We start from the raw sequence: 57,513 nt of genomic DNA, 5'->3' as shown, positions 1-57,513 counted from the left end.
TTCCGGACCTGTCTCCAGAACTGACGTGCAGGCTGCGAGCCTACCCAGGACTGGATCAGTGTCGGGCACCGGCGTGGTCCTAATCTAGCGGACATCGGTACTCTCTTGCTCGTGAGTACGCAGCGGCGAGTGGTGATCGCGGAAGACGAGGCGCTGATCCGCCTCGATCTCAAGGAGATGCTGGAAGAGGACGGCTACGCCGTCGTCGGTGAGGCCGGGGACGGGGAGACCGCGGTCAAGCTGGCGCTGGAGACGCGGCCGGATCTGGTGATCCTGGATGTGAAGATGCCCATCCTGGACGGGATCTCGGCCGCCGAGCAGATCGTGTCGCAGCGGATCGCGCCGTGCCTGATCCTGACCGCCTTCTCGCAGCGGGATCTGGTGGAGCGGGCCCGGGACGCCGGCGCGATGGCGTATCTGGTGAAGCCGTTCACCAAGTCGGATCTGGTGCCGGCGATCGAGATGGCGGTCAGCAGGCACGAGGAGATCGCGGCGCTGGAGCGGGAGGTGGGCACGCTCTCCGAGCGGCTGGAGACCCGCAAGCTGGTGGAGCGGGCCAAGGGGCGGCTCATGGAGCAGCACGGGTGGAGCGAGCCGCAGGCGTTCCGGTGGATCCAGAAGGCGTCGATGGACCGCCGGTTGAGCATGCGTCAGGTGGCGCAGATCGTGGTCGACGGGACGCCTGGTCCGGCTGAGGGGGAGGGTGCCTGAGGGACCTGTCCCGCCGGCGTCTCGCCGCGCCGTACGGGGAGGATCTTCCCGTCGATAAGCCCGCGCATTCCCGTGAGTCAAGGGGGTGCGTGGGCTTTCGCGTACCCGGAGTGATCATCTGCGGGCGGTAGTCAGGCGGTGACCATGGCTTTTGTCGGTGATAGCCGAAAAGAATCGGTGTTGTAACGAAGTGGTAACGGGGGCCCCTCCTGTATCGACCCGTGACATGCGCTGGCTGTACTAACCGACACGACCCCCTGGCCACTCCGTCAGGGGAGGGGCATCTGTGAACCCGGTCCTGATACGGGACCGGGCGAAAGGAAGGCAACCTTGCGGCCTAAGACTGCTCGCCTCGGTGGAGTGCTCGCTGCCGGTGTGGCGCTCACCCTCGGTCTCGCTGCCTGTGGTGACGGCGGCACGGAGGCCAAGCCGGCGGACGGCGGCTCCAACGCTGCCGCTCCCAGCACCGTCAAGATCGGCTTCATGGGCGACCTGACCGGTCCCAACGCCGGCATTGTCATTCCGCCCAGGAACGGTGCGAAGCTCGTCATCGACGAGTACAACAAGACCAACCCGGCCGTGAAGATCGAGCTGGTCGAGTACGACAGCCAGGGCGACGCCTCCAAGGCCGTCGCGCTGGCCCAGCAGGCCATCAAGACCGACAAGATCGTCGGCCTGATCGGCCCGGCGTTCTCGGGTGAGTCGGCCCAGGTGGGCCCGGTGCTGGAGGAGGCGGAGATCCCCAGCATCACCGCCTCGGCGACCAACACCAAGCTCGCCGAGAACGGCTGGAAGTTCTGGCACCGGGTCCTGCCGAACGACGGCGTCCAGGGCCCCGGCATCGCGGACTTCATCTCCGGCGCCGCCGCGGCCAAGAACGTCTTCGTGATCGACGACAAGTCGGAGTACGGCAAGCCCCTGGCCGACGCGGTCCGCACCCAGCTCGGCACCAAGGGCGTGAAGGTCACCAACGACTCGCTCGACCCGGCTGAGAGCGACTACTCCTCGGTGGTCAACAAGGTCGCGGCGGCCAAGCCGGACGCGCTCTTCTTCGGCGGCTACTACGCCGCGGGCGGCAACCTGCTCAAGCAGCTCCGTGACAAGGGCGTGAAGGACGCGAAGTTCTTCTCCGGCGACGGCTCGCTGGACAAGGGCCTGATCGACGGCGCCGGCGCCCCGAACGCCGAGGGCGCCCTCGTCGGCTGCCCGTGCTACATCGCCACGCCGGACGTCACCGACGCCAAGGTGAAGGGCTTCGCCGACTCCTACAAGGCCGCCTTCAGCGCCGAGCCGGCGATCTACGCCGCCGAGGGCTTCGACGCGGCGACGGTCTTCGTCGAGGCGGTCAAGGCCGGCAACACCACCACCGACAAGATCAACACCTTCATCGGGACCGTTGACCTGGCCGGTGTCTCCAAGCAGGTCAAATTCGCGGCCAACGGCGAGGTCGAGGCCAAGGACATCTACATGTACCAGGTCAAGGACGGCGCCATCACGCTGCTGGGCAAGGCCTCCGAGGCCAAGCTGGGCTAGTCGAGACCTCGAGAACAGTAGGTAGTTGACGCGCGGGAGCGGGAACGCCGCGATGGGTTCCCGCTCCCGGCGTGCTTCCAGAGAGTCCACGAGGCACTGCTGGGAGCGGTGTGCTACCGGCAGTGCAGGCGACCCCCGCTAGAAGTGGTAACCCCTAGTGCTCAATGACTTCATCAATCAGTTCTGGCCGGCCACCATCGACGGCCTGGCCTTCGGCTCGATTTACGCTCTGATCGCACTCGGCTACACCATGGTGTACGGCGTGCTGCGGCTGATCAACTTTGCGCACTCCGAAGTGTTCATGATCGGAACCTTCGGTGCGATGTTCGTTCCCTTCGTGCTCGGCATCAACTCGGCGCTCACGGGCCTCGCCCTGGTGGGCGTGATCGTGGCGATGATCCTGGCCGGCATGCTCGCCTCCGCGGGCACCGCGATCGCGCTCGAGCAGATCGCCTACCGGCCGCTGCGCAAGCGCGGGGCGTCCCGGCTGGCGGCCCTGATCTCCGCGATCGGCGCCTCGATCTTCCTGCAGGAGCTGTTCGCCCTGCTGGTGATCCCCGAGGTCTTCAACCGTCCGCAGCAGGGCCGCATCCAGATGGGTCTGCCCCGGCTGATGGAGCGGACCGAGCTCTTCTCGATCTTCGGCCACTCGGTCCGCGTCGACCAGGTGCTGGTGATCGTGGCCGCGGTCGGCATGATGATCGCGCTCGACAGGCTGGTGAACCGCACGAAGATCGGCCGTGGTATCCGCGCCACCGCGCAGGATCCCGAGGCGGCCGTCCTGATGGGCGTCGACATCAACAAGATCGTCCGGATGACGTTCCTGATCGGCGGCGGCATGGCCGGCGTGGCCGGCGCGCTCTACCTGATCTCGTACGAGAACACGAACTACTACATCGGATTCCTGTTCGGCATCAAGGCGTTCACCGCGGCGGTCCTGGGCGGCATCGGCAACCTGCGCGGTGCCCTGGTCGGCGGAGTCGCGCTCGGTCTGGTGGAGAACTACGGAGCCATCTTCTTCGGCTCCGACTGGAAACACGTGATCTCCTTCAGCATCCTCGTCTTGGTCCTGATGTTCCGCCCCACCGGAATTCTCGGTGAATCACTCCAGCAGGCGCGCGCATGAAGCAGAACAGTTCCCTGGAAGCCTTCCGTCATAAGACCGGCCAGTACGGCGACGCCGTGCACGACCGCTGGCTGAACACGCCGGGCTGGCAGCGATGGATCGTGTACGTGGCTCTGATCATCGGAGCCCTGCTGCTGCCGTCGGAGTCCATCGGCAGCTTCATGTCGCCCTACACCGACTGGGCGAGCATCCTGTTCTTCCCGATCGGCACCTACGTGGTCCTGGCCATCGGCCTGAACGTGGTCGTCGGCCAGGCGGGCCTGCTCGACCTTGGCTTCGTCGCGTTCTACGCGGTGGGCGGCTACGCGATGGCGTTGATCGGCACCAGGATGGGCTGGAACTTCTGGCTGATCCTGGTGGTGGGCATCCTGATCTGCGCCCTGTCCGGCATCACCCTGGGCGGTCCGACGCTGCGACTGCGCGGCGACTACCTGGCGATCGTGACGCTGGGCTTCGGTGAGATCATCCGGATCACCGCGCGGAACACCGACGAGATCGGCGGCCCGAACGGCATCCGCGGCATCCCGCACCCGCCGAGCATCGACGAGCTGAACCTCTTCGGCGTCGACCTCTACGAGCTCCTCGGGGTGAAGTTCCTCAAGTACGGCGTGCTGGACCCGCGGCCCTACTACTACCTGCTGGTCGCGCTGGCCGTCATCGTGATCATCCTGGTCAAGCGCTGGGAGAAGAGCCGGGTCGGGCGTGCCTGGGCGGCGATCCGCGAGGACGAGGACGCGGCCGAGGTCATGGGCGTGCCGACGTTCCGCTTCAAGATGCTGGCCTTCGCCATCGGCGCCTCCATCGGCGGCGCGATGGGCGTGCTGTGGGCCTCCAAGGTCATCTCGCTCAACCCGAACGACTTCCAGTTCCTGCTGTCGGCGACGATCCTGGCCGCGGTGGTCATGGGCGGCGCGGGCAACCTGCCGGGCGTCATGCTGGGCGCGTTCGTGGTGGCGTGGCTGCCGGAGCGCTTCCGCGGCCTGCAGGAATACCGCATGCTGATCTTCGGTGCGGTGCTCGTCGCACTGATGATCTTCCGTCCCGAGGGGCTGCTGCCGTCGCGTCAACGCAAGGCGGAGCTGAAAGAGGGATCGGGCGGAATGGGGACGCTCGCGGCCGAGGTGCCCGGGCCGGAGTCGCGTGGTGAGGAGGTGGCCTCCAAGTGAGCGCCGAGGTGAACGCAGGGACTGCCCAGGAGCGCAGTGCCCGCGCGATGCTGGAGATGCAGGGCGTCGTGATGCGCTTCGGCGGCGTCACGGCGCTGAAAGAGGTCAACCTGACCATCAACGAGGGTGAGATCTTCGCCCTCATCGGCCCGAACGGCGCGGGCAAGACCACGATCTTCAACGTGATCACCGGCGTCTACCAGCCGACGGAGGGGCAGGTCCGCTTCGAGGGCGAGAAGATCAGCGGCGTCAAGCGCTTCAAGATCACCAAGCGTGGCGTCGCCCGCACGTTCCAGAACATCCGGCTGTTCCACAACATGACGGCCATCGAGAACATCATGGTGGGCGCGGACACGCACCACCGCTCGGGCATGGTGAGCGTGGCCCTGGGGCTTCCCTGGCACCGCCAGGCCGAGCGCGACGGCCGTGCGCTGGCGATGGAGCTGCTCGACTTCGTCGGCATCTCCCACCGCGCCAACGACCACGCCAAGAACCTGCCCTACGGCGACCAGCGCCGGCTGGAGATCGCCCGCGCGCTGGCGACCAAGCCGAAGCTGCTGCTGCTGGACGAGCCGGCCGCCGGTATGAACCCGGCGGAGAAGGTGGCGCTGCAGCAGTTGATCCGGGACATCCGCGACGCCGGCCGGACGATTCTGATCATCGAGCACGACATGAGCCTCATCATGGGCATCAGTGACCGCATCGCGGTGCTGGACTTCGGCCAGAAGATCGCCGACGGCCTGCCGGATGAGGTGCGGAACGACCCCCGGGTCGTCGAGGCGTATTTGGGGGCTTCCACAGATGCTTCTTGAGATCAAGGACATCCACGTCCACTACGGCAAGATCGCGGCGATCAAGGGCATCTCGGTCGAGGTGAACGAGGGTGAGATCGTCACTCTCATCGGGGCGAACGGTGCGGGCAAGACCACGACCCTGAAGACGATCTCGGGTCTGCGCGGCCTGTCGTCGGGGAGCATCGCCTTCGACGGCAAGGACATCAGCAAGATGCCCGGCCACAAGCGGGTCATGGCGGGGCTGGGGCAGGCTCCTGAGGGCCGGGGAGTCTTCCCCGGCATGACGGTGCACGACAACCTGCTCATGGGCGCATACTCGCGCTCAGGGGATTTCGCCGCCGACCTGGCGGAGGTCTACGAGCTGTTCCCGCGGCTGGCCGAGCGCCGGACGCAGATGGGCGGCACGATGTCAGGCGGTGAGCAGCAGATGCTGGCCATCGGCCGGGCGCTGATGGCCAAGCCGAAGGTGCTGCTGCTGGACGAGCCGTCGATGGGCCTGGCGCCGCTGATGGTGCAGCAGATCTTCTCCATCATCGAGGAGATCAACCGCCGGGGCACCACGGTGCTGCTGGTGGAGCAGAACGCCCAGCAGGCGCTGAAGCTCGCCCACCGGGCCTACGTGCTGGAGACCGGCAAGGTGGTCAAGAGCGCGCCCGCCGCGGAGCTGCTCGACGACCCCGACGTGCAGGCCGCCTACCTCGGTGGCGGCCTCGGGCACTGACGGGCCGCCGGAGCGGCCGTGAGCCGTACGGTGTGACACCCGCCCGGTCCCGTCCCGCCCCCGTGCCTGCGCCGGGGCGGGACGGGACCGGCGCGCCCGCCGGCGGGCGCGCCGTACGGCGCGGTACTCCCGGGCCCGTCCCGCGCACGGAGCGGGGCGGGCCCGCCCTTTCCCGGGCGGAGGCTGCCCGCTTCAGGCCAGGGGCACCTTGACGCCGTCGGTGGTCCCGCCGACGCCGAGCGGCGGGTCGCCGAACAGCTGGACCGCGGCGACCTTGGCCTCCTTGGGGATGTCGAACCACAGGTCCAGCTCGATCCTGACCTCGGCCCCGAGGGGGAGGGTGTCGGGCTGGCGCTTGATGGCCTGGGCGAACCTGTCGATGCCGAAGGTCCTGCCGTCGGTGGTGATGAGCTTCTGCCGCTTGGCGTCGAAGCGGGAGTTGGCGCGGCCGGGGTTCTCCACGACGATCCGCACGACCACGAACTGGCCCTTGGCCTGCCATTCGGCGTGGGTGCCGAAGAAGCCGCTCATGCCGGTCTGCAGGCCGATCACCTGGAAGCGGCCGTCGCCGTCGGTCACGGGCGCGGCGCGGACCGGGCGCTCGCCGGGCCGGACCGGGCGCGGGGCGAGCTCGTAGGAGGGGGTGGGCGTGGCGGGGGCGGCCGCCGGCCGCGGCGGAGCCGGCCCGGTGCAACCGGTCAGGAGGGCGCCTGCCAGGGCGGCGCCGGTGAGCCGCATCAGGGGGTTGCGCACACCGGGCAACGTAACCGAGTCGGGTCCCGGAGATCAATGCATCGGCGGCGACGGGAAAGCGCCTGCCGGGACGGCCGCGGCGCCACCGGCCCGCGTGGGTGAAATGAGAACATTTCTTAGCTTTGCCGGCTTTATGGAGATTGTCGGTCCGGCCGCGGGATCGCCGTCCTGTACGCGGGAGTCCGTCCCCGCGGGGAGGACCTCGTTTCCCGGGTTGGTGCGGTGAAACATGCCTGAAGTGCAGATATAGGCTATTTTCATGTTCCGTGGACTCGATCCGACAGGTCCGAGGCCACGACGGTCGGCTCAAAGGGGAGTCGTTGACCATTCGATGAACGGGCGCGTCACGATCAACGCCGCGAACAGGGTATTGATCAGACGACTCCGAGTGTGGTTGTTGTCCGAATTGTGTCGCATCGGTGATCTGCATGGCCATGCAGGTGGGGCAGCATCACCAGCACTGAGGTAGCTGTTCGAGATGCGACATTGACCGTAAGGAGGCCTTCGTGGGCCTGAGTTTTGTTTCCCGCCGTGCGCTCGCGGTGGGCGCGATGGTCGTCGCCGGTGCGCTCGGCCTGTCCGCCTGCGGCGGTGGCGAGACCACCGGCGCGAGCACGAGTGACGGTGCCTCGTCCAGTGCCCCCGCCGCCGCGGGTGGTCCCAAGCTGGTCACCCCCGGCAAGCTGACCACCTGCACCAACCTCCCGTACGAGCCCTTCCAGTTCAAGGAGGGCAACAAGGTCGTCGGCTTCGACGTCGACATCGTCGACCTGGCGGCCAAGAAGCTCGGTCTGACGCAGGAGATCGTCGACATCGACTTCGCCGTCATCAAGAGCGGTGCGGCGATGGCCGCCGGCAAGTGCGACGTGGCCGCCGCGGGCATGACCATCACCCCGGAGCGTCAGGCGAACATCGACTTCTCCGTGCCCTACTTCGACGCCACCCAGGCGCTGCTGGCCAAGAAGGGCCTGGGCGTCAAGACGTTGGAGGAGATCAAGGCCAAGAACCTCAAGCTGGGCGCCCAGGCCTCGACCACGGGCCTCGACTACGTCAAGAAGCAGGGGCTCGACCCCAAGGAGTTCGCCGACTCTCCCAAGGAGCTGCTGGGCCTGCAGTCCGGCCAGGTCGACGTGATCGTCCAGGACCTTCCCGTCGTCCTGACCTGGCTGAAGAAGCCGGAGATCGCCGACAAGTTCGAGCTGGTCGCCAGCCTCGACACCGGTGAGCAGTACGGCATCGGCCTGAAGAAGGGCGCCGACCCGGTCCTGCTCAAGACCATCAACGACACCATCGCCGCGGCCAAGTCGGACGGGACCTACGACGAGATCTTCGTGAAGTGGTTCGGCAAGAAGCCCGGCGAGCTCGGCTGATCCATGACCGACCAGTCAACGACGGCTGAGCCGTCCGGTCCGGCCGGGGCTCCCCCCGGCCGGACCGGGCTCAGCCCCCGTAAGAAGCAGCAGATCAGCCGGATCGTCCAGTACGTCGTGCTGGCGGCCGTCGTGGTCTTCCTCGCCCTGCGCATCGAGTGGGTCAAGCTCGGCGAGAACTTCGCCAAGCCCGAGGTGGCGGAGCAGACGCTGCCGGACGTGTTCACGGTCGCGCTGAAGAACACGATCATCTACTCGGTGGGCGGCTTCGCCTTCGCCTTCCTGCTCGGCCTGCTGTTCGCGCTGATGCGGATGTCGTCGGTGCGGCCCTACCGGTGGATCGCGATCGCCTACATCGAGATCTTCCGGGGCCTGCCCGCGCTGCTGATCTTCTTGTTCATCCTGTTCCTGCCGCTGGCCCTGCCGGGCTTCGAGGTGCCCGGCGGCACCTACGGACAGGGCATCCTGGGCCTGACGATCGTCGGCTCCGCCTACATGGCCGAGACGCTCCGCGCGGGACTGCAGGCGGTGCCCAAGGGGCAGATGGAGGCGGCGCGCTCGCTGGGCATGTCGCACGCGCGCTCCATGGTCACCATCGTCATCCCGCAGGCCGTGCGCATCGTCATCCCGCCGACGACCAACCAGTTCGTGTCCCTGCTCAAGGACTCCTCGCTGGTGCTGTTCCTCGGCGTCTCCGGCGAGTACGTCGAGCTGACGAAGTTCGGCAACGACATGGCCTCGACCCACGCCAACGCCACGCCGATCCTGGTCGTCGGCGTGACGTATCTTCTGGTCACCATCCCGCTGGGCTACCTCGCGTCCCGGCTGGAGAAGCGTCAGGCGAAGGGACGGTGACTCCGGTGAACCACGCGGTCGAGATCCGTGATCTGCACAAATACTTCGGCAAGCTGGAGGTGCTCAGGGGGATCGACTTCGCCGTCGACCCCGGCCAGGTGGTCTGCGTCATCGGCCCCTCGGGGTCGGGCAAGTCCACTCTGCTGCGCTGCGTGAACCTGCTGGAGCAGCCCACCTCGGGCAAGGTGGTCCTGGAGGGCGTCGAGCTGACCGACCCCGACGTCGACCTCGACGCGGCCCGCCGCCGGGTCGGCATGGTCTTCCAGCAGTTCAACCTGTTCCCGCACATGACCGCGCTGCAGAACGTGATGATCGCTCAGCGGCGGGTGCTGAAGCGGGGCAGGGCGGAGGCCGAGAAGGTCGCCAGGGAGAACCTGGAGAAGGTCGGCATCGCCGCCAAGTGCGACGCCTACCCGGCCCAGCTCTCCGGAGGCCAGCAGCAGCGCGTGGCCATCGCCAGGGCACTGGCGATGAACCCGGCGCTGATGCTCTTCGACGAGCCCACCTCGGCGCTCGACCCGGAGCTGGTCGGCGACGTGCTCACGGTCATGCGCAAGCTGGCCGAGGAGGGGATGACCATGCTCGTGGTCACCCACGAGATGGCCTTCGCCCGGGACGTGGCCGACCGGGTGGTCTTCATGGACGGCGGCGTGATCGTGGAGGACGGCCCGGCCGCCCAGGTGATCGGCGAGCCCCGGCACGAGCGCACCAAGACCTTCCTGCGCCGCGTGCTCGACCCCACGCACACCGACGTCTGACAGCCGGTTCCGGCACGGCCCGCGCCCAGGTGGCGCGGGCCGTGCCGTGCCGGCCGGGCGGTGCGAGCCCGGGGGAGCCTTTGGCACCGTACAGAGCTTCCCCGACCCTGTACGTTTTCTACTCGGCCTCCCCACGGGCATCACTGTCACCCACGGTAGCGACTCATGTGGCAAGAGTGCAAAAAGGGGAGGTCTGATACGGGCGAATACTTGTGGGATCAGATGTCACGCAGCATGCAGGTGAGGCGTGAGGTGCACACCCGGCGCCCCTGGTCGTCGGTGATCTCGATCTCATAGGTGGCGAGCGTCCGGCCCCCGTGGATCCGGGTGGCCACGCCCGTGACGTGCCCGGAGGTGGCCGAGCGGTGGTGGGTGGCGTTGATCTCCACGCCCACGCCCACCCGTCCGGGGCCCGCGTGCAGGGTCGCGCCGGTCGAGCCGAGGGTCTCGGCGAGCACGCACGAGGCACCGCCGTGCAGCAGGCCGTACGGCTGGATGTTGCCCTCCACGGGCATCCGGCCGACCACGCGCTCGGGGGTGGCCTCGGTGATCTCGATCCCCATCCGGTCCACGAGCGTGTTCTTGTAGGAGGCGCCGAGCCCCTCTTCCACGCGGCGGGTCACTTCTTCGAGGTCTGGCAAGGTCAAGGGGATGCCTCCTGTCATGCGCGGCCAGGTTTTCTGTCGCCCCGGCAGACTAGGCTTCCGGTGTGCCGAAGAGCGAAGCGACCCCCAATCGTCCGTGTCTCCTGCTGCTGGACGGGCATTCACTGGCCTACCGCGCCTTCTATGCCCTGCCCGAGGAGAATTTCTCCACGACGACGGGGCAGACGACAAACGCGGTCTACGGGTTCACGTCGATGCTGGTCAACGTGCTCCGCGACGAGCAGCCCACGCACGTGGCGGTCTGCTTCGACCGGTCGGAGCCGACGTTCCGGCACGAGGAGTACGCCGAATACAAGGCCAACCGGAGTGCGAGCCCCGACAGTTTCCGCAGCCAGATGAGCCTGATCCACGAGATGCTCGACGCGTTGCGCGTCCCGCACCTGTCGCTGGCGGGCTACGAGGCCGACGACCTGATCGCCACGCTCGCCACCCAGGCCGCCGGGCAGGGCATGAACGTGCTGGTCGTCACCGGCGACCGTGACGCGCTGCAGCTGGTCGACGACCACGTCACCGTGCTGATGACCCGGGTCGGGATCAGCAACATGACCCGCTTCACCCCCGCGGCGGTGCAGGAGAAATACGAGCTCACCCCGGTCCAATACCCCGACTTCGCGGCGATCCGGGGCGACTCCAGCGACAACCTGAAGAGCATCCCCGGCGTGGGCGAGAAGACCGCGGCCAAGTGGATCCGCGAGTTCGGCTCGCTGGAGGAGCTGGTCAACCGGATCGACGAGGTCAAGGGCAAGGTCGGCGACAAGCTCCGCGACCACCTCGACCAGGTGCTGATGAACCGCCGTCTCACCCAGCTCATGCGCGAGGTCCCGCTGGAGCGCGAGGTCTCCGGCCTGACGGTCGGCCGGGGAGACCGCGAGGAGATCAACAAGATCCTCGACACGCTGGAGTTCCGCGGCGAGCTGCGCGACCGGCTGTTCAAGACGCTCCTGCCGGCGGAGTCCGAGGCCGAGGAGGGCTTCGAGGTCGAGACCGTCGTGCTCGGCCCCGGCCAGGTGGCCGGATGGCTGCGGGAGCTGCCCGAGGGCCGGGCCGGGCTCGCCTTCAAGGGCGCCTACGGCAGCGGCACCGGCCGCATCGACAGCATCGCGATCGCCGCGCCCGACGGCCCCGCCGCGGCCCGCGGACGCGGCGCCGCGTTCATCGACCCCACCACGCTGACCGAGGACGACGAGGCGGCCCTGCGCGGATGGCTCGGCGACGCCTCCAGGTCCAAGGCCGTGCACGACGCCAAGGGCCCCATGCTGGCGCTGTGGGCCCAGGGGCTGGAGCTGCGCGGCCTGACCTGTGACACGGCGCTGGCGGCCTACCTGGCGATGCCGGGGCAGCGGGCCTTCCCGCTGGAGGACCTCGTGCGCGCCTACCTCCAACGGGAGCTGCGCGGCGAGAGCGACAGCGGCGGCCAGACCAGCCTCTTCGAGGAGGAGGACGACAGCGCGGCCCTGGAGCTGGGCCTGCGGGCGCTGGCCGTCCGGGAGCTCGCCGACGCCCTGGAGGCGTTCCTGGAGCCGCGTGGCGGCACCAGCCTGATGCGCGAGGTGGAGCTGCCGCTGGTGTCCGTGCTGGCCGAGGTGGAGCGGGCCGGGATCGCCGCCGACCGGGACCACTTCGGCAAGCTGGAGGCCGAGTTCGGCGCCGCGGTGAAGCAGGCCGTCGAGGCGGCCCACGCGGCCGTCGGGGAGCAGTTCAACCTGGGCTCGCCCAAGCAGCTCCAGGAGATCCTGTTCACCAGGCTCAACCTGCCCAAGACCAAGAAGACCAAGACCGGCTACACCACCGACGCCGACGCGCTGGCCTGGCTGGCCACCCAGACCGACCACGAGCTGCCGACCATCATGCTCAGGCACCGCGACCAGGCCAAGCTGAAGGTCACGGTCGAGGGCCTGATCAAGGAGATCGCCGACGACGGGCGCATCCACACCACCTACAACCAGATCGTGGCGGCCACCGGACGGCTCAGCTCGGAGAAGCCCAACCTGCAGAACATCCCGGTCCGCACCGTCGAGGGCCGCCGGATCCGGCAGGGCTTCGTGGTCGGGCCGGGCTACGAGACCCTGCTGACGGCCGACTACAGCCAGATCGAGCTGCGGATCATGGCGCACCTGTCGGGCGACGAGTCGCTGATCGCCTCCTTCGAGTCCGGCCACGACTTCCACAAGGCCACCGCCGCCCGGGTCTTCGACATCGCCCCGGACCAGGTGACGGGGGAGATGCGGGCCAAGATCAAGGCGATGAACTACGGCCTCGCCTACGGCCTGTCGGACTTCGGGCTGGGCGCGCAGCTCAACATCCCGGTGTCGGAGGCCAGGGCGCTGAAGGAGGAATACTTCGAGGAGTTCGGCGGCATCCGCGACTTCCTCAACGCGATCGTCGCGCAGGCCAGGCACGACGGCTACACCGAGACCATCATGGGCCGCCGCCGCTACCTGCCCGACCTCAACAGCGACAACCGCCAGCGCCGCGAGATGGCCGAGCGGATGGCGCTCAACGCGCCGATCCAGGGCTCGGCGGCCGACATCATCAAGGTCGCCATGCTCAACGTGCAGAGCGCCCTCAAGGAGGCCGCCCTCACCTCCCGGATGCTGCTCCAGGTCCACGACGAACTCGTGTTCGAGGTGGCGCCGGGAGAGCTGGAGACCCTGCGCGAGCTGGTCACCGAGCGGATGAACGCCGCCTACTCCCTGCGGGTCCCGCTGGAGGTCTCGGTGGGCGTCGGCCACACCTGGGAGGATGCCGCCCACTGATCGATTGGTCCGGCCTGTCCGAGTCTGTTCTAGGGTTGGTGATTCAGCCGACACCTCGACGGGCACGGGAGTTTTGTGCGGAGTCAATCCCCCCTCACGCAGATCATCATGGTGGCCAACGTCGTGGTGGTGGCCGCCGCAGTGGTGGTGCTTCTGACACTGCCCACGGCGGCGGTCCCCCGGGCCACCCCCATGGCCGGCCTGGCGACCGGCGCGGTGACGGGCACCCCCGCGCCGCCGACGCCCTCGCCGTCGCCCGATCTGCCCTCGGCCGACCTGCCGCCGCCGGTCACGGCCACCCCGGAGTCCGCCCGCCAGGTCAAGGCCAACGAGGCGGGGATGGTCCCGATCCTGATGTACCACCGGATCATGAAGAAGCGGCTGGCCTCCATCGACCGCACGCCCTCCCAGGTCCGCCAGGAGATGGAGAAACTGGCCAGGGACGGCTACGTGCCGGTCACCGCGCAGGAGTTCGTCACCGGGAAGATCGACATCCCGGCGGGCAGGCACCCGGTCGTGCTGACCTTCGACGACGGGCACGCGAGCCACTTCGCGCTCGACGGCAACGGCATGCCGGCCAAGGACACCGCGGTCGGGATCATCTACCAGGTCGCGAAGAAGTATCCGGGCTTCCGCCCCGTCGCCACCTTCTGGGTCAACCGGGAGCCGTTCGGCCTGCGCGACCGGCGGGACCAGGAGCGGGCCGTGCAGTGGCTGACCTCGCGCGGCTTCGAGGTGGCCAACCACACCTGGTCCCACCCCTACCTGCCGGGCCTGTCGAAGGCGAAGGTCGCCGAGCAGATCATCCGGGTCGAGCGGCTGCTGAAGAAGTTCGGCGCCGGCCCGTCCGCCACGCTCGCGCTGCCCTTCGGCGCGATGCCGCGCAAGAGGTCCACCGTGCAGTCGGGCAAGTGGGACGGCGACCGCTTCGCGTTCAAGGGCGTCTTCCTGGCCGGCGCGCAGCCGTCGTCGTCGCCCTTTGCCAAGGATTTCGACTGGCGGGCCATCCAGCGCATCCAGAGCAACGGCAAGAAGGGGGAGTGCCGCAAGTGGTGCTCGCAGTATTGGCTGGAGTGGCTGAACAAGCATCCGGACAGGCGCTACACGGCCGACGGCGACCCCGGCCGTATCTCCGTGCCGCAGAAATTTCGGGGTATCATCAGCTCCGAGCGTAGGCGGCAGGTCAACGCCTACTAAAGCCGTTTTCCGAGGTGTCGTGCCTCCAGATTGACCAGACTCGTCTGGTCTCATATGCTGATCGCTGCGCTGTGGGCTCGCGCGTGTCTCGGACGGAGTGGGCTCGCGCTCGGTCACGCCGATGAATCCTTCGGCTGAACGATAAGAGGCCTGCCGCGTGTTCGCCACATCGACTTCTGTCCGCGTTCGGAGCAATTCCACACATGACGAGCAGCACTGAGGCCACCTCGAGCACCCCGCAGGTAGCGGTCAACGACATCGGGTCCGAGGAAGACTTCCTCGCAGCGATCGATCTGACCATCAAGTACTTCAACGACGGCGACATCGTCGAGGGCACCGTCGTCAAGGTCGATCGAGATGAAGTTTTGCTCGACATCGGCTACAAGACCGAGGGTGTCATCCCCTCGCGTGAGCTCTCGATCAAGCACGATGTCGATCCCGCGGACGTCGTCGAGGTTGGCGAGCACGTCGAAGCCCTCGTCCTCCAGAAGGAGGACAAGGAGGGGCGCCTGATCCTGTCCAAGAAGCGCGCTCAGTACGAGCGGGCCTGGGGCACGATCGAGAAGATCAAGGACGAGGACGGCATCGTCACCGGCACCGTCATCGAGGTCGTCAAGGGTGGTCTCATCCTCGACATCGGCCTCCGTGGCTTCCTGCCGGCGTCCCTGGTCGAGATGCGCCGCGTCCGTGACCTTCAGCCGTACGTGGGCCGTGAGCTCGAGGCGAAGATCATAGAGCTCGACAAGAACCGCAACAACGTGGTCCTCTCCCGCCGCGCCTGGCTCGAGCAGACCCAGTCGGAGGTCCGCCAGACCTTCCTCAACACCCTGCAGAAGGGCCAGGTCCGCAAGGGCGTCGTCTCCTCGATCGTCAACTTCGGTGCGTTCGTGGACCTCGGCGGCGTCGACGGTCTGGTCCACGTCTCCGAGCTGTCCTGGAAGCACATCGACCACCCGTCTGAGGTCGTCGAGGTCGGCCAGGAGGTCACCGTCGAGGTTCTCGACGTCGACATGGAGCGCGAGCGGGTCTCCCTGTCGCTCAAGGCGACGCAGGAGGACCCCTGGCAGCAGTTCGCCCGCACCCACCAGATCGGTCAGGTCGTCCCGGGTCGCGTCACCAAGCTGGTGCCGTTCGGTGCGTTCGTCCGCGTCGAGGAGGGCATCGAGGGCCTGGTCCACATCTCCGAGCTGGCCGAGCGCCACGTCGAGATCCCCGAGCAGGTCGTCCAGGTCGGCGACGAGATCTTCGTGAAGATCATCGACATCGACCTCGAGCGTCGCCGGATCTCGCTGTCGCTCAAGCAGGCGAACGAGAGCGCGACGGGCGCCGACATCGAGTTCGACCCCACGCTCTACGGCATGGCGGCGACCTACGACGACCAGGGCAACTACATCTACCCCGAGGGCTTCGACTCCGAGACGAGCGAGTGGCTCGAGGGCTTCGAGAAGCAGCGTGACGAGTGGGAGCGGCAGTACGCCGAGGCCCAGACCCGTTTCGAGGCTCACAAGAAGCAGGTGGAGGAGGCCCGCAAGGCCGAGGCCGAGGCGGGCGAGGCTGCCCCCACGTCCTACTCCGGTGAGACCCCGGCCGCCAGCTCCGGCTCCAGCTCCAGCAGCTCCTCGGCTCCGGCTTCGGGTGCTCTCGCCTCCGACGAGGCTCTCGCGGCTCTGCGCGAGAAGCTCGCGGGCGGCCAGAGCTGACGTCGGCGTAGCAGTGAGGATCTGAGGATCCACGGAAGGGCCCCGCTCCGGCGGGGCCCTTTCCCGTATCCGGACCCTGAGCGCCGCTTGGCGATCCCGGTCGATATCGTTGCCCCGTGACCTCGATCGAGTGGGCGGAGCCCGCCGACACCCTGATCGGACGGGCGGAGCCCGCGGACGCGGGCGAGATCCTGACCGTGCAGCGGGCGGCCTACGTGGGCGAGGCCCAGCTCTACGGCGATCCGTTCATCCCACCGCTGGTGGAGTCGGCCGAGCAGGTCCGCAGGGCCGTCCAGACCGGCACCGTGCTCGTCGCCCGCAGCGGGAGGCGGATCGTCGGCGCGGTCCGCGGCCAGCTGTCCGGCACGACCTGCCTGGTCGGTCGCCTGGTGGTGGCGCCGGACACGCAGGGCCGGGGCATCGGCGGGGCCCTGCTGTCGGCCCTCCACGACGAGATCGCCGCCGCGGCGTTCGACCTCTTCACCGGGCACCTGTCGGAGGGCAACCTGCGGCTCTACCGCCGCCACGGTTACCGCGAGACCCGCCGCGAGCGGATGAGCGACCACCTGACCCTGGTCCACATGCGCAGGGAGATCCAGGTGTGAGGGCTCCAGGTGTGATCGCGACACCGGTAAAGGATCGGTCTGTTTATTTTTCTCCTGAGATGGGTGATCGGCTTGTCCCGCTCCGGATGACCGGCCGTGGGAGCCTCCGTCCCGGTCTCCCGGGGCGCGCACCGCACCGCGTATGCTGCGGATCATGCTGAAGGTGGGACTCACCGGCGGGATCGGTTCGGGCAAGAGCGAGGTGTCGCGGCGGCTGGCGTCCATGGGCGCCATGGTGATCGACGCCGACAAGATCGCCCGTGAGGTGGTCGAGCCGGGGACCGACGGGCTGGCGCGCATCGTGGAGACGTTCGGCGCCGAGGTGCTGCGCGAGGACGGCTCACTCGACCGGGAGAGACTCGGCTCGATCGTCTTCGCCGACTCCGGGAAGCTGGCCTCCCTCAACGGCATCGTGCACCCGCTGGTCGGGGCGCGGGTGGCGGAGCTGCAGCGGCAGGCGGACGACGGCGCGATCGTGGTCTACGACGTGCCGCTGCTGGCGGAGAACAACCTCGCCCCGATGTACGACGTGGTCGTCGTCGTGGACGCCGCGGACGAGATCCGGCTGGCCCGGCTGGTCGAGCTGCGGGGCATGAGCGAGCAGGACGCCAGGGCCCGGATCGCGGCCCAGGCGGCCCGCGAGGACCGGTTGAAGATCGCCGATCTGGTGATCCCGAACGAGGGGTCGCTGGAGGATCTCGGGACCCGGGTGGAGGAGGTCTGGGCCGAGCTGACCGCCCGGACCGTCACCTGAGCCGGGACTCCGCGTCCGGCGCGGTCCGCCCGGTCGCGGGCAGGCGGGCGTCCGGCTCTCCGGCCTCCAACCCGCGGGTCCCCACGACGTATCGGAACCGGCCCGCCACCTCGCCCACCGGCCGGTCGCGGCCGTCCGGCGCGGTCGCCGCCCACCCCTCGGGCAGGCCGAGCGGGGCGGCCCGCCGGGCGGGAGCCGTACCGGGGCGGAGGCCCCACGGGTCAGGGGACGGCCCGGACCGCCTCCAGCAGGTCCTCCTGGAACCCGGCCCGGCCCGCGACGAAGTCGCGCCCGCCCCCGGCGAGCGGGGCGCAGTCGAAGGGGGTGCCGTCGAAGGCGCTGACCACCACGCCGGCCTCCTGTGCGATCAGCAGGCCGCCGGGCAGGTCGACGACCCCGGTCTGGTAGCCGACGATCCCGTCGATGTCCCCCCGGGCGAGCATCACCCAGGCCAGCAACGGAGCCCAGAGCCTCAGCACCCGGCGGGCACGCCTGTCGAGCCCCGCCTTCAGCGCGCAGGCCACGGCGTCGCCGCGCCGCACGCCGTACCCCTGGATCCAGGCCAGTAGGGGACCGCCGCCGGCCGGGCGGTGCGACGGGGCGGCCAGCGGGCCGCTCGGGCCGAGCACGCCCCGGCCCCGCACGGCCGACCAGGTCCTGCCGGTCACCGGCTCGTGGACGACTCCCAGCTCGGGGCGCCCGTCGCGGCACAGGGCCAGGCCCACGGCGTACAGGGGCAGGCCGATCGCGATGTTGTTGGTGCCGTCGAGCGGGTCGATGAGCCAGGTCCACTCCGACCCCGCCCGGCCCTGCTCGCCCGATTCCTCGGCGATCACCGCGTGGTCGGGGAAGGCGGCCAGCACCCGCCGCAGCAGCAGCTCCTCCGAGGCCAGGTCCAGGTCGGTGACCACGTCGCCGTCGTCGCCCTTGGGGCTGATCTCGACCGTCCCCAGGACGCCCGCGGTGATCAGCCGCCCGGCCGCCCGCGCGGCGTCGACGGCGATCCGGCGGGCGTGTTCGAGATCCGTCCCCTGAACCACGCGATCCTCCTCGGTCGTGTGACGGGCGGCCGCCCGGCCGGGCCGGACGGGTCGCCGGTCAGGCCCGCCGTCATGGTGTCGCCGGTCAGCCTCGCCGTCATGGTAGGGCCAGACCTCGGCCCCGTTCCAGGCTCCGTCGCGGGCCGGACGGACCGGCTGCCCGTGATCGCCGTACGCCGTCGATGACGGCGAGGGCGACGCGGAACCGCCCGCCCACCACGGGCAGGACAGGGAGCACGACCGGCTCCGCGCGGGGCGCGGGCGGCGGCCCCGGCCGGTGAACGGCGGCCGGGGCGTCGGCCGTACGGGGCGGGTCAGAACCAGCCGCGCCGCTGGGCCATCGCCTGCAGGCCGGCGCGGAGCGCCTGGTCCGCCTGGCCCGGGTGGTCGTCGTAGCGGACGGTGAACCGGTTGTAGGCGTCGTGGCTGGACTCCAGGAAGCCACCGCGCTTGTCGGCCTCCAGGATGACGTCCATCGACTGCGGGCCGGCGATGAAGGTCAGCTCCAGTTCGTTGAAGTGCCGGGCGTATTCGTGGCCCGCGTAGTATTCGATCTCCTGGAAGAACGGCATCTGGGAGCCGCGCAGGGTGCCGCGCTCCAGGTCGGCCTTCTTGAAGCGGAAGCCCATGTTGTCCAGCGCGCCCAGGACGTGGTCCTGGGCGGGCATCGGGTTGACGAACAGCGGGTCGAGGTCGCCCTTGTCCAGCGCGCCGGCCAGCGCGAGCTCGGTGGAGACGCCCAGCTGCATGCCACGCAGCGGGTGGCCGCCGACGGCGCTGATCGGGGTCTCCCACGGGACCGGGATCTCGAAGGGGGCCGACTGGGGAGCGCCCGCCGCGAGGTGGAACGGGCCGGTGATCTGCTTGCGCAGGAAGCTGTAGGTCGACTTGTACTCGTTGTCGCCGCTCTCGACCTCGACCACCGCGGTGAAGTCGATGAAGATGCCCTCGACCTTGTAGTCGGAGCCGCCGCCGCGGAAGTTGACCTGCCCGCGCAGGACCTCGCCGGGGCGGACGTTGGAGTTTTGCAGGATCGTGTCGACCTCGACACCCGCGCCGAACGCGGCCATCAGCTTACGGAACACCATCGATGGACTCCCAAGGGGATAGTGGGTTTCAGTTGGTTTCAACGGCCGGCTTGACCTGGCCGTTCCCGCGGCCGAGCTGCGGCAGGATCTGGGCCAGGAGCATGGTGGACAGCGCGGAGGAGTCGCCGGAGGCGCCGTCGGTGCGGACGACGACGGGGCGCGGGGCCTGCTCGGCGAGTTTGGCCCCGACGTCCAGGCGGCGGCGGGCCAGCTCGTACTGGAGCACCGCCCGGTTGTCGCGGTAGGCGTCGGCCAGCCGGCGCAGCCCCTTGGCCTCGTTCTCCGCGGAGGTGAGCTGGGCCCGGCCCTTGGCCTCGATCTCCCAGCGCACCCGCTGGGCCTCGGTCTCGTGCTCCTCCAGCATGCGCGCGACGTCCTTGCGCGCGGTGTTGGCGGCGGCCCGGACCTCGACGATGCGGGCGTCGCGCGTCTTCTTGGCGCGCTCGATCTCCATCAGCAGGGTGTCGATCCGCCGCTTGCGGGTGAGCTCCCACTCGCGCTCGAAGGCCGACAGCTCCTTGGCGACCTTCTCACGGGTGGCCAGGTGCTGCTGGTACTGGTCGGGCAGCTGCACGTCGGGGATGTTGGCGCCGGTGATCCGCACGCCGTACCGGCCGAGCTGGCGGGTCAGGAGCTCCTGCATGTCGCCGACGTCCGAGCCGCGCAGGTCGTAGGCCCGCTCGGTGTGCACGAGGCGGCTGCGCTGGCGGATGGCGTCCTGTACGGCGCTGCTGAGCACCAGGTCGAAGTTGCCCGCGCCGATCGTCCGGACGAAGGCCACCGGGTCGATGATGCGGAACTTCAGGAAGAACTCGATCGACTTCAGCGGCACGTTCTCGGCGGTCGGGCAGGCGACGATCGGGGCGGAGTAGGGGATCTCAGTGGAGGTGTCCACCACCGCGTCCACCCGGTCCCACGGCAGCCACAGGTAGTGGCGGCCCGGGGGCAGGGTGCCCACGATCGCGCCCCACCGGCTGCGCACGCCCGTGGTGCCCTCCTCGATCTCGATGATCGCCCGGCGCCACAGCCAGACCAGCGCCGCGAGCAGGGACAGCACCGCGCCGACCGCGGCCAGGGCGGAGAACGTCCCGCCGGCCAGCAGCGCCGTACCGGCGAGGTAGACGGCCAGCAGCAGCAGCGTCACCCAGGCGAAGCCGCGGCGGTCCTTGGGGATGACCACCGGGACGAGCTGGCCGGCCTCACCGCCGCGCAGCAGCTGGCGGATCTCCGACCAGGAGGCCAGGGATTCCTTGATCTTGGAGAACTCTCTGCTCATCTCTGGGTCTCTTCCTTGACGGCGGGCGCCGTGACTTCCCCTACGGCGGGCGCGGCGGTCTCCGAAGCAGCGGCGGGCGTGGCGGTCTCCGGGACCGCCGGGTTGAGCAGGGCGGTGATCTCCGCCTCGCGACCCTCGACCCGCCTGCCGATCTCGGCGATCCGTTCCCTGATGGCGGCCATGTCCGCCGCGGAGAACAGCTGTGTCTCGCGGCTGCCGACGAGCTGCCTGGCCAGGGCGAGCAGGTCGATGTCGGTCGTCTCGCCGACCTGCACCACGCGGGGCAGATGGGAGGCCACCGACTCGAGCTTGTCGAGCAGGTCCTGCTGGAAGCGGTGGTCCAGGATCTCCGGCGCCTCGGCGGCGCTCAGCGCCCGTATGTCCAGCGCCTGCGCCTCCAGCAGCGCCGCGTTGGCCTTGGCGGTGGACTCCGCCTCCACCAGCCGCTGGCTCGCCTGCGCCTTCGCCTGGTGGGAGGCGCGCTCCAGCGCGGTGTCCATCCGGGCCTGGTATCCGGCGATCTCGGCGTGGATGGCCGACAGCTGCTCCTGCAGCCCGGCGAGCTCCTTGATCAGGTCACCTTCGTTCTGCTCCTTGCGCAGCTGGAGCTCGTACTCGTAGGTGTACGCCTCCTTGGCGACCCTGATCATCTCCGGGGCGGCCAGGTCCATCCGGTATTCCTGGCTGGACGGCTCGGCGTGGGTGATGTTCACGTCGGTGAGCCGTACGGCGGGCAGGAACTGCTGGTTGAGGTTGTCCAGCATGCCCAGGGTGCTCTCGCCGACCAGGTCGTAGATGTCCTCGGCGCGCTGGGCGTAGATGAGGGAGCGGGTGACCTCGCTGATGGCGTTCTGCAGTTTGGCCTGGAAGCCGCTGACCGAGCCGAGGACGAAGATGAACTCGGCTGGGTCCTCGATCCGGAACTGCAGGAAGAGGTCCACGCTGGCCTTGACGCCCTGCTGGGTCGGGGCCTCGCGGATGGGCGCGTTGAAGGGATACTCGCGGGTGGTGTTGACGATGTAGCTGACCCGCTTCCACGGGTTGACCAGCGTCACCCTGCCCGGCTCGGCGATCTGCACGAGCTTGCCGAACTTGGTGATCAGGGCCTTGCAGCCCTCGGGCACCATGACCACGCTCCGCCGCCACCACAGGAACGCGGCGGCCAGCACCAGCACGGCCCAGTAGTGCGGCCCGAACAGCACCCGGGCACCGTCGGGCAGCCCGGTGGCGACCAGCCCGGCCAGGCCGAGCACCGCCAGCACGATCAGGGGGATGACCACCCGGGCGGTGGTGCCCTTGGGGATCACCACCGGGGAGATCACGTGAACCGGCTCGCCACCCGGGCCGCTCGCGGTGAAGCTGCGGTTGACGATCTCGCCGGCCTCGTTCAGCGACGCGCCGCGGGCCTCGATGACCGTGCCCACGGACGCGCCCTGCTCGCGGGCGGCCAGGAAGTCGGCCGGGTTGAGCGCGAACCCCTTCTCGCCGCCCGCCTGGCCCATGGCCTGGCTCGCGAACTGACCCACCGCCTGGCCGACCACCTGACGCGGATCGCCCCCCTGCCCTATCGCCTGCGCGGCTTCCATCGCCGACTGCATGGCCTGTCTTGGCCGGGACATCGAACCTCCGGGGTAGATATATGTCGAGAGCCCGATATATCACGCTTGGTAGGCGGGCGCACGCAGGACAGTAAAGGGCATCCCGCTTGCGGATGGCTTGCCACCCGATTGAAAGGGGCGGGCCGAAAGGGGGTCGCCAAAAGGGATCTTCCGGAAGAGGGCCGCCGGAAACGGTCTCGGAGGCGATCCGCCGGGGCGCCGTCCCGCCGGAACCGGCAGAGGCCGTCCCGCCGGAAGGGCCCGTCCCGCCGGAAGGGCCCGTCCGCCACGCGTCCAGGAGGGAATGTCGGTGGCTCCGCCTACAGTGGGTGGGGTGAGGCCGGTAACTGATTTGCAGCGCAAGGTGGCGCCCTTCGAGGTCGTCACCGACATGACCCCTTCGGGCGACCAGCCCGCCGCGATCGCCGAGCTTGAGCGGCGGGTCACGGCGGGCGACAGGGACAACGTCCTGCTGGGTGCCACGGGCACCGGCAAGACCGCCACCGTCGCCTGGCTGATCGAGCGGCTGCAGCGGCCGACCCTGGTCATCCAGCCCAACAAGACGCTCGCCGCGCAGTTCGCCAACGAACTGCGCGAGATGATGCCCAACAACGCGGTCGAATACTTCGTCTCCTACTACGACTACTACCAGCCGGAGGCATACGTCCCGCAGAGCGACACCTACATCGAGAAGGACTCCTCGATCAACGACGAGGTCGAGCGGCTGCGCCACTCGGCGACCAACTCGCTGCTGACCCGCCGCGACACGATCGTGGTGGCGTCGGTGTCGTGCATCTACGGCCTGGGCACCCCCCAGGAATACGTCGACCGGATGACCGCGCTCAAGGTCGGTCAGGAGATCGAGCGCGACAGGCTGCTACGCCGCCTGGTCGACATGCAGTACACCCGCAACGACCTGGCCTTCACCAGGGGCACCTTCCGGGTGCGCGGCGACACGATCGAGATCATCCCGAAATACGAGGAGCTCGCCGTGCGCATCGAGATGTTCGGCGACGAGATCGAGAAGCTCTCGACCATGCACCCGCTGACCGGCGAGGTGATCAGTGAGGACGAGGAGCTCTACATCTTCCCCGCCTCCCACTACGTCGCGGGCACCGAGCGGATGGAGAAGGCCATCCGGGGCATCGAGGCCGAGCTCGCCCAGAGCCTGGAGACGATGGAGCGGCAGGGCAAGCTCCTGGAGGCCCAGCGGCTGCGCATGCGCACCACCTACGACCTGGAGATGATGCGCCAGATCGGCACCTGCTCCGGCATCGAGAACTACTCCCGCCACATGGACGACCGGGCCCCGGGCAGTGCGCCCAACACCCTTCTCGACTACTTCCCCGAAGACTTCCTGCTGGTGCTGGACGAGTCCCACCAGACCGTGCCGCAGATCGGCGCGATGTACGAAGGCGACGCCTCCCGCAAGCGCACGCTCGTCGAGCACGGCTTCCGCCTGCCGTCGGCGATGGACAACCGCCCGCTCAAGTGGGAGGAGTTCCTGGAGCGGATCGGCCAGACGGTCTACCTGTCGGCCACCCCGGGCACCTACGAACTGGGCCGCTCCAAGGGCGACGTGGTCGAGCAGGTCATCCGGCCGACCGGCCTGGTCGACCCCGAGGTGATCGTCAAGCCCACCACGTCCCAGATCGACGACCTGGTCCACGAGATCAGGGCCCGGACCGAGAAGGACGAGCGGGTCCTGGTCACCACGCTGACCAAGAAGATGGCCGAGGACCTCACCGACTACCTCCTGGAGCTCGGCATCCGGGTCCGCTACCTGCACAGCGAGGTCGACACCCTGCGCCGCATCGAGCTGCTGCGGGAGCTGCGGATGGGTGAGTTCGACGTCCTGGTCGGCATCAACCTGCTCCGGGAGGGCCTGGACCTGCCCGAGGTGTCGCTGGTGGCCATCCTCGACGCCGACAAGGAGGGCTTCCTCCGCTCGGAGACCTCGCTGATCCAGACCATCGGCCGCGCCGCCCGTAACGTCTCCGGCCAGGTCCACATGTACGCCGACCGGATCACCCCCTCCATGGAGCGGGCGATCGAGGAGACCAACCGGCGCCGGGCCAAGCAGACGGCCTACAACGAGGCCAACGGCATCGACCCGCAGCCGCTCCGCAAGAAGATCGCCGACATCCTCGACTCGCTGAACCGCGAGGACGCCGACACCGCCCAGCTCCTCGGCGGCAGCGGCCGTCAGCAGTCGCGCGGCAAGGCCCCCGTCCCGGGCTTCGCGGTCAAGCAGGCCGGCCAGCACGCCAAGGCGATCGCGGGGGAGATGCCCCGCGCCCAGCTGGAGGCGCTGGTCGAGTCGCTCACCGACCAGATGCACCAGGCGGCCGCCGACCTCCAGTTCGAGGTCGCCGCCCGGCTCCGTGACGAGATCAAGGAGCTCAAGCGGGAGGTCCGTGACATGCGGGAGGCCGGCGTCTCCTGAGCCGGGGCGGCCCGCAGGCCCCGGGCCGCCGGTGGGGAGGCGCGCCGTCCCCCGCCGGCCCCGTCCAGGGGGCCGTCGTGGTCATGGCGGACCGGTCCCGGCATACCCACCGGCTCCGTCCAGGGGCCGCTGGTCATGGGGGACCGGTCCCGATATGCCCGCCGGCCCTCGACGTCACCCGGCTGCGCGGGCTGCCACGGGCCCCGTGGTCCTCCGGGCGGCCGATGGGAGGCCGATGGTCAGCGGACGCCGGCCTCGGCCCGCAGGAGGCCGGCCAGGGCCCCGGCGTCGGCCGAGGCCAGCCCGCGCGCGGCGAACCAGGTGGCGACGTTGCGGGCGTCGCGGTCGAGGAACTCCGGGCCGGTGGGGTGGGCCACCACGTCCACGATCTGCGGCAGGTCGATGATGACGGGCCGTCCCTCGTGGACGAGGATGTTGTAGGGGGACAGGTCCCCGTGGGCGAGACCTTCACGGGCCAGGACCACCAGGGCCTCCACAAGCTGCTCCCACAGCTCCGCCAGCCCCTCGGAGACCGCCGCCAGGCGGGGCGCGGCGGCGCCGTCGGGGGTGCCGACGAACTCCTCCAGGATCTCGGTGCCGACGATCTGCACCGGGTACGGCACGGGCAGGCCCAGCGACCACAGCCGGCACAGCGCCGCGAACTCGGCACCGGCCCACTGGCCGGCGATCATCTCCTTGCCGAACCGGGACCGGCTCGACATCGCCCGGCTGATCCGGCTGTCACGGACCCCGCGGCCCTCCAGATAGCCGGCGTCGCGGTGGAACAGGCGGTGCTCGGCGGAGCGGTAGCGTTTGGCGGCCAGCAGGCAGATCCGGTCGGTGCCCGGGACACCTCGCGAGATGAGGTGGACGTCGGCCTCCTTGCCGGTCTTCAGGATGCCGAGCTCGGTGTCGACGGCGGCCAGCTCGGTGACGAGCCAGCCGGGATGCGGCCGGGGGCCGCGCTCGGTGGGAGTGCTTAGATCCCAGGTGGACCACCGGTCACCGGACGGCGGGCCGTCGAGATCCTCGGGGGCGCTGTCGAGCCATTCGATGTCGTCGTCGTCCAGACGGTTCTTGCCACGACGACGGTGTTCGGAACGCTTGGGCACGGCGGGTTCTCCAGGAGGGAAGGCCCACCGGCGCCGTGGTCAGATCGGCTGACGGCCGGTGGGAGAGGCAGAGACGTGAAGAAGGCACGGAAAAACCGTCACGGTCACCCTCCCTTCCCGATGGGCGCGTCCGGCGCGCCCGGTGATCCTCGTGCTCAGGCGCATCCGTGCGCCCGGCGATCAACGGGCACGATCGTGCCAGGACCCGGAGAGGTCCGCAACCGGATTAATCGCCGCGGGCGCCGGCGCACGCATGCCGTCACGCCTGTGGCGGCATGCCGGCCGCCGGCGCCGGGAGTACGGCGGGGCACCGGAGCACGCCTCTGACGGGGACGGCCGGCACCTGGCCGTAGTCGGCCGGCAGGTTGGTGACACGCCGTGGTCGATGCTTGATCGATGAGAAGACCTCTGGACGTGGTGGAGATCGCCGTCCTCACCCAACCGGAGGTCTTCGGTCCACGCTGACGCCTGACCGCGTACGGCCGTGCCCTGCTCACCTGGCGTGTCCGCTCCGAGGTCGGCCCGTCACCCACGTGACCGAGGAACTGGGCATCTCCCGCTCAGACGGGGGGCAGTGACGCCGGAGCCGATGCCCGTCCGTGGCCGCCCACGGCGGCTCCCGATGGGAGCGCCGGCCTTGACGGCGGGCTCCAGCCGACGGCGTGGACGGCGGGCCGGCCGCCGTACCGGAAATACCTGGTCCCGCCGTCGGAGAGCTCCGGCGGCGGCTCAGCGCAGGTCGTCGGGGTGGGAGCGCTCGACCATCGTGCGGTTGTAGAGCTCGTCGATCTGGTCCAGGGGATCGGGGGCGCGGCGGCGCGCCTCGATCTCCAGGTCGGTGCGGCTCTGGAGGTCGTCGATGCCGCCGGCCGCGTGCGCCATCCGGTCGTTGAGCAGGTCGGCGCGGATCCGGGCGCAGGCCGTGGTCAGCTTGGCGTGGTGGTCACGCAGGCGGCCCAGCGCGGTGTGGTCGACATAGGCCGACACGCGCCGCTCCTGGGCGTAGATGCCGAGCTGGGCGTCGAGCTGGTCGGCGTGCGTGCTGATCTCGGCCACGAGATGCGGCAGGTCGCCGAGTCCCCAGCCGTCGTGCAGCGCCTGGTCCACCGCCTGGCGGGTCAGGGAGACCTCGCGGCGCAGGTCCAGCCGCATCCGCTCGGTCTCGGCCGCGTCGCCGGTGCCCATGGCCGCCATGTGGGAGGCGACGCGGGTGCTCACCTTGCGGGCCTTCTTGGTGGCCTTCTTGCCGACCTTGACCAGCAGGTAGATTCCAGCCGCCCCCATGAGGAGGAGGAACAGGAGGATCACCAGCACGATGGTGATGAAAGTGCCGATCGAAGCCACCTCCCAGCAGGGGCGTAACGGGGTGTTTCGAGCATAGCCCGCGCGGCCGCGTAGGCGCGGCCACCGTCCGGGCCCGGCCCCGCGTCCACGCGGGGCCCGGTGTTCGCCCGGGGCCCGGTGGTGTTCACGCGAGATCTGGTGTTCACGCGGGACCCGGTGTCCACGCGGGACCCGGTGGTGTCCACGCGAGATCCGGTGTCCGGGCCGGGCACGGTGTTCACGCCGGGCTCCGCCGGAGCGCGCGGCGCCGCCGTACCTTGCGGACCACCCACCAGGCGGACAGGGCCAGCACGGCCACCACGACAACGACCAGGACCGGCAGGAAGATCGCGACCAGGCTGATGCCGAGCGATCCGGCGTCCTCCACCGTGCTGACCACGGGCGCGCCGACCCCGGCGGTCGAGGCGTTGACCACGGGCCTGGCGGTCGTCTTCATCACGTGCACGGCCAGCGCGATCCCGATGCCCAGCACCCAGCTCAGCCAGGGGTTGTGGCTCATCCAGGTCGAGCCGTCGAGCCGGGCCGCCGCCTCGGTGGCGCTGAAGACGACGCCGCCGGAGACCGGGCGGACCACGGTCTGGATCATGTCGTTGACGCTGTCGACCACCGGCACCTTGTCGAGCACGATCTCGGCCAGCAGCAGCACGCCGATGATCCCGAGCACCCATCCGTTGGACAGCCAGGCGAACTCCTGCGGCAGCCGTAGCTGATCGGTGAAGTTGGCGATCAGGCCGACCACCAGCAGGGGGATGTAGGCGTTCAGCCCCGCCGCGGTGGAGAGTCCCAGACCTGTCAGTGCCGCGAGCATCGCGCCTCCCTCCGTCTCGTCCCCTCCTTCAACGATTCCCGGCCGCCGATGGATCCCGCCGGGCGCCGGAAATCGCCTGAGGTGAAACGACGAGGGGCGCACCCCGTGCGGGATGCGCCCCTCGTGTCCCCCATGAGGGCTACTCCGGGACGGGGACCCGGAGTACTTCGCCCTTGCCGGGCACCATGGCCTTGTTGGCCACGTAAACGGCGCCGTCGGGGCCGACGGCCACGCTGAGCGGGGTGACCAGCGTGCCGGGTCGGAGAAGTTCGGTGCGGGTGCCGTCGGACTCGATCCGGTAGACGGCGCTCTTGGTCATGCCGTCGGCCGGGATCGGCCCGACCGAGCCCAGGACGACCATCCGGCCCTCGGCGTCGAAGGCCACGTCGACGACCGTGGTGAAGCCCTGCGCGGCGGTGGTGACCTTCCCCCGCTCCAGGCGGAACACCCGGGCGGAGCCCTCCGGGTTCGGGAAGCCGCCGTGCTCGGCCACGTAGTAGGCGCCGTCCGGGCCCCGGGTGATGCCCATCGGAACCGACTGCATTGGGATCTTGCTGCCCTTCGGCATCTTCAGCGCCGGCGGGGCCGGCACGGAGCGGGCGTGGAAGACCGTCTCGGTGCTGACGCCGCCCTTCTTGCCCACCCGCAGCACGGAGTTGCCCCCGGTGTCGGTGACCAGCGCGCCGCCGCCGGGCAACGGGGCCACCCCGAACGGGTAGGAGTCGACCGCGCTGCCCTTGTCCTTGCGGTCGGGGTTGTGCTTGGTCTCGTAGGCGGCCAGGTCGGCGACGGAGATCCGCCGGCCCTTCTTGGAGATCGTCAGCAGCGTGCCCAGGGGCGCGGCCTCGGGGCCGAGCTTGGCGCGGAAGGCGGTGTCGCCGGAGAACCCGACCGTCACCAGCAGGTCGCCCTTCTCGGTGAGGGTGACGTCGTGCGGGCCGAGCGCGAACCCGCCGCCGGCCGCCGAGGGCAGGCCGTCGAGCAGCACCGAGGTCTTGCCGTCCTTGAGCGTGCTCACCTGGCCGGTCAGGCCCAGGCACATCTTCTCCGCCTTCTCGCCCTCCGGGGCCGGGGGCGAGGCGCACTTGACCTTGCCGCCGTGGCCGGACTCGGCGATGTAGAGCGTGCCGTCGGGGCCGAACGTCAGCCCGCGCGGACTGTCGAGGCCCTTGGCGACGACCTTGACCGTGTCGTCGGCCGCGTGCGCCGCCACGGCGGGCACCACCGTCACGGCCAGCGCCGCGACACCCCCCGAAGCCGCCGCGAGCAGCAGGCGGCCGAAACGTACTCCGCTCAACGCGATCCCCTCCCCAACCGCCCTGCCGTATCCGTCGGCATGAGCGAACACCGGAGAAGCTATGAGCGGGGCTCGTCTCCTCACAAGGGATATCCACTCCAATCCACCTGGGCACACGGCGATTTCCGCCCGGCGGGTGACGCCGCGTCCGTCCTCAGACGGACGACGGGCCGCTCGGCCGGACGAGGGAGCGTCCGGGCGGGCTCCGGTGACGGGACCCGGCCCGGTGGGCGCCGCGCTGTCGCGGTCCGGGACGGCGCCCGTCGGCGCGGCGGCGTGCGGGCTCGCGGTGACGCTCGCCGGCGCCGTGGTGTCACGGCCCGGGGTGGTGTCCGCCGTCGGTGACGGCCCGCAGGCGCTCCAGGGTGGCGGCGGCCTCCTCGATCATGTCGTGGACGACCCGGCGGGCCGGTCTGACCCGGTTCAACTGGCCGACGACCTGCCCGACGAAGTAGTTGACGAGCTCGCCGGCCCCGGGGTCGCCGCTGTCGGCGGCCCGGCCGATCCTGGCCATCGCGCTCTCGGCCAGCAGCATCTGCAGCGGCATCGGCAGCGGGCCCGGACTCTCCTGAGCCCCGTCCCACTCCTCGGTCCAGGCGGACCTCAGCTGCCGGGCGGGCTTGCCGGTCCGCGACCGGGACCGCACGGTGTCGGAGGAGGTGGCCGCGAGCAGTTTGCGCTTGACCGAGGGCAGGGTCTCGGCCTCCTCCGTGGTCAGCCAGACCGAGCCGCACCACACCCCCTCGGCCCCCAGCGCGAGCGCCGCGGCCATCTGGCGGCCGTCGGCGATGCCGCCCGCCGCCAGCACCGGCACGTCCACGGCGTCCACGACCTGGGGGACCAGCACCATGGTGGAGATGTCACCGGTGTGCCCGCCCGCCTCCGAGCCCTGCGCCACGATCATGTCGGCCCCCGCGGCCACCTGGCGCCGGGCGTGCTCGACGGTCCCGACCAGGGCGGCGACCGGGACCCCCGCCTCTCTCGCCCTGGTCACCATCTCCGGCGGGGGCGGGCCGAGCGCGCTGGCGATGAGACCGATCGGGTGCCTGAGCGCCACGTCGATGAGGCCGGTCGCGCCCTCGGCGGTCACCCGGCGGCCCACCTCGTCGGCGTAGGCCGACATCGCGCCGGTGAACGGCTCGGGCATGCCCACGTTGTACTTGCCGAACAGGTGCGTCACGAAGTCGAGGTGCCGGTCGGGGATGAAGTCGAGGAGGCGGGCGCTCCGGTCGGCCGCCGACGCGTCGATCCGGCCGGGGACGAGGACGTCCACCCCGTACGGCCGGCCGCCGACCTGCCCGTCGATCCAGTCCAGTTCCGTGTCGAGCTGCCGGGGGGAGTAGGCGACGGCGCCGAGCACGCCGATCCCGCCCGCGTTGGTCACCGCGGCGACCACGTCGCGGCAGTGGCTGAAGGCGAAGAGGGGGAACTCGACGCCGAATCTCTCGCAGATCGCGGTGCGCATGCCGCGACCGTAAATCCCAGAACCTTGTTCGGTCCAGAGTCCGGCCCGGCTCAGGCGCCGACCGACCCGGACCCGAGGGGCTCGACGGTCCCGCCGGACCCGGCAGGCCCGACGGCCTCGGCCGCGTCCAGGACCCCGGCGGGTTCGACGGGCCTCGCGGGTCCGGTGGGTCTCGTGGCTCCGGCCGCGTCCAGGGCCCCGGCGGGCTCGGCGGATCTCACGGGTCCGGTGCCTCCGGCGTGCGTGAGACGCTCGGCGGATTCGGGGCGGGCGCCGTTGAGGTGGGGCGGCAGCCAGCCGTCCCCGGTGACGTAGCGGCGGACGACCTTGGCCGGCACGCCGGCGATCACGCTGTGGTCGGGGAACTCGCCGCGCACCACGGCCCCGGCGGCGACCACGCACTGCCTGCCGATCCGGGTGCCCGGCAGGATGATCGCACCGGTGCCCAACCAGGAGCCCGAGCCGATGGCCACGGGGTTGTTACGCGGCCACTGGCGGCCGATCGGCGTCTCCGGGTCGTCGTAGACGTGGTTCTGGTCGGTGATGTAGACGTACGGGCCGGTGAACACGTGGTCGCCGATGTCGATCGACTGGTGGCCGACGATGTGGCTGCCCCGGCCGATCGAGCAGCTCCCGCCGATCCGCACGATCGAGTCCGGGCCCAGGTCCACCCCGGGGCCCATGCCCGCGGAGATGGAGACGCGCTCGCCGACCAGGGTGTGGTCGCCTATCTCGATCCACGCCTCACCGAAGATCGCACCGACCGGGAACGACAGACAGGCGCCCTCGCCGAGGCGGCGGAAGCGGTAACCGGCCGGACTGGCCGGGCTCACGGTGCCGGCCGCCCGGATCGCGGCCCAGCCGCGGTGAATGAGGCTGCCGGCGGCACGCCGTATCACGCCACGAATCGACATAACGGCCTAAGTTACCGCTTGGTCATTTTTCAGTGGAATACGGGTGGTGGGGTTGTACGGACGGTTCGGGGGAACGGTTTGATAACCTGAGAGTCCGTGGACAGGTGGGCCGCTATCAGGGCGTGCCGACCGATCTATGACGACCACGGGAGACTTCTTGCGCAGCGCCGCACACACCAAGCATCTGTTCGTCACCGGCGGCGTCGCCTCCAGTCTCGGTAAGGGACTGACGGCGTCGAGCCTCGGACGCCTTCTCAAACTGCGTGGTCTGCGGGTCACCATGCAGAAACTCGATCCCTACCTCAACGTCGACCCCGGGACGATGAACCCGTTCCAGCACGGTGAGGTCTTCGTCACCGACGACGGAGCGGAGACCGACCTCGACGTCGGCCACTACGAGCGCTTCCTCGACACCGAGCTGCACGGCTCGGCGAACGTGACCACCGGCCAGGTCTACTCCAACGTCATCGCCAAGGAGCGCCGCGGCGAGTATCTCGGTGACACCGTGCAGGTCATCCCGCACATCACCAACGAGATCAAGGACCGCATCCGGTCCATGGCCGGCCCCGACGTGGACGTGGTCATCACCGAGGTCGGCGGCACCGTCGGCGACATCGAGTCGCTGCCCTTCCTGGAGGCCGTGCGCCAGGTCCGCCACGAGGTCGGCCGCGACAACGTGTTCTTCCTGCACGTCTCGCTGCTGCCCTACATCGGGCCGAGCGGCGAGCTGAAGACCAAGCCGACCCAGCATTCGGTCGCCGCGCTGCGCAGCATCGGCATCCAGCCCGACGCGATCGTGTGCCGCTCCGACCGGCCGATCACCAACTCGCTCAAGCGCAAGATCAGCCTCATGTGCGACGTCGACGAGGACGCGGTCGTCTCCGCGATCGACGCGGCGAGCATCTACGACATCCCCAAGGTGCTGCACTCCGAGGGCCTGGACGCCTATGTGGTGCGCCGCCTCGGCCTGCCCTTCCGTGACGTCGACTGGAAGGAGTGGGAGCAGCTCCTGCGCCGGGTGCACCGCCCGGCCAAGGAGGTCACGATCGCGCTGGTCGGCAAATACATCGACCTGCCCGACGCCTACCTGTCCGTCACCGAGGCGATGCGCGCGGGCGGCTTCGCCAACGACGCCCGCGTCAACATCCGCTGGGTCAAGAGCGACGACTGCGAGACCCCCGAGGGCGCCGCCCGTGAGCTCGACGGCGTGGACGGCGTGCTCGTCCCCGGCGGCTTCGGCGTGCGCGGCATCGAGGGCAAGCTCGGCGCCATCCGGCACGTGCGGGAGAACAAGATCCCGCTGCTCGGCATCTGCCTGGGCATGCAGTGCATGGTCATCGAGGCCGCCCGCAACCTCGCCGGCATCGAGGACGCCGGCAGCACCGAGTTCGACCCCGAGACCACCCATCCGGTCATCTCCACCATGGCCGACCAGGAGGACGTCGTCTCCGGCGAGCGCGACATGGGCGGCACCATGCGGCTGGGCCTCTACCCGGCCAAGCTCACCGAGGGCTCCCTCGCCCGCCAGCTGTACGGCATGGCGAAGGTGGACGAGCGCCACCGCCACCGCTACGAGGTCAACAACTCCTACCGCGGGGAGCTGGAGAAGGTCGGCATGGTCTTCTCCGGCCTGTCGCCCGACGGACGCCTGGTGGAGTACGCCGAGCTGCCCGCCGACATCCACCCGTTCTTCATCGGCACCCAGGCGCACCCCGAGTTCCGCTCCCGGCCGACCCGCGCGCACCCCCTGTTCAAGGGCCTGGTCGGCGCCGCCCTGGCCTACGCCGACAGCCGTGGCAGCACGGCCAAGGCCGGGCGGGGCAAGTGAGCGACTCCGGGCTCGACGTCCAGGACGTCCCGGAGGAGTGGAAGGTCCTCTCCTCCGCCGAGCACTTCAGGGGGCGCGTCATCACCGCGGTGACCGACGCGGTCCTCATGCAGGACGGGGAGGTCGTCAACCGCGACTACGCGGTCCATCCGGGCTCGGTGGCCGTGGTCGCGCTCGACGAGCAGGACCGGGTGCTGATGATCCGCCAGTACCGCCACCCGGTCCGGCGGATGCTCTGGGAGCTGCCGGCGGGCCTGCGTGACATGGAGGACGAGCCGCTGCACGTCGGAGCCGCGCGCGAGCTGGCGGAGGAGACGGGCTATCGGGCGGAGACCTGGCACACCCTGATCGACGCCTTCACCTCCCCGGGGATGACCGACGAGCGGACCCGCATCTTCCTCGCCAGGGGGCTGAGCCCCATCCCCGAGGGGGAGCTCGACTTCGTCCACCGGCACGAGGAGGTCGACATGCCGGTGGTCTGGATTCCCCTGTCCGACGCGGTTCGGCGTGCCCTGGCGGGAATGATCCACAATTCCCAAGCCGTGGCCGGTATTCTCGCCGCATACGCCGCTTCGGCGGATGCTTTCGCCTCCCTGCGGCCCGCCGACGCGCCGGAGGCATGACAGGAGGACACCCTGAGCGAGACGGAGGCCGTCCTCTCCAGCTACCTCTCCCACCTGGCGCTGGAGAGGGGCCTGGCTGCCAACACACTGGCCTCCTACCGCCGTGACCTCCTGCGGTATGTGGAGCACCTGAAGAGCCGTGGCCGCGTCACCTTCGGTGAGATCGCCGAGGCCGACGTCACGGCCTTCCTGACCGCACTCAGAGAGGGCGACGAGGAGCACCAGGCCCTCGTCGCCAGCTCGACGGCGCGCGCCGTCTCCGCGGTCCGCGGCCTGCACCGCTTCGCGCTGCGCGAGGGCGTCTCCGACCACGACCCGGCCCACGGGGTGCGCCCGCCGCGGCAGCTCAGGCGGCTGCCCAAGGCGATCAGCGTGGACGACGTGGAGCGGCTCATCGCCGCCTCCGGCCCCGAGGGCGCGCCGCTCACGATGCGCAACCGGGCGCTGCTGGAGCTGCTGTACGGCACGGGCGCGCGCATCTCCGAGGCCGTGGGGCTCGCCGTGGACGACGTCGACCTGGGCTCGCAGACCCAGCAGGTGCGCCTGCGCGGCAAGGGCGGACGCGTCCGCCTGGTGCCCCTGGGCCGCTTCGCCCGGGAGGCGCTGGGCGCCTACCTCACCCGGGCGCGCCCGGGCATCGCCGCCCACGGCAGGGGCACCTCGGGGCTGTTCCTCAACGCCAGAGGCGGCCGGCTCACCCGCCAGGGCGCCTGGGAGGTCCTCCAGGCGGCCGCCGAGCGTGGAGGGCTGGCGGGAATCTCGCCACATATCTTGCGACATTCGTTCGCAACGCACCTCCTTGACGGGGGTGTGGACGTTAGGGTGGTTCAGGAACTACTCGGCCACGCCTCGGTGACCACCACGCAGGTATACACCCTGGTCACGGTCGACAAGCTCCGCGAGGCCTATGCCGCGGCGCACCCGCGCGCGCGGCATTGACCTTGCTTATATCCGGGCGTGCCGCCTTGCCGCATACGTGTTGACGCCATAGTGTCCGTCCGGACGGTCCGGTTCGAGGCCGTCAGGGAGGTTCGACTGGTGACTGTGACCACCGACGGTTCTGTCCGGGGAACGACCCCCGGAAACCCCGAGAATCCCTGGGGGGACACCAAGACCGCCGGGACCCCTCACACTGGGGGAGTCCTCGGCCCGACCGGGCGACCCCGTCCGGTCTTTCCCGATCCGCCCCCCCGTACGGTGCACGGGCCGGCGCGTGTCGTGGCCATGGTCAACCAGAAGGGCGGCGTCGGCAAGACGACCACCACCATCAACCTGGGCGCGGCGCTGGCCGAGGCCGGGCTCAAGGTGCTGCTGGTCGACTTCGACCCGCAGGGCGCCCTCTCCGTCGGCCTCGGGATCAACCCCCACCAGCTCGACCTGACGGTCTACAACCTCCTGATGGAGCGGCAGATCACCGCCAGGGACGTGTTGATGGAGACCGGTGTCGAGGGCATGGACCTGCTGCCCAGCAACATCGACCTGTCGGCGGCCGAAGTCCAGCTCGTCACGGAGGTCGCCCGCGAGCAGGTGCTCGGCCGGGTGATCAAGCCGCTCCTGCCCGAATACGACGTGTGCCTGATCGACTGCCAGCCCTCCCTGGGCCTGCTCACGATCAACGCGCTGGCCTGCGCCCACGGCGTCATGGTGCCGCTGGAGTGCGAGTTCTTCGCGCTGCGCGGGGTCGCGCTGCTCATGGACACCATCATCAAGGTCCAGCAGCGCATCAACGAGGACCTGGTCATCGAGGGCCTGCTCGCCACCATGTACGACGCGCGGACCCTGCACGGCCGCGAGGTGCTGGCCCGGGTGGTCGAGGCGTTCGACGACAAGGTCTACCACACAGTGATCAACCGGACGGTCCGTTTCCCCGACGCCACCGTGGCCGGTGAGCCCATCACCAGCTTCGACTCTTCCTCGCTCGGCGCCAGCGCCTACCGCGAGCTGGCCCGCGAGGTCCTCACCAGGTGGGCCGCGCTGGAGCGGTGATTGCGGTCCCGGGTGCGGGACAATGGTGGGATGACCGAGCAGCCGCAGACGGCCGACGGCGCCCTCGGGGCCCAGCCGGCCGACAACACCTTCAGGGTGCACCTGGAGGTCTTCGAGGGCCCCTTCGACCTGCTGCTCGGTCTGATCTCCAAGCACAAGCTCGACATCACCGAGGTCTCGCTCAGCCGGGTCACCGACGAGTTCATCGCCTACATCCGGGCCCGGGGCCCGGAGTGGGACCTGGAGCAGACCAGCCACTTCCTGCTCGTCGCCGCGACCCTGCTCGACCTCAAGGCGGCCAGGCTGCTGCCCTCCGGCGAGGTCGACGACGAGGAGGACCTCGCCCTCCTGGAGGCGCGTGACCTGCTGTTCGCCCGCCTCCTGCAGTACCGCGCCTACAAGGAGGTCGTGAAGGTCTTCTCCGGGCGGATGGCCGAGGAGGCCCTGCGCTACCCGCGGACCGTGCCGATGGAGGCCCAGTTCGCCAACCTCCTGCCCCAGCTGGTCCTGGGCATCGGCCCCGAGCGCCTGGCCCAGCTCGCCCAGCGGGCCTTCGCCCCCAAGACGCCCCCGTCGGTCTCCGTCGCCCACATCTACCAACCGCTCGCCAATGTCAGGGATCAGGCGGTTATCCTTGTCGAGCGGCTGCGGCGGGTGCGCCGGGCGACCTTCCGGGCCCTCACCTCCGACTGCGCCGGCACCTTCGAGGTCGTCGCGCGTTTCCTGGCCGTCCTGGAGCTCTACCGGGAGGCGGCCGTCTCCTTCGACCAGGTGGAGCCCCTCGGAGAACTGCACGTGACCTGGACCGGGAGCGACGACGGGGACGTCGCCGTGGCCGACGACTACGACGAGAGCACCAAGAGAGAGCCTGCCCATGACTGACGTGGTGCCCGAACCGGACCTGCGCGCCGGATTGGAGGCCATCCTGCTCGTGGTCGACGAACCGGTCAGTGAGATGACCCTCGCCCAGGTCCTGGAACGGCCCACCGGCGAGGTCGCCGCCGCACTCCGTGAGCTGTCGGCGGAATACACCGACGGCGGTCGGGGTTTCGATCTGAGAGAGGTCGCGGGTGGCTGGCGGTTCTACACGCGGGCCGAGTGCGCGGCCCTCGTGGAGCGGTTCGTCCGCGACGGCCAGCAGACGCGGCTCACCCAGGCCGCACTGGAGACCCTGGCCGTGGTCGCCTACCGGCAGCCGGTCAGCCGGGCCCGGGTGGCGGCCATCCGAGGCGTCAACAGCGACGGTGTCATGCGCACGCTGGTGACGCGGGGGCTGGTCGAAGAGGCCGGCACCGAACCGGAGAGCCAGGCCGTGCTCTACCGGACAAGTTCGTTCTTCCTGGAACGGATGGGCCTGCGGGATCTCGACGAGCTCCCCGAACTGGCGCCGTTCCTTCCCGATGACGTGGAAACCCTAGAGGAGCACAAGTAGTGAACAGCAGGCGCAGCACCCCGTCCGGTGATGGACGCGGTCGAGGCCGTGGCGGAGCCCCGCGCGGTGGCGGCCCCCGTGGAGGCGACAACGCCCGGGGCGGCTCCCGCTCCGGCGGATCCCGCGGCGGATCGCAGGGCGGTTTCCGCTCCGACCCGTCGCGCCGTGACGATCGCGGTGGCTTCCGGGCCGAGCGCGACGGTTCGCGCAGCCGTTACGGCGGGCCCGCCGAGGGCGGCTCCCGTGCCGACGGTCCGCGCCGTGACGACCGCGGTGGATCGCAGGGCGGTTTCCGTGCCGGCGGTCCGCGCCGTGACGACCGTGGTGGTTTCCGTGCCGACGGTCCGCGCCGCGATGACCGCGGTGGATCGCAGGGCGGTTTCCGTGCCGACGGTCCGCGCCGTGACGACCGCGGTGGATCGCAGGGCGGTTTCCGCTCCGGCGGTCCGCGCCGTGACGACCGTGGTGGTTTCCGTTCCGACGGTCCGCGCCGCGATGACCGCGGTGGATCGCAGGGTGGCTTCCGCTCCGGCGGTCCGCGCCGTGACGACCGTGGTGGTTTCCGTGCCGACGGTCCGCGCCGCGATGACCGCGGTGGATCGCAGGGTGGCTTCCGCTCCGGCGGTCCGCGCCGCGATGACCGTGGTGGTTTCCGTTCCGACGGTCCGCGCCGTGACGACCGCGGTGGCTTCCGGGCCGAGCGCGACGGTTCGCGCCGTGACGACCGTGACGGCTTCCGCCCGGACGCCCCGCGCCGTGACGACCGTGACGGTTTCCGTTCCGACGCTCCGCGCCGTGACGACCGCGGCGGTCAGCGCGGCCGGTCCGGTCCGGACCGTGGCCGCGGTGAGGCGGCCGGCGGCGGCTCCCGTGGCCGGTTCGGCAGGACCGGGCGGCGGGACGAGGTCCAGACGATCGGCGGTAAGCGGGCGGGCTCGTACGGCGAGCCCCGCGCCGCCGCCGGCCGCGGCCCCGCCAAAGCCGAGCGCAGGCCCGGCGCGATCGAGAACGACCGGTTCAAGACCTCCCGCCAGCCCAAGCGGGACTCCGACTTCTACGACCGTGACTACGTCGACGAGCGCGACACCACCGAGGTCCCGGACGGCGTCCGGCTGCAGAAGGTCCTCGCCCAGGCGGGTGTGGCCAGCCGCAGGGCCTGCGAGGACATGATCGGCGACGGCCGGGTGACCGTCGACGGCCAGGTGGTCCGCCGCTTCGGCGCCCGGGTCGACCCGGCCAAGCAGGTCATCCACGTGGACGGCAAGCGCCTGCCGACGATGCCCGACCTGGTCTACCTCGCCATCAACAAGCCGATCGGCGTCGTCAGCACCATGTCCGACCCCGACGGCCGCCCCTCGCTGGCCGACTTCGTGGCCGACCGCACCGAGCGGCTGTTCCACGTGGGCCGTCTCGACACCGAGACCGAGGGTCTCATCCTGCTCACCAACGACGGCGAGCTGGCCAACCGGCTCACCCACCCGAGCTACGGCGTGCAGAAGAAATACTGGGCGAAGGTCCCCGGCAAGATCGAGCGGGACCTGGGCCGGCGCCTGAAGAAGGGCATCGACCTGGAGGACGGCATCGCCAAGGCCGACTCCTTCACCCTGGTCCAGGAGCACGGGCAGCAGGCCCTGGTGGAGATCGTCCTGCACGAGGGCCGCAAGCACATCGTCCGCCGCATGCTGGAGGAGGTCGGGCACCCGGTCATCGACCTGGCCCGCATCGAGTTCGGCCCGGTCAAGCTCGGCCGCCTCAAGCCGGGCACGGTCCGCGCGCTGACCCTCAAGGAGGTCGGCGAGCTCTACGCCGCCGTCGGCCTGTAACCTTCCGTAATACGCACGTCCAGGACGCGCCGGGCCGCCCGTGGGTGGCCCGGCGCGAACGGTATGGAGGAACGACGATGGTGCGGGCGATCCGCGGCGCGATCCAGGTCGAGGGCAACGACCGGGAGGCCATCCTGTCCGGGGTGACCGAGCTGGTCACCGAGGTGATGGGGCGCAACAGGCTCACGACCGACGACGTGATCAGCGTGATCTTCACGGCCACGCCCGACCTGACCGCGGAGTTCCCCGCCCTGGCCGCCCGCAAGCTCGGCTTCCACGACGTGCCGCTGATCTGCGCCTCCGAGATCGACGTCCCGGGTGCGCTGCCCCATGTCGTCCGGCTGATGGCCCACGTGGAGACCGACCGGCCCCGCCAGGAGATCCAGCACGTCTATCTGCGCGGCGCGGTGGCGCTGCGCGTGGACATCGCCCAGTGACCCCGTCATGCGTCACCACGCCCGCCGAGCCCAGGGAGCACGCGTGAGCGGCCTCGAAAGCGTCCTCGTCGTCGGCACCGGCCTGATCGGCACCTCGGTCGCCCTGGCCCTGCGCGAGCAGGGGGTCACCGTCTACCTGGCCGACCGCGACGCCGGAGCCGTACGGCTGGCCCGGGAGCTGGGCGCCGGCACCGAGTGGACCGCCGGGCGGAGCGTGGACCTCGCGGTCATCGCGGTCCCCCCGCACGTGGTCGCCGACCGGCTCGCCGACCTCCAGAAGGCCGGCGCCGCCCGCTTCTACACCGACGTGGCCAGCGTCAAGGCGCTCCCGCTCCGGCAGGCCGCCGACCTCGGCTGCGATCTGACCACCTACGTCGCCGGGCACCCGCTGGCCGGCCGGGAACGCTCGGGGCCCGCCGCGGCCCGGGCCGACCTGTTCCTGGGCCGTCCGTGGGCGCTGTGCCCGACGGAGGAGACCTCGCCCGACGCGGTGGAGGCCCTGCGCGGGCTGATCAAGCTCTGTGGCGGCGAGGCCGTCGAGGTCGAGGCCGCCGAGCACGACAGGGCTGTCGCGGTCGTCTCGCACGCCCCGCACGTGGCCGCCTCCGCGGTGGCCGCCCGGCTCGCCGAGGCGCCGGAGACCGCGCTCGGCCTGGCCGGGCAGGGGGTCCGTGACGTCACGCGCATCGCGGCCGGCGACCCGGGCCTGTGGACCGGGATCCTGTCGGGCAACGCGCTGCCGGTGGCCGACGTGCTGGAGGCGGTGGCCGCCGACCTGGCGGCCGCGGCCGCCTCGCTGCGGGCCTCCGCCGACCCGGCGGCCATGGGGCGGGTCACCGAGCTGCTGCACCGCGGCGTCGCGGGCACGGGCCGGATCCCCGGCAAGCACGGAGGCCCGGCACGCACCTACGCGACCGTCCAGGTCATCATCGGCGACCGCCCGGGCGAGCTGGCCCGGCTGTTCCTGGTGGCCGAGGAGGCGGGCGTCAACATCGAAGACGTCCGGCTGGAGCACGCCCCCGGGCTGCCGCTGGGCGCCGCCGACCTGTCGGTGCAGCCCGAGGCGGTGGAGACGCTGTCGGCGGCGCTGCGCGCGCACGGCTGGCAGCTGCCGTAACGGGTCGTCCCGCGCCCGCTCCGGCGGGAGGCGGGACGCTCGGGGGCGATCGATGCGTGCTTCCGTCCCCGCTCCCGGTAGCCTCGTACGGACAACTGAAGCGGGCTGCAAGGGAGAGGCGTCGTGACCGGACTGGTCGTCGCCATGGACGGTCCTTCGGGGTCGGGCAAGTCGAGCGCGTCGCGCGGGGTCGCGCGGGCGCTGGGGCTGCGTTATCTCGACACCGGAGCGATGTATCGGGCGATCACGTGGTGGATGCTCGAACGGGGCGTCGATCTCACCGACCCCGGGGCGATCGCGGCCAGGGCCATGGAGCCGGTTCTCTCCATGGGCACCGACCCGGACGCCCCGTCGGTGGCCGTGGACGGCCTCGACGCCGCCCTGGCCATCCGCACCTCCGAGGTCACCGCCGCGGTCTCCGCGGTCAGTGCCGTGCCCGAGGTGCGGCGCCGGCTGGTGGCCGAGCAGCGTGAGATCATTGGCGCCGGCGACATCGTCGTCGAGGGCCGTGACATCGGCACGGTGGTCACGCCCGACGCCCCGGTCAAGATCTATCTGACCGCGAGCGCGGACGCCCGGGCGCTCCGCCGTACGGCGGAGCTCACCGGCACCACGGTGGAGGCGCAGAAGGCCGCGATGGCCAGGCGCGACACCCTGGACTCGACGCGGAAGGCAGACCCGCTCTCGATGGCGGCCGACGCCGTCGAACTGGACACCACGGCGCTGAACCTGGAAGAGGTCATCGCCGTGGTGCTACGTGTGATTAAGGAAAAGGCGTGACCGGGGAAGAAGACAGCGGCTGGATCGAGGCTGAGCTGGCCGATCTGGGTACCGACGACAGCTCTGAGCAGGAAGCGGGCCACGACTCCGGCCCGCAGCCGGTCGTGGCCGTGGTGGGCCGCCCCAACGTGGGCAAGTCCACCCTGGTCAACCGGATCATCGGCCGCCGTGAGGCGGTCGTGGAGGACGTGCCGGGCGTGACCCGTGACCGGGTCACCTACGACGCCACCTGGCGTGGCCGCCGGTTCACGGTGGTCGACACCGGTGGTTGGGATCCCGACGCGACCGGCATGGCGCTGAAGATCGCCGAGCAGGCGCAGGTCGCGGCCGAGCTGGCCGATGTGATCCTGTTCGTGGTGGACGCCGTGGTGGGCGTGACCGACGCCGACGAGATCGTCGGCCATGTGCTGCGCGGCTCCGGCAAGCCGGTCATCCTGGCCGCGAACAAGGTCGACAACCAGCAGATGGAGCTGGAGGCCGCCGCCCTGTGGTCCCTGGGCCTGGGCGAGCCGCAGCCGGTCTCGGCCCTGCACGGCCGCTCCAGCGGCGACCTGCTGGATGTGATCCTGGACAAGCTGCCGGAGACGCCGCAGCAGCGCTTCGGCGTCGAGCGCGGCCCGCGCCGGGTGGCCTTGCTGGGCAAGCCCAACGTGGGCAAGTCCTCGCTGCTGAACAAGCTGGCGGGTGAGGAGCGAGTGCTCGTCGACCCGATGGCGGGCACCACCCGCGACCCGGTCGACGAGCTGGTCCAGCTCGGCGGCAAGACCTGGCGCTTCGTCGACACCGCCGGCATCCGCCGGCGCGACCGCGAGCTGAAGGGCGCCGACTTCTACGCGAGCATGCGCACCCGGGGCGCGCTGGAGCGCTCGGAGGTCGCGGTCGTGCTCATCGACGCCAGCGAGGTGCTGACCGAGCAGGACCTGCGGATCATCTCCCTGGTGATCGAGTCGGGCCGGGCCATGGTCGTGGCGTTCAACAAGTGGGACCTCCTCGACGAGGACCGCCGCTACTACCTGGAGAAGGAGATCGACCGCCAGCTCATCCGCGTTCCGTGGGCGCTGCGGGCCAACATCTCCGCCAAGACCGGCTGGCACGTGGAGAAGCTCGTCCCGGCCATCGACAGGGCGCTGGAGTCCTGGTCCACCCGGGTGCCCACGGCCCGGCTCAACGCCTTCCTCACCGACCTGGTCGCGGCCACCCCGCCCCCGGTCCGCGGCGGCAAGCAGCCCAAGATCCTCTTCGCCACCCAGGCGTCGACGGAGCCGCCCAAGTTCGTGCTGTTCACCTCGGGATTCCTCGAGGAGACCTACCGCCGCTTCATCGAGCGCCGCATCCGCGAGGAGTTCGGCTTCGCCGGCTCTCCGATCGAGGTCACGATGAAGATCCGCGAGAAGCGGCCGGCCCAGAAGAAGTGACGGCCGGCGGACGGCCCGGCTCACGCCGGGCCGTCCGCCGTTTCCGCGCGTCCTCGGACGGGGTCCGGCTCACTTCACGGCCGTGTCCGCCGGCCGGTGCGGCAGCAGCAGCGCCACCAGCGCCCCCGCCGCGCACAAGGCGGCGGTGAGCAGGAAGATCTCGCTGTACTCGGTGTGCAGGGCGGCCCGCACCTTGCTCTCGTAGTCGGCCAGTCGTCCGGCGTAGACGGTGGGGTCCACGCCGAACGGCAGCGGCGTGTCCAGGTCGGCGGTGAGCGACTGGAAGCGGTGGAAACCCCAGGCCGACAGCCCGGCGACACCGAGCAGCATGCCCATCATCCGGGCCACGACCACCGCCGCCGACGCCACGCCGTGCTGGGCGGCCGGCGTGGCCCGCAGCACCGCCGAGGAGACGGGGGCGATCACCACGCCCAGGCCGAGCCCGGCGACGACCAGGTCGACGTCCATGCGGTATCCGGCGGCGGCCAGGTCGGCGGGCCACTGGCCGATCCGGACATAGCCGGCCGTGGCGAGCGCCAGCCCGGCCACCGCGACCACCCGCTCTCCGTACCGGCGGGCCACGACCCCGCCCAGCAGCGCGGCCGCCGAGAGCGCGATGAGGAAGCGGGACAGCACGAGCGCGCCGTCCAGCGTCTCCAGCCCGAGCAGCGTCTGCGCCGACAGCTGCACGTCCACGAGCGTGACCAGCAGTGCCGCGCCGGTCAGGAAGCTCACCCCGAGCGTGGCGAAGAACGGCCCGCGCAGGACCCCCGCCAGGTCGATCAGCCGGGTCCGGGCCCGGCTCTCCCACCCGGCGAACGCGGCGGCGGACACCGCCCCTGCCACGATCATGGGCAGGCCCCACGGCGGCAGGACCGACGCGCTCGGGTCGGGGTTGTAGAGCCCGGCCACGAGCAGGCCCAGCGCCAGGGCCAGCAGCAGGCCGCCGACCACGTCGACGCGGGTCCTGGCGGCCGGGCCGCGGACCGGCGGCGGTACCGACCGGTGCACGGCCACCGCGGCCAGGGCGACCAGGGGGAGGTTCAGCCAGAAGATCGACCGCCAGCCGCCGAGCTGGACGCCGCCCAGCTGCAGGGTGGGCGGCACCAGGGCGGCCAGGGCCGCGCCGTACAGGGGGCCGAGCACGCTGCCGAGCTCCTGGGCCGCGCCCACCGCGCCGAGGGCCACCGGGCGGTCGCGCTCGTCCCACAGGTCACCGACCAGGGCCATGGTGATGGGCAGCAGCGCGCCGCCCGCCAGACCCTGCAGGGACCGCCCGGCGACCAGCCAGGCGACCGTGCCGCCCAGCGCGGTGACGACCGAGCCGGCCGCGAAGCCCGCCAGGCAGAGATGGATCAGCGGGCGCCTGCCGTACCGGTCGGAGAGCCGGCCGAGCAGCGGCATGGCCGCGATGTAGCCCAGCAGGAAGCCGGTGACGATCGGGGTGGCCCGCTCCAGGTGGTTCAGCGGGACGTCGGCGTCCTTGGCGATGTCGACCAGGACGGTGACCACGACATAGGCGTCCAGGGCGGCCAGCAGCACCGCGGTGCCGCCCACGCCGAGCGCGGTCCGCCGCCGGGCGGCCGGATCCCCGCCGGGTCCGGGGCCGGTCGCATGGCCGGGCGCGGGGGGCGGGACAGGGTCGGTCACGGGTCACTCCGCCGGTGCGGTGACCTGGACCGGCACGTCGTAGTCGCGGAAGGTGACGATCACCTTGCCGCCGTTCAGCGGCAGGTCGGCCTTGAGCAGGCGGTTGGTGGACCTGTCGATCCAGAGCCTGCCGTTCACGCTCTGCGTGAGCCCCGGCACCATCGTGGCCAGGACCTGCTGGGAGAGCGTCGCCGAGACCCGGTAGGCGCCGGTGCCGTCCACCTTCTCCTCGGCCTCGGTCTTCGGGTCCAGCGCGTTGGTCAGGAGCTGGACGATGCCCCTGTCGGGGTTGAGGATGGCCGACGGGTCGTAGATAGAGGCCAGCTGGCTCCGCGATATCTTCTGGAAACCGCCGGTCACGCCTTTGAAGTGGACGGTCTCCCCGATCAGGACGAACTGGATCTCCTGGAGGCTGCCCGCCAGGTCGATGTTGATGGTGCCGTCGGCGTCGCCGGTCCCGCTGAGGCGGCCGCTGGCCTTCTTGACCGGCACCGGCGGGGTGCCTTCGGTCTCCATGGTGAAGGCGGCGGACTTGACGCTCCGCATCGCCTCGGCGGACTTCTTGACCAGCTCGGCCCCGCCGGGCAGCGCCGCCTGGTCACCGGAGGAGCCACCGCCGCCGCAGGCGGTGATCAGGGAGAGCGCGGCGATCACCGCGGCGACGAGGATCCGGCGAGCAGACATGGCCGGATCGTAGCGACCGCTCGGTCAACTAAGGGAGAACCCGCCGGTATCGGTTTCGCTTCAGCGCAGGCTTTTGAGGTGGCTCACCACGGGGACGTAGGCCATCTCCAGCTCGTTGAGCTGGTCGTCGGTGAGCAGGTCGATGAAGTGCCGGCGCACGCTGGCCACGTGGTGCGGCGCGACCTTCTGGATGGTGGCCCAGCCGTGCTCGGTGAGCACGGCGAAGGTGCCGCGCCGGTCGTCGGCGCAGGTCTCCCTGGCGACCAGTCCGGCCGTCTCCATCCGGGAGATCTGATGGGACAGGCGGCTGCGGGACTGGATCGTGGCGTCGGCCAGGTCGCTCATGCGCATGCGGTGCTCGGGGTGCTCCGAGAGGTTGACCAGGATCTCGTAGTCGTTGACCGAGAGCCCGAAGGTCTGCAGATCGCGATCGAGACGGTGCTCCAGGAGCTTGTGCGCGGCCAGGTGGGCACGCCAGGCCCGCTGCTCAAGTGAGTTGAGCCAACGGGGATCCTCGGTGTCCACCGATCGCTCACCCTCGTCCGTCTGCTGTGCGGGCGGCTCCGTCCGGCCGGCCATTCCGCTTCCCGCGTCGGCGCGCTCCCTGCTCATAGGTCAGAACCTACATCAGACGGCCGTGACCACCTCCTCGTAGGAGAGGCGGGGGAGACGGTCGAACCACGCGTTCTCGCCGGGCCTGCCGATGTTGACGACGGCCAGCACGGTGTGGGCGTCGTCGAGGAACTCCTTGTCGATGCCGGCGGCGTCGTAGCCGGCCATCGGGCCGGCGGCCAGGCCGGCGGCGCGGACGCCCAGGATGAAGTAGCCGAGCTGCAGGGTCGCGTTGAACCTGGCCGAGTGGGTGCGCCTGGCCTCGTCGGCGGCGAACATGTCCCTGGCACCGGTGGCGTGCGGGAAGACCTTGGGGAGCTCCTCGTGGAAGTCCAGGTCGGCGGCGAGGATGGCGACCAGCGGAGCGGCGGCGGTCTTGGCCTGGTTGCCCGGGTTCATGAGGGGGATCAGCCGCTCGCGGGCTTCGGGGCTGCGGACCAGGACGATCCGGAGCGGCTGCTGGTTCATCGCGGTCGGGGCGTACTTGACCAGGTCGTAGATCGCCCGGATCTGCTCGTCGCTGACCGGCTCGTCGGTGAAGGTGTTCGCCGTGCGGGCGTCACGGAAGAGCAGGTCCTGGGCGTCGGAGGAGAGCACGAGAGCCATCTTTGTGTCCTTAAATGCTTTATGGGCTATATGTCCGCATCAACATAGGTGAACCTTCAACTATTCCGGACCGGCTCCCGAGACGTGGCTCACAGGCACGTACAGTGATCGAGTGGTGGACAAGGCGGCGGAGAAGACCGGATCGGAGAGCCTCGGCACGGTGGTCGTGGCGGGTCTGGCCAACCTCGCGATCGCGGTGGCCAAGCTGGTCGCGGGTCTGATCAGCGGCTCGTCGGCGATGCTGTCCGAGGCCGTGCACTCGGCCGCCGACACGGTCACCGAGATACTGCTGTTCGTCGCGGTGCGCCGGGCCGGCCACCCCGCCGACGCCCGGCATCCCTTCGGGCACGGCATGGCCGGCTTCTTCTGGGCGCTGATGGCCGCCTTCGCCACCCTCATCGGCGGGGCCGGATTCTCCATCACCCACGGCCTGCACGAGATCGGTCACGGTGAGGAGCTCGCCGACCTGAGGATCTCCTATGCCGTCCTCGCGGTCTCGGCCGTCATCGAGGGCGTCTCGTTTCTCAAGGCGCTGTCACAGGTGCGGGCCGAGGCCGCACGGCTGAAGGTGAGCCCGCAGCGCTACGTCTCCAGAACCACCGACACCGCGCTGAAGGCCGTGCTCTTCGAGGACGGGGCCGCCCTGGTGGGCCTGCTGATCGCCGCGTGCGGCCTGCTGGCCTACCAGCTGACCGGATCCCCCCTGTGGGACGGCGTCGCCTCGGTGGCGATCGGCCTGCTGCTGCTCGCAGTCGCGCTCAACCTCATCCGCACCAACGTGTCCCTGCTGATCGGCCAGGCGGTGCCCGTGCGGATGGAGCAGGAGATCAGGGCCGAGCTGCTCGCCCTGCCCGAGGTCGAGGAGGTGGTGGAACTGCTGACCATGATGCTGGGGCCGGACGAGGTGCTGGTCGCCGCCCGGGTCGACTTCGCCGACGACACCACCGGGGCCGTCCTGGAGCTGGCCGCCGACCGGGTGGCGCGCAGGCTCCAGGAGCGCTTCTCCTCGATCTCGCAGGTGTTCCTCGACCCGACCCCGGGAAGGTCAGCCCAGAGTGGCCGGGTGGTCGGTGACGACGCAGACCGCGACGGCTGAGGCCGTCCGCCACTCCAGCAGGTGCCTGCCCTCCCACTCCATGCGGTGGAGCCGGGCTCCGTCGAGGCGGGGCCCCGGTCCGTCGGGGGAGGACGCCTCCACCGTGATGTCGGGGGAGGACGCCTCCACCGTGATGGGGAGCGCGGACAGGTCCGCGGTGCTCAGGTCGTCCAGGGTGAGCTCGCCGCGCTTGATCAGCGCCTCCTTGCGGACCCAGAGGCGGATCAGCTCCTCGCTGTCGCGGACCAGGGCTCGCTCCGCGGGGGCCAGGACGTGCGCGACCAGGGCCTTGTCCATGGGGCCCGCGGGGACGCGCTCGGCGTCCACGCCGACCCGGCCCGGACCCACCGCCGCGCACACGTATCCGTGGCTGTGGGAGAGGCTGACGCCGAGTTCGGGGACCTCCGGGAAGTACGGCTTGCCGTGCCCCGGCCCGCAGCGGTCGCAGTGCTGCAGCAGCGTCAGCCGGTCCTCGGGGACGCCGACGACCTTGGCCGCGCACTGCCGTACCAGGAGATGGGCCGCGACGAAGTCGCGCCGGTCGCTCTCCCTGAGGAACGTCGCCGCGCGTTCACGCTCGATCTCGGTGAACAGGTCCATTCTGTCGGGGGAGTAGATCTCGTCGGTGGGACCGGCCAGCACCAGGCAATCGCGCATCTGCCCAGATTAAGCGTTTTAGGGCCTTAAAAGGTGATCTATCAATGGATCGCCGGCGATACGGCGACCGCCCCGGCCGTCACTCCGCTCCGGGACGGTGGCCGGGACCCCGAACCCCCCGAGTAAGACCGTGGGCCCGACGCCGGGTTCCTCCCGCTTCGGTCAGGCCCGCTTCAGGCGGGCGGACATCGCCATGGGACCTTCCCTCGCTCCTGCCCGTCACTCGGCGATCAGGTCGTCCGGTGTCGAGCGGGCGAGACCGGCGAGCGTGGCCAGGGCCCGTGCGAGGGTTTCGGTGGGCGGGGAGGCGAGGCCGAGACGGATGGCGTTCGGGGCGCGATAGTGGCCGACGGCGAAAGCCGCCGCAGGAGTGACCGCGATGCCCTGGCGCGCGGCGGCGGCGACGAAGGTGTCGGCCCGCCACGGCGGCGGGAGCTCCCACCAGCAGTAGAAGGAGTGGGGGTCGCTGTGCACCGCGAACTCCCCCAGATGCCGGGTGACGAGCTCCTGGCGGGCGGTGGCCTCCCGCTGCTTGGCGCGGGCCACCGTGTCGACGACGCCGTCGCTCAGCCACCGGGTCGCGGCGTCCAGCGCGAAACGCATCGGCGTCCAGCCGCCGGAGCGCAGGGCGGTCGAGACGCTTGCGCCGAGGGCCTCGGGGACGACGGCGAATCCGAGCGTCAGGCCGGGAGCGAGCCGCTTGGAGAGGCTGTCGACGAGGATGGTCCGTTCGGGGGCCAGCGCGGCGAGGGGTGGGAGGTCGGGGCGGAGGAAGGACCAGATCGCGTCCTCGATCGCGTGGAGGTCCAGCCGCTCCAGCAGGCCCGCGAGCTCGGCCCGACGCTCCACGGGCATGGTCAGCGACAGCGGGTTGTGCAGCGTCGGCTGGAGGTAGATGGAGGCGAGCGGGGTCTTGCGCGTGGCGGCCTCGACGGCCTCGGGGACCACTCCGGCCGCGTCGACGGCCAGCGGCACGAGGGTGACGCCGAGGCGGCCGGCGATCGCCTTGACGACGGGATAGGTGAGCTCCTCCACGCCGATCCTGGCTCCGGGGGAGGCCAGCGCGGCCATCGCGGCGGCGATCGCCTGGCGACCGTTGCCCGCGAACAGGACACGCTCCTGGTCCGGCCGCCAGTGCCCGCGCGCCAGCAGCTCGGCGACGCGGCTGCGCGCCGGGAGCGTCCCCGCCGCGCCCACCGGACGCATGGACGACTCCAGCACGTCGGGGCGGAGCAGGGAACCGATGCTCGCCGCCTGAAGACTCGCCTGCTCGGGCACGAAGGCGTAGTTGAGCTCCAGATCGACCCTGCTGCCGGCCGGTTCGGCGAGAGCGGGGTCGGGGCGTGGAGCGGCGGCCCTGACGAACGTGCCGCGTCCGACCTCGCCGACCGTCAGGCCGCGGCGGACGAGTTCCTTGTAGACGCGGGCGGCGGTGGAGTTGGCGATGGTGCGCTGGCGCGCGAACTCCCGCTGCGGCGGCAGGCGGTCGCCCGGCCGTAGCCGCCCGGCCGCGATGTCCGCCGCCACCTCGTCAGCCACCCGCCGGTAGTCATCCATGGCCGTCTCCTCCCCGACAGAATTCAAGCACAAAATTGCTCCGAGTTCAATTTCTAATATTGCACTGAAATGAATTGAGGAGATAGCTTCGCCATATCGGCGCAATCGGCGCGCCCCCGGAACGATTACCTGGGCCTGCGACGACCTCGGGGCTCGAGCGCAGAAGGTGGACGGTGGCAATGGTCGAACAGAGCGCGCTGCTCGGTGTGGTGTCGGTCGCGCTGGGCATGGTGCTGTCCCCGGGCCCGAACATGATGTATCTGGTATCGAGAAGCATCAGCCAGGGGCGCCGGGCCGGGATCATCTCCCTGGGTGGGGTCGCGGCCGGATTCCTGGTCTACCTGGTGGGGGCGAATCTGGGCCTCGCGGTGCTGTTCGCCGCTGTGCCGGAGCTCCTCACCGCCATCAGGATCATCGGGGCGCTCTATCTGCTGTGGCTCGCCTGGAAGACCGTCAAACCCGGCGGCGTATCGGTCTTCACCGTTCAGGACGTGCCCGCCGACTCCCCGCGGCGGCTTTTCACCATGGGACTGATGACGAACCTGCTCAACCCGAAGATCGCCATCTTGTACATCTCGATCATTCCGCAGTTCGTTGACCTCGACAGAGGCGACGTGCTGCTCCAGGGCATCATCCTCGGCGGCTTCCAGATCATGGTGGCCGTCTCGGTGAACCTGTCGATCGTGCTGGCCGCCGGAGCCGTCGCGGGCTTTCTCACCCGCCGCCCCTCCTGGCTGCGGGCCCAGCGGATCACCATGGGGAGCCTGCTCGGGGTGCTGGCCGTCATGCTCGCCCTCGGCAACTCCGGGAGTTTCACCCCCCACCTGGCATAGCGCTCCTCCGGCTCGCCCTGCCCGGTGCCGCCGGGGACACACCCCTGCCTGGTGCGGGCTGAATTTCTCATAGCGGTTGGGGCGTGATCATGGAACCGAGAGGCCCGGGAACCGGGCCGCCTTCTCCGGAGCCGGCTTCGCCCCTCGACGGAGCGTCGTGGCGTTCTCGATCCAGCGGTGGGGAGTGTCCCGCCGACAGGAGTACCGGGGCTCCCCGGGACCGGCGCAGCCGGGAGTGACCGCCCGCCGGATCCCGGCCGGGAGAGCCGGCTCGACGCCGTGGGCCACCCCAACCGCCGCGACAGCGCGAGGACGCGCTGCAGGACTCGGACGGCCACACCGCAGGGAGTCCGGCCGTATTGAGCCATTGCCGGTAACGGCCTGTTGCTCTCGGTAGCGGGCGAGGCCGACTGATGCGCTGGGTGATCAGAAAGCGTAAAGCCTCTGGTGGAAGTGGCCTTGTCTAAAGATCAACTTCGCAGCCAGAGGCTCACGTGCCCACCAGTGTCACATACTCGGCAGGGCCGTTGAGCGCTCAACTGCTTCACCCAGGCCGTGCTCATCCTGCGCTGGTTCCTCGACAACACCTGCATCAAACAGTTCGCGATCGATCACGACATGACCTGCGCCCGCCGCACGGCGTCATCACCGCCCTTGCCGCCGTCCAGATCACTCAGGCCGCACTCGCCCTGCTCAACCACGGGCACGACTGGACCATGTCAGCATCACATAACGTGATCTTCATTGTCGTCACGGTCGACGGAACCCAGGGGGTTCTGGAGCTGTAACCCGGGTCTGTCAATACCTCGCAGGTCACCTCCTTGGTGGACTCCGTGCAGACGCGGCAGACCGTTCCCGGGCGGAATCGTTGGGGGCATGCGACTATCCAGACTCCGAATTGCGGCGTTGACCGCGTCCGTGCTCACGTTCATCGCCGCATTGGCCACCGAGGCGCTGCCCTCGCTGTCCTACACCACCGGGTTCGCTCCGCATTGGGTGACGGCCGCCGCCGCCCTGGCCGGTGCGGGCTTCGCCGTCTTCGAACGGCCGGTCGCCGTGGGCTGGCTCTCGTCGGTGCTGTTGCTCTGGTCGGCGGGTGGGCTGGTGCTCGACTGCTTCCGCGCGTTCTTCGTGGTGACCGGGATACCGGCGGGGGAGTTCGCTCGGGTGGACGGGCCCGGGATGGCGGGACGGGCGCTCAGTCTCGCTGCCACCGGGCTGGTTGGGGCGCTGGTGCTGCGGCGCACCCGGCTGCCGAGCGGGCCGTGGCTCGGTTACACGGCCTTCGCGCTCGGGTTCATCTATCCGACGGTCAAGCTGTACTGGTCGCTGGGCGGGTCGTTGCTGCGCCCCGCCGACTACTCCGAGGGATTTCCGTACGGTGAGATGATCATGCTGGCCATCGGGGCGGTCGGATCGTTGGCCCTCGTTCAGGCGTGGGGGAGGCGGCTGCCGCGCGGGCTGGTGCTGTTCGGCGGTTGGACGGGAGCCGCTATGTTGAGCACCATGGGGAGCATGTCCGTGTTCGGCACCCTCTCGCAGCTCATGGGCGTGACCGACGGGCCGGTGCCGCTCGGTGACGCCTCAGCGGTCGTCATGGTCTCCTGCGTGTACGGGAGCTGGCTGCTGTTCGGGCTCGCGGTGGCCGGGGCCACCCTGGTCTACCAGCGGCAGAGCGCCAGGGTGCTCGCGCGGTGATGCGGTGGGTGGCGGGGCCGCGGGCGTTCGACGCTGTGGTCGCGTTCGTGGTCGGGGTACCACTGTTCCTGCTCTCGGTCGTGGTGGCGGTGCTGTCGGTGCCGGGGGAGCGGGCGGCGATCCTGGTGGCGGCCTGCCTGCTGGCGCACGTGGCGTTCGCCTTCCGCCGGGACCTGCGCGTATTCCTCGTGATCGCCGTGGCGCTGGCCGTACAAGCAGTCGTGACCGGGCTCTTCATCGTCCTGCCGACCGTCGTGCTCTTCCCGCTCGCCCTCTACTCCTGCACCGCGTACGGCAGGTCGTACCTACCCGTGGTCGTGGGACTGGCGGGGGCGGGACTGGCGGCGGCCAGGTTCGCCACGGACTCCAGCGTCGCGGCCGCCCATCTGGGACCGAATCCGTGGATGCTGCTGGGTCTTCTGGTGGCCATTGTGGTGGCGGCCTGGGGGCTTGGCCTGTACCGCAGGACTCAGCTCGCCTACGTCAACCTCCTAAAGGAACAGGCCAGCATGTCAGCCGCTCAGGCCACCCTGGCGGAACGGGCCAGGATCGCCCGCGAGATGCACGACGTGGTGGCCCACGCCCTGGCCGTCATCGTCGCCCAGGCCAGAGGTGGGCGACTGATCCCCGACCGCGCCACCGAGGTGCTGGCCACGGTGGAGGAGACCGGACGTCAAGCGCTCACCGAGATGCGCGGCTTGGTCGGCGTGCTCCGCTCGGACACCGCCGTCGGCTCCGAGGCCGGCGATCTGCGGCCGCAACCGGGGCTGGCCGAACTCCCGGAGCTGCTGGATCGGACTCGCGCGGCCGGGCTCGCGGTGACCATGACCACCTCCGGTAGGGCGCGGCCGATCGGGCCGGGGGCGGAGCTGGCGCTCTACCGGGTGATCCAGGAGGCGTTGACCAACACGCTCAAGCACGCGGGCGGCGGAGCGAGCTCGTCGGTCAGATTGTCGTGGACGCCGGTGAACCTGGAAGTGGCCGTGGCGGACGACGGCCGGGCTCCCACACCGACTGCGGGCACGGCGCCGGGCAACGGGCTGGCCGGGATGCGCGAAAGACTGTCGGCAGTCGGTGGCACGCTCTCCGCCGGACCCGCAGAGGAGCGGGGCTTCGTGGTGACGGCCCGCTTGCCATACCAGAAGGGCGCAGTGTGACGATCCGGGTGTTCGTGGTGGACGATCAGGACCTCGTGCGTACCGGCACGATCATGGTCATCCAGGCTCAGGACGACATGACCGTCGTGGGGGAGGCGCGCGACGGCCTCGAAGCCCTGACCAGGCTCGGGAACATCGTCGCCGACGTGGTGCTCATGGACGTGCGGATGCCTCTCCTCGACGGTGTGGAGGCCACCCGCAGGCTCCTGACCGGGGCCGGGCCCAAGGTCATCGTGCTCACTACGTTCGACCTGGACGAATACGCCTTCGCCGCGCTCCGTGCGGGCGCCTCGGGGTTCCTGCTCAAGGACGCGCCCGCCGAGGAGATCGTGGCCGCCGTCCGGACCGTGCACGAGGGCGACGCGGTCATCGCACCCTCCACCACCCGGCGGCTGCTCGACCACGTCGCCCCCACCCTGCCGCTGCCGGCCGATCCGCCCATCCCCCTCACGGACCGCGAGAGGGAGGTCCTCCAGCACATCGCACAGGGCGAGACGAACGCCGAGATCGCCGGGCGCCTCTTCCTCTCGGAGGGCACGGTCAAGACCCACGTCGGTCGCATCCTGGCCAAGCTCCAGCTCCGCGACCGCGTCCAGGCGGTCATCTGGGCCTACGAACATGGCCAGATCCCCCGCACATGAGCTCTGCACGGATCGCGGCCAGGTCCGGGAGAGTCAGTAGCGGCGGAAGCCGCTGTCTCGCCACAGCGAGACGGCCTCGATGGCATAGGGCCGAAGGGTTCCGCTTTCAAGATCATTCGAGAGGGTTTGCGATGGGATATCCGTGATCGCCTCACATGATCCGTCCGTGCTCCAGCTGAAGTCGGACGAGAGCCGCGGCGGCGATCCGGGTGATCCGGCTCGGATCGAGGCTGACTCGCCGCAAGGCTTTGAACGTGGTCTTGAGCAAGGTGTCCGCCCGCTCACCGATCCCATGAACGCCTCGTATGAGCTGGTCGAAAGCGCGCTGCGCCTCAGTGATCTCACTGTCCTTGGGCTGCTTGAACGGCATCCTGAACATCTCCCTGGCCCCCCTCATATCCCAGGCCGGTGAGTGTGATCAGGCCAGACTCGGTCGCGTTGAGCGACAGAGCCTCCAGCAGGCCGCGGGTACGGGCACAGGTCAGGTCGTGCTCCCGGCCCGGCCGGACCGTCGACACCCAGATCGGCCAGCCGTCCGGGGTGAAGAGGACCTGGATGTTGCCGCCGTGATGCTTGTGCTTGCCTGACCAGTACAGGTCGGCGCCGTTGGGCCCGGGAGTGGAGATCCGGTCGGTGCGGATCAGCATGCCGTCCAGGTTGAGATGCGTCAGCCCGGCCTGGGTGGCGCTCTCCAGCGCGGTCGTCAGGTCCGGGGCCTGCTCCGCCAGGACATCGATGCCCTCGTGCAGCAGCCGGCAGGCCGTCGATCTGCCGATGTGGTTGTCACAGGCCGCTGATACTGGACGGCAAGTGAAGCCTCTCGCTGTGGACTTGATCTCTTCGCAAAGACCAGTTCCAGCAGGGGCTTCACCCATGTCCGGGGCCAGGAGCCAAGGACGGTTCACAGGCTACGCAGCGTGATCGACGATCACCGGGAAGGTTCATTGAGCTCCCTTCTCCCAAGCACGCAGGCATCGCCTAAGATCGGTCGCTTGTGCGGTGGTCGCCTGAGGGGCGGTTTCCTGTCCTCCTCCGACGGAGGCTTCCAGCCGATACGTGGGGAGCAGATCGTGGACGTGTCACGCAGGGTTGTCGCGGGTGATCACCTGGCGGGAGTCGCACGCGCGGCTCTGGGCGCCGAATATCGCCTGACCGGCGTCTCACGGCTCCGCGGCGGTAGCAAGAAAGGCGTGTACCGCCTCACCTTCGACAATGATTCCACCGTGATCGTCTACATCTGGGACGACGCCGAGAACTACTGGCCCGCCACGCAGATCGATGAAACCGAGAACCACGCGGATCCGTTTTCGCACGCCTCCGGCATCGACCTGTTCGAGGCCGCGCACCGGCGCCTGGACGCCTTGGGGATCCGCACCCCGCGGATCCATCTGGCTGACCGGAGCAGAAGCCACTACCCGGCGGACATCGCAGTGGTCGAGGATGTGCCCGGTGCAACGCTGGAGGCGTTGCTCCAGCAAGACCCGCACGGCATGAAGGTGTCTCTGTCACGGCTTGCCGACGCGCTCGACGTGATGCAGCGGCATCAGGGACCCGGTTTCGGCAAAGTCGCTCTGATCGATAACGGCGGCATCTCCCAGGGACACTCGTGTGAGCAGGTCGTCCTCGACCGCGCCCTCGGCGACCTCGCCGAAGCCGCCTCGCGCGACACGCGGATCGCGGGCACCCGCGACCGCCTGGAGGACGTGGTCCGCGGACTGGCCGCCACGGTGCACCCACGCTCGGAGTACGGGCTCATCCACGGCGAACTCGGACCGGATCACGTGCTGGTGGACCGGCACGGGCACCCCGTCCTCATCGACATCGAGGGCCTGATGTTCTTCGACGTCGAGTGGGAACACGCGTTCTTGCGTCTCCGCTTCGGTGAGCACTACCGGTGGCTGCACAGAAGCGGCCTCGACGAGCAGCGCCTGACCTTCTACACGCTGGCGCTGCACCTGTCGCTCGTCGCCGGACCGCTGCGGCTCCTCGACGGCGACTTCCCCGACCGCGACTTCATGATGGAAATCGCCGAGCACAACCTCCAGCAGGCTCTTGCCTTCCTGCGCCAGGAGTGAGACGCACCGGGATCATCACTCGTCCGGGTCGGCATCCAGGGCGGAGGGCCGGTCGGCTGTCCGCGCCGACCGCCTACGACCACCGAACCCCTTGGAACCAATCCAGGCGGGTGAGGGCGACAATGCCCGGGTGGTGGGCTGCCGTGAACCCGGGTGGTGGGCTGCCGTGAACCCGGGTGGTGGGTTGTGGCGATACATCCCTGACCGACTTCCCTACAGAAGGGCGGAGATGATCACACAACCCGCCACCCGGGGCGGCGACGCCGACCTCGTCAGCGCCTCCTGGACCCAGCCGGAGGCGTTCGCCGAGCTGTTCGACCGCTACTCCGGCATGCTCTACCGGTATGTCACCAAACGGCTCGGCCCGGAGCCGGCCGAGGACCTCGTCGGCGAGACGTTCCTGGTCGCCTTCTCCCGCCGCAGAAGCTATGACCTGGCCTACCCGGATGCCCGGCCCTGGCTCTTCGGCATCCTCACCAAGCTCATATCCCGTCAGCGCCGCACCGAGGCGGCCCGCTACCGGGCGTTGCTACGGGCGCCCGTGGACGACCACGAGGACTCGCCCGCCGACCGGGTGGCCGCCGGGGTGAGCGCGCAGGCCGCCCGGCCCGCTCTGATCAGCGCGCTCGCGGCGCTGCCCGCCAAGGACCGCGACGTGCTGCTGCTGATCGCCTGGGGCGACCTGACGTACGAGGAGGTCGCGCAGGCACTCGGAATCCCGGTCGGTACCGTACGCTCCCGCCTCAACAGGGGCAGGCGGAAGGTACGGGCGGCGCTGGGCGACACCAACCCGATGGTCGAGGAGGCGTGACGATGGACGACCTGAAGATGCTGCGCGACCTTGGCGCCGAGCTGGAGCACCAGCCGCCGGCGACCCTGGCCCGCCAGCGCAACCGCCTGCCGGCCCACCAGGGCGACCGCCCGCCGCCCGTCTGGTCCCGCCGCCTGCGGGTG

52 protein-coding genes and 1 pseudogene (1 of these 53 cut by a window edge) are annotated in these 57,513 nt (G+C 70.2%); 34 read left to right on the top strand and 19 right to left on the bottom strand.

Annotated elements, in window-relative coordinates; genetic code table 11:
• Positions 1-111 precede the first annotated feature (111 nt).
• The 6 genes from ACZ6R6_RS06520 to ACZ6R6_RS06495 all read left to right on the top strand — a co-directional run bounded on the left by ACZ6R6_RS06520 (position 112) and on the right by ACZ6R6_RS06495 (position 6,051).
• Entirely contained in the window at positions 112-711 is a 600-nt protein-coding gene (locus tag ACZ6R6_RS06520; protein WP_306857891.1) for an ANTAR domain-containing response regulator, read from the top strand.
• 360 nt (positions 712-1,071) lie between these two features.
• Positions 1,072-2,244: a branched-chain amino acid ABC transporter substrate-binding protein gene (locus tag ACZ6R6_RS06515; RefSeq protein WP_470090713.1), complete on the top strand. Its 1,173-nt coding sequence runs from the start codon at positions 1,072-1,074 to the stop codon at positions 2,242-2,244.
• Positions 2,245-2,401: 157 nt separating this feature from the next.
• Positions 2,402-3,370, top strand: coding sequence for a branched-chain amino acid ABC transporter permease (locus tag ACZ6R6_RS06510; RefSeq protein ID WP_470090711.1), 969 nt, complete (start codon positions 2,402-2,404; stop codon positions 3,368-3,370).
• Entirely contained in the window at positions 3,367-4,536 is a 1,170-nt protein-coding gene (locus ACZ6R6_RS06505; RefSeq protein WP_470090709.1) for a branched-chain amino acid ABC transporter permease, read from the top strand. Before ACZ6R6_RS06510 ends, ACZ6R6_RS06505 begins: the two co-directional genes overlap by 4 nt.
• An 8-nt stretch (positions 4,537-4,544) precedes the next feature.
• Complete coding sequence (locus ACZ6R6_RS06500) at positions 4,545-5,348, top strand: ABC transporter ATP-binding protein (RefSeq protein ID WP_470090707.1); 804 nt, start codon at positions 4,545-4,547, stop codon at positions 5,346-5,348.
• Positions 5,338-6,051: an ABC transporter ATP-binding protein gene (locus ACZ6R6_RS06495; protein ID WP_470090705.1), complete on the top strand. Its 714-nt coding sequence runs from the start codon at positions 5,338-5,340 to the stop codon at positions 6,049-6,051. The genes ACZ6R6_RS06500 and ACZ6R6_RS06495 overlap by 11 nt, the downstream gene beginning before the upstream one ends.
• 192 nt (positions 6,052-6,243) lie before the next feature.
• On the opposite strand, the gene ACZ6R6_RS06490 is transcribed toward ACZ6R6_RS06495, so the two are convergent.
• Positions 6,244-6,804, bottom strand: coding sequence for a DUF4352 domain-containing protein (locus ACZ6R6_RS06490; RefSeq protein ID WP_470090703.1), 561 nt, complete (start codon positions 6,802-6,804; stop codon positions 6,244-6,246).
• Positions 6,805-7,310: 506 nt separating this feature from the next.
• On the opposite strand from ACZ6R6_RS06490, the gene ACZ6R6_RS06485 reads away from it, so the two are divergent.
• Genes ACZ6R6_RS06485 through ACZ6R6_RS06475 form a run of 3 tightly spaced genes read left to right on the top strand, consistent with a single transcriptional unit; the run spans position 7,311 to position 9,787 of the window.
• The gene (locus ACZ6R6_RS06485; protein ID WP_470090701.1) at positions 7,311-8,174 is read left to right on the top strand and encodes an ABC transporter substrate-binding protein; all 864 of its coding nucleotides are present in this window, start codon (positions 7,311-7,313) and stop codon (positions 8,172-8,174) included.
• A gap of 3 nt (positions 8,175-8,177) precedes the next feature.
• The gene (locus ACZ6R6_RS06480; protein WP_470090699.1) at positions 8,178-9,029 is read left to right on the top strand and encodes an amino acid ABC transporter permease; all 852 of its coding nucleotides are present in this window, start codon (positions 8,178-8,180) and stop codon (positions 9,027-9,029) included.
• 5 nt (positions 9,030-9,034) lie between these two features.
• Positions 9,035-9,787: an amino acid ABC transporter ATP-binding protein gene (locus tag ACZ6R6_RS06475; RefSeq protein ID WP_442480305.1), complete on the top strand. Its 753-nt coding sequence runs from the start codon at positions 9,035-9,037 to the stop codon at positions 9,785-9,787.
• A gap of 218 nt (positions 9,788-10,005) precedes the next feature.
• Here the strand turns inward: ACZ6R6_RS06475 and ACZ6R6_RS06470 are convergent, their stop codons facing one another.
• A complete protein-coding gene (locus ACZ6R6_RS06470) occupies positions 10,006-10,350 on the bottom strand; it encodes a PaaI family thioesterase (protein ID WP_470090884.1) in 345 nt (114 codons plus the stop codon).
• Between the two features lie 146 nt (positions 10,351-10,496).
• On the opposite strand from ACZ6R6_RS06470, the gene polA reads away from it, so the two are divergent.
• The 5 genes from polA (at position 10,497) to coaE (ending at position 17,464) form a co-directional block, all read left to right on the top strand.
• Positions 10,497-13,208: a DNA polymerase I gene (gene polA, locus ACZ6R6_RS06465; protein ID WP_470090697.1), complete on the top strand. Its 2,712-nt coding sequence runs from the start codon at positions 10,497-10,499 to the stop codon at positions 13,206-13,208.
• A 108-nt stretch (positions 13,209-13,316) separates the two neighbouring features.
• Positions 13,317-14,405, top strand: a complete 1,089-nt coding sequence (locus tag ACZ6R6_RS06460; RefSeq protein ID WP_470090695.1) for a polysaccharide deacetylase family protein — start codon at positions 13,317-13,319, stop codon at positions 14,403-14,405.
• A gap of 203 nt (positions 14,406-14,608) precedes the next feature.
• Positions 14,609-16,105: a 30S ribosomal protein S1 gene (gene rpsA, locus ACZ6R6_RS06455; RefSeq protein WP_306857907.1), complete on the top strand. Its 1,497-nt coding sequence runs from the start codon at positions 14,609-14,611 to the stop codon at positions 16,103-16,105.
• A 116-nt stretch (positions 16,106-16,221) separates the two neighbouring features.
• Entirely contained in the window at positions 16,222-16,710 is a 489-nt protein-coding gene (locus ACZ6R6_RS06450; RefSeq protein WP_470090693.1) for a GNAT family N-acetyltransferase, read from the top strand.
• Positions 16,711-16,864: 154 nt separating this feature from the next.
• On the top strand, positions 16,865-17,464 hold the full coding sequence (gene coaE, locus ACZ6R6_RS06445; protein ID WP_470090691.1) for a dephospho-CoA kinase: 600 nt from the start codon (positions 16,865-16,867) through the stop codon (positions 17,462-17,464).
• A 221-nt stretch (positions 17,465-17,685) separates the two neighbouring features.
• Here coaE and ACZ6R6_RS06440 read toward each other — a convergent pair whose 3' ends face one another.
• From ACZ6R6_RS06440 to ACZ6R6_RS06425, 4 genes are all read right to left on the bottom strand, one after another.
• A complete protein-coding gene (locus ACZ6R6_RS06440) occupies positions 17,686-18,504 on the bottom strand; it encodes an inositol monophosphatase family protein (RefSeq protein ID WP_470090689.1) in 819 nt (272 codons plus the stop codon).
• Between the two features lie 314 nt (positions 18,505-18,818).
• Positions 18,819-19,592, bottom strand: a complete 774-nt coding sequence (locus ACZ6R6_RS06435) for a sporulation protein (RefSeq protein WP_306857914.1) — start codon at positions 19,590-19,592, stop codon at positions 18,819-18,821.
• A 28-nt stretch (positions 19,593-19,620) separates the two neighbouring features.
• Entirely contained in the window at positions 19,621-20,868 is a 1,248-nt protein-coding gene (locus tag ACZ6R6_RS06430) for an SPFH domain-containing protein (RefSeq protein WP_470090688.1), read from the bottom strand.
• Positions 20,865-22,487 (bottom strand): SPFH domain-containing protein, encoded by a 1,623-nt coding sequence (locus ACZ6R6_RS06425; protein WP_470090686.1) that lies wholly within the window; start codon positions 22,485-22,487, stop codon positions 20,865-20,867. Before ACZ6R6_RS06425 ends, ACZ6R6_RS06430 begins: the two co-directional genes overlap by 4 nt.
• Positions 22,488-22,800: 313 nt before the next feature.
• Between ACZ6R6_RS06425 and uvrB the strand changes: the two genes are divergently transcribed.
• Complete coding sequence (gene uvrB, locus ACZ6R6_RS06420; RefSeq protein ID WP_470090684.1) at positions 22,801-24,912, top strand: excinuclease ABC subunit UvrB; 2,112 nt, start codon at positions 22,801-22,803, stop codon at positions 24,910-24,912.
• 239 nt (positions 24,913-25,151) lie between these two features.
• Here uvrB and ACZ6R6_RS06415 read toward each other — a convergent pair whose 3' ends face one another.
• The 6 genes from ACZ6R6_RS06415 to ACZ6R6_RS06390 form a co-directional block, all read right to left on the bottom strand.
• Positions 25,152-26,024 carry a serine protein kinase RIO gene (locus ACZ6R6_RS06415; protein WP_470090682.1) on the bottom strand — a complete coding sequence of 291 codons (873 nt, stop codon included), beginning with the start codon at positions 26,022-26,024 and terminating at the stop codon, positions 25,152-25,154.
• A 729-nt stretch (positions 26,025-26,753) separates the two neighbouring features.
• Positions 26,754-27,368, bottom strand: a complete 615-nt coding sequence (locus tag ACZ6R6_RS06410) for a hypothetical protein (protein WP_470090680.1) — start codon at positions 27,366-27,368, stop codon at positions 26,754-26,756.
• Positions 27,369-27,585: 217 nt separating this feature from the next.
• Positions 27,586-28,176, bottom strand: coding sequence for a DUF4126 domain-containing protein (locus ACZ6R6_RS06405; protein WP_451931277.1), 591 nt, complete (start codon positions 28,174-28,176; stop codon positions 27,586-27,588).
• A 139-nt stretch (positions 28,177-28,315) separates the two neighbouring features.
• Positions 28,316-29,473, bottom strand: a complete 1,158-nt coding sequence (locus tag ACZ6R6_RS06400) for a ScyD/ScyE family protein (RefSeq protein ID WP_470090678.1) — start codon at positions 29,471-29,473, stop codon at positions 28,316-28,318.
• Between the two features lie 313 nt (positions 29,474-29,786).
• The gene (locus tag ACZ6R6_RS06395) at positions 29,787-30,938 is read right to left on the bottom strand and encodes an NAD(P)H-dependent flavin oxidoreductase (protein ID WP_470090676.1); all 1,152 of its coding nucleotides are present in this window, start codon (positions 30,936-30,938) and stop codon (positions 29,787-29,789) included.
• A 50-nt stretch (positions 30,939-30,988) separates the two neighbouring features.
• On the bottom strand, positions 30,989-31,852 hold the full coding sequence (locus ACZ6R6_RS06390) for an acyltransferase (protein ID WP_470090675.1): 864 nt from the start codon (positions 31,850-31,852) through the stop codon (positions 30,989-30,991).
• 157 nt (positions 31,853-32,009) lie between these two features.
• On the opposite strand from ACZ6R6_RS06390, the gene ACZ6R6_RS06385 reads away from it, so the two are divergent.
• The 11 genes from ACZ6R6_RS06385 (at position 32,010) to der (ending at position 43,293) form a co-directional block, all read left to right on the top strand.
• Entirely contained in the window at positions 32,010-33,680 is a 1,671-nt protein-coding gene (locus ACZ6R6_RS06385; protein WP_470090673.1) for a CTP synthase, read from the top strand.
• Positions 33,677-34,303, top strand: a complete 627-nt coding sequence (locus tag ACZ6R6_RS06380; protein WP_470090671.1) for an NUDIX domain-containing protein — start codon at positions 33,677-33,679, stop codon at positions 34,301-34,303. The genes ACZ6R6_RS06385 and ACZ6R6_RS06380 overlap by 4 nt, the downstream gene beginning before the upstream one ends.
• Before the next feature lie 12 nt (positions 34,304-34,315).
• A complete protein-coding gene (locus ACZ6R6_RS06375) occupies positions 34,316-35,242 on the top strand; it encodes a site-specific tyrosine recombinase XerD (protein WP_470090883.1) in 927 nt (308 codons plus the stop codon).
• 99 nt (positions 35,243-35,341) lie between these two features.
• The gene (locus tag ACZ6R6_RS06370; protein ID WP_093887137.1) at positions 35,342-36,289 is read left to right on the top strand and encodes a ParA family protein; all 948 of its coding nucleotides are present in this window, start codon (positions 35,342-35,344) and stop codon (positions 36,287-36,289) included.
• A 30-nt stretch (positions 36,290-36,319) separates the two neighbouring features.
• On the top strand, positions 36,320-37,171 hold the full coding sequence (locus tag ACZ6R6_RS06365; RefSeq protein ID WP_470090669.1) for a segregation and condensation protein A: 852 nt from the start codon (positions 36,320-36,322) through the stop codon (positions 37,169-37,171).
• Positions 37,164-37,721 carry an SMC-Scp complex subunit ScpB gene (scpB, locus tag ACZ6R6_RS06360; protein WP_470090667.1) on the top strand — a complete coding sequence of 186 codons (558 nt, stop codon included), beginning with the start codon at positions 37,164-37,166 and terminating at the stop codon, positions 37,719-37,721. The genes ACZ6R6_RS06365 and scpB overlap by 8 nt, the downstream gene beginning before the upstream one ends.
• Positions 37,721-39,544 carry a pseudouridine synthase gene (locus ACZ6R6_RS06355; RefSeq protein ID WP_470090666.1) on the top strand — a complete coding sequence of 608 codons (1,824 nt, stop codon included), beginning with the start codon at positions 37,721-37,723 and terminating at the stop codon, positions 39,542-39,544. The genes scpB and ACZ6R6_RS06355 overlap by 1 nt, the downstream gene beginning before the upstream one ends.
• 77 nt (positions 39,545-39,621) lie before the next feature.
• Positions 39,622-39,981, top strand: coding sequence for a chorismate mutase (gene aroH, locus ACZ6R6_RS06350; RefSeq protein ID WP_470090664.1), 360 nt, complete (start codon positions 39,622-39,624; stop codon positions 39,979-39,981).
• Between the two features lie 7 nt (positions 39,982-39,988).
• Positions 39,989-41,098: a prephenate dehydrogenase gene (locus ACZ6R6_RS06345; protein WP_470090662.1), complete on the top strand. Its 1,110-nt coding sequence runs from the start codon at positions 39,989-39,991 to the stop codon at positions 41,096-41,098.
• Positions 41,099-41,221: 123 nt separating this feature from the next.
• On the top strand, positions 41,222-41,878 hold the full coding sequence (cmk, locus tag ACZ6R6_RS06340) for a (d)CMP kinase (protein WP_470090660.1): 657 nt from the start codon (positions 41,222-41,224) through the stop codon (positions 41,876-41,878).
• A 35-nt stretch (positions 41,879-41,913) separates the two neighbouring features.
• Positions 41,914-43,293 carry a ribosome biogenesis GTPase Der gene (gene der, locus ACZ6R6_RS06335; RefSeq protein ID WP_451930466.1) on the top strand — a complete coding sequence of 460 codons (1,380 nt, stop codon included), beginning with the start codon at positions 41,914-41,916 and terminating at the stop codon, positions 43,291-43,293.
• Positions 43,294-43,362: 69 nt separating this feature from the next.
• Here der and ACZ6R6_RS06330 read toward each other — a convergent pair whose 3' ends face one another.
• The 4 genes from ACZ6R6_RS06330 to ACZ6R6_RS06315 are packed head-to-tail and all read right to left on the bottom strand — an operon-like array spanning position 43,363 to position 46,845.
• A complete protein-coding gene (locus ACZ6R6_RS06330) occupies positions 43,363-44,943 on the bottom strand; it encodes an MFS transporter (RefSeq protein WP_470090658.1) in 1,581 nt (526 codons plus the stop codon).
• Between the two features lie 3 nt (positions 44,944-44,946).
• Complete coding sequence (locus ACZ6R6_RS06325; protein WP_470090657.1) at positions 44,947-45,627, bottom strand: LppX_LprAFG lipoprotein; 681 nt, start codon at positions 45,625-45,627, stop codon at positions 44,947-44,949.
• Between the two features lie 60 nt (positions 45,628-45,687).
• Positions 45,688-46,239 (bottom strand): MarR family winged helix-turn-helix transcriptional regulator, encoded by a 552-nt coding sequence (locus ACZ6R6_RS06320; RefSeq protein ID WP_470090655.1) that lies wholly within the window; start codon positions 46,237-46,239, stop codon positions 45,688-45,690.
• Positions 46,240-46,254: 15 nt separating this feature from the next.
• On the bottom strand, positions 46,255-46,845 hold the full coding sequence (locus ACZ6R6_RS06315) for a malonic semialdehyde reductase (protein WP_470090653.1): 591 nt from the start codon (positions 46,843-46,845) through the stop codon (positions 46,255-46,257).
• Between the two features lie 112 nt (positions 46,846-46,957).
• Here ACZ6R6_RS06315 and ACZ6R6_RS06310 point away from each other — a divergent pair, with 112 nt between their 5' ends.
• Positions 46,958-47,941: a cation diffusion facilitator family transporter gene (locus ACZ6R6_RS06310; protein ID WP_470090652.1), complete on the top strand. Its 984-nt coding sequence runs from the start codon at positions 46,958-46,960 to the stop codon at positions 47,939-47,941.
• Here the strand turns inward: ACZ6R6_RS06310 and ACZ6R6_RS06305 are convergent.
• Together ACZ6R6_RS06305 and ACZ6R6_RS06300 are read right to left on the bottom strand one after the other, a co-directional pair.
• A complete protein-coding gene (locus ACZ6R6_RS06305; RefSeq protein WP_470090650.1) occupies positions 47,891-48,598 on the bottom strand; it encodes a 4'-phosphopantetheinyl transferase family protein in 708 nt (235 codons plus the stop codon). The two genes, ACZ6R6_RS06310 and ACZ6R6_RS06305, sit on opposite strands and share 51 nt — an antisense overlap.
• A 219-nt stretch (positions 48,599-48,817) precedes the next feature.
• Complete coding sequence (locus ACZ6R6_RS06300) at positions 48,818-50,155, bottom strand: aminotransferase-like domain-containing protein (RefSeq protein WP_470090648.1); 1,338 nt, start codon at positions 50,153-50,155, stop codon at positions 48,818-48,820.
• 179 nt (positions 50,156-50,334) lie between these two features.
• Here ACZ6R6_RS06300 and ACZ6R6_RS06295 point away from each other — a divergent pair, with 179 nt between their 5' ends.
• The 4 genes from ACZ6R6_RS06295 to ACZ6R6_RS06280 all read left to right on the top strand — a co-directional run bounded on the left by ACZ6R6_RS06295 (position 50,335) and on the right by ACZ6R6_RS06280 (position 54,484).
• Positions 50,335-50,988: a LysE family translocator gene (locus tag ACZ6R6_RS06295; RefSeq protein ID WP_470090881.1), complete on the top strand. Its 654-nt coding sequence runs from the start codon at positions 50,335-50,337 to the stop codon at positions 50,986-50,988.
• Positions 50,989-51,894: 906 nt separating this feature from the next.
• Complete coding sequence (locus tag ACZ6R6_RS06290) at positions 51,895-52,686, top strand: hypothetical protein (RefSeq protein ID WP_470090646.1); 792 nt, start codon at positions 51,895-51,897, stop codon at positions 52,684-52,686.
• The gene (locus ACZ6R6_RS06285; RefSeq protein WP_470090879.1) at positions 52,686-53,843 is read left to right on the top strand and encodes a sensor histidine kinase; all 1,158 of its coding nucleotides are present in this window, start codon (positions 52,686-52,688) and stop codon (positions 53,841-53,843) included. Before ACZ6R6_RS06290 ends, ACZ6R6_RS06285 begins: the two co-directional genes overlap by 1 nt.
• Positions 53,840-54,484 (top strand): response regulator, encoded by a 645-nt coding sequence (locus ACZ6R6_RS06280; RefSeq protein ID WP_470090644.1) that lies wholly within the window; start codon positions 53,840-53,842, stop codon positions 54,482-54,484. The genes ACZ6R6_RS06285 and ACZ6R6_RS06280 overlap by 4 nt, the downstream gene beginning before the upstream one ends.
• 151 nt (positions 54,485-54,635) lie before the next feature.
• Here the strand turns inward: ACZ6R6_RS06280 and ACZ6R6_RS06275 are convergent.
• Positions 54,636-55,290: pseudogene (locus tag ACZ6R6_RS06275) on the bottom strand (HARBI1 family protein); the annotation flags it as partial.
• A 264-nt stretch (positions 55,291-55,554) separates the two neighbouring features.
• Here ACZ6R6_RS06275 and ACZ6R6_RS06270 point away from each other — a divergent pair.
• The 3 genes from ACZ6R6_RS06270 to ACZ6R6_RS06260 form a co-directional block, all read left to right on the top strand.
• The gene (locus ACZ6R6_RS06270; RefSeq protein ID WP_470090642.1) at positions 55,555-56,559 is read left to right on the top strand and encodes a phosphotransferase family protein; all 1,005 of its coding nucleotides are present in this window, start codon (positions 55,555-55,557) and stop codon (positions 56,557-56,559) included.
• Between the two features lie 229 nt (positions 56,560-56,788).
• A complete protein-coding gene (locus ACZ6R6_RS06265; protein WP_470090640.1) occupies positions 56,789-57,370 on the top strand; it encodes an RNA polymerase sigma factor in 582 nt (193 codons plus the stop codon).
• A 2-nt stretch (positions 57,371-57,372) separates the two neighbouring features.
• Positions 57,373-57,513, top strand: partial view of an LCP family protein gene (locus tag ACZ6R6_RS06260; RefSeq protein WP_470090638.1) — the start only. Its footprint extends 861 nt past the window's final position; only the first 141 of its 1,002 coding nucleotides appear in the window; the start codon lies at positions 57,373-57,375; its stop codon lies beyond the right edge, outside the window.

The sequence above is a fragment of the Streptosporangium sp. NPDC048886 genome, from assembly GCF_055586905.1.
This window is presented reverse-complemented; position numbering and strand designations above follow the sequence as displayed.

What these genes read in the sequence shown, in the direction of transcription:
- ACZ6R6_RS06505 (WP_470090709.1), top strand. Translation starts at nt 3,367, where the DNA reads ATGAAGCAGAACAGTTCCCTGGAAGCCTTCCGTCATAAGACCGGCCAG.
- ACZ6R6_RS06495 (WP_470090705.1), top strand. Translation starts at nt 5,338, where the DNA reads ATGCTTCTTGAGATCAAGGACATCCACGTCCACTACGGCAAGATCGCG.
- ACZ6R6_RS06480 (WP_470090699.1), top strand. Translation starts at nt 8,178, where the DNA reads ATGACCGACCAGTCAACGACGGCTGAGCCGTCCGGTCCGGCCGGGGCT.
- ACZ6R6_RS06470 (WP_470090884.1), bottom strand. Translation starts at nt 10,350, where the DNA reads ATGGGGATCGAGATCACCGAGGCCACCCCCGAGCGCGTGGTCGGCCGG.
- ACZ6R6_RS06460 (WP_470090695.1), top strand. Translation starts at nt 13,317, where the DNA reads ATGGTGGCCAACGTCGTGGTGGTGGCCGCCGCAGTGGTGGTGCTTCTG.
- rpsA (WP_306857907.1), top strand. Translation starts at nt 14,609, where the DNA reads ATGACGAGCAGCACTGAGGCCACCTCGAGCACCCCGCAGGTAGCGGTC.
- coaE (WP_470090691.1), top strand. Translation starts at nt 16,865, where the DNA reads ATGCTGAAGGTGGGACTCACCGGCGGGATCGGTTCGGGCAAGAGCGAG.
- ACZ6R6_RS06435 (WP_306857914.1), bottom strand. Translation starts at nt 19,592, where the DNA reads ATGGTGTTCCGTAAGCTGATGGCCGCGTTCGGCGCGGGTGTCGAGGTC.
- ACZ6R6_RS06430 (WP_470090688.1), bottom strand. Translation starts at nt 20,868, where the DNA reads ATGAGCAGAGAGTTCTCCAAGATCAAGGAATCCCTGGCCTCCTGGTCG.
- ACZ6R6_RS06425 (WP_470090686.1), bottom strand. Translation starts at nt 22,487, where the DNA reads ATGTCCCGGCCAAGACAGGCCATGCAGTCGGCGATGGAAGCCGCGCAG.
- ACZ6R6_RS06405 (WP_451931277.1), bottom strand. Translation starts at nt 28,176, where the DNA reads ATGCTCGCGGCACTGACAGGTCTGGGACTCTCCACCGCGGCGGGGCTG.
- ACZ6R6_RS06395 (WP_470090676.1), bottom strand. Translation starts at nt 30,938, where the DNA reads ATGCGCACCGCGATCTGCGAGAGATTCGGCGTCGAGTTCCCCCTCTTC.
- ACZ6R6_RS06390 (WP_470090675.1), bottom strand. Translation starts at nt 31,852, where the DNA reads ATGTCGATTCGTGGCGTGATACGGCGTGCCGCCGGCAGCCTCATTCAC.
- ACZ6R6_RS06365 (WP_470090669.1), top strand. Translation starts at nt 36,320, where the DNA reads ATGACCGAGCAGCCGCAGACGGCCGACGGCGCCCTCGGGGCCCAGCCG.
- scpB (WP_470090667.1), top strand. Translation starts at nt 37,164, where the DNA reads ATGACTGACGTGGTGCCCGAACCGGACCTGCGCGCCGGATTGGAGGCC.
- aroH (WP_470090664.1), top strand. Translation starts at nt 39,622, where the DNA reads ATGGTGCGGGCGATCCGCGGCGCGATCCAGGTCGAGGGCAACGACCGG.
- ACZ6R6_RS06345 (WP_470090662.1), top strand. Translation starts at nt 39,989, where the DNA reads ATGCGTCACCACGCCCGCCGAGCCCAGGGAGCACGCGTGAGCGGCCTC.
- ACZ6R6_RS06325 (WP_470090657.1), bottom strand. Translation starts at nt 45,627, where the DNA reads ATGTCTGCTCGCCGGATCCTCGTCGCCGCGGTGATCGCCGCGCTCTCC.
- ACZ6R6_RS06320 (WP_470090655.1), bottom strand. Translation starts at nt 46,239, where the DNA reads ATGAGCAGGGAGCGCGCCGACGCGGGAAGCGGAATGGCCGGCCGGACG.
- ACZ6R6_RS06315 (WP_470090653.1), bottom strand. Translation starts at nt 46,845, where the DNA reads ATGGCTCTCGTGCTCTCCTCCGACGCCCAGGACCTGCTCTTCCGTGAC.
- ACZ6R6_RS06305 (WP_470090650.1), bottom strand. Translation starts at nt 48,598, where the DNA reads ATGCGCGATTGCCTGGTGCTGGCCGGTCCCACCGACGAGATCTACTCC.
- ACZ6R6_RS06300 (WP_470090648.1), bottom strand. Translation starts at nt 50,155, where the DNA reads ATGGATGACTACCGGCGGGTGGCTGACGAGGTGGCGGCGGACATCGCG.
- ACZ6R6_RS06295 (WP_470090881.1), top strand. Translation starts at nt 50,335, where the DNA reads ATGGTCGAACAGAGCGCGCTGCTCGGTGTGGTGTCGGTCGCGCTGGGC.
- ACZ6R6_RS06285 (WP_470090879.1), top strand. Translation starts at nt 52,686, where the DNA reads ATGCGGTGGGTGGCGGGGCCGCGGGCGTTCGACGCTGTGGTCGCGTTC.
- ACZ6R6_RS06265 (WP_470090640.1), top strand. Translation starts at nt 56,789, where the DNA reads ATGATCACACAACCCGCCACCCGGGGCGGCGACGCCGACCTCGTCAGC.